General features: G+C 69.4%; 45 protein-coding genes, 1 tRNA gene and 1 pseudogene (2 of these 47 running past the window's edge). 19 read left to right on the top strand and 28 right to left on the bottom strand.

All coding sequences use genetic code 11. From position 1 onward, the window contains the following. The 3 genes in view from OV427_RS37915 to OV427_RS37925 are tightly spaced (at most 9 nt apart) and all read right to left on the bottom strand, a layout consistent with a single transcriptional unit that may run on beyond the window. Positions 1-1390, bottom strand: the 5' portion of a protein-coding gene (locus tag OV427_RS37915) for a caspase family protein (protein ID WP_267863535.1). Its footprint begins 251 nt before the window's first position; the window shows 1390 of its 1641 coding nt (coding positions 1-1390); its start codon is at positions 1388-1390; the stop codon falls past the left edge of the window. Positions 1391-1399: 9 nt separating this feature from the next. After that, the gene (locus OV427_RS37920) at positions 1400-2215 is read right to left on the bottom strand and encodes a hypothetical protein (protein WP_267861108.1); all 816 of its coding nucleotides are present in this window, start codon (positions 2213-2215) and stop codon (positions 1400-1402) included. Between the two features lie 6 nt (positions 2216-2221). Then, positions 2222-2797, bottom strand: a complete 576-nt coding sequence (locus OV427_RS37925; protein ID WP_267861109.1) for a sigma-70 family RNA polymerase sigma factor — start codon at positions 2795-2797, stop codon at positions 2222-2224. A gap of 165 nt (positions 2798-2962) precedes the next feature. Here OV427_RS37925 and serC point away from each other — a divergent pair, with 165 nt between their 5' ends. The 3 genes from serC (at position 2963) to OV427_RS37940 (ending at position 5091) form a co-directional block, all read left to right on the top strand. Continuing rightward, entirely contained in the window at positions 2963-4054 is a 1092-nt protein-coding gene (gene serC / locus OV427_RS37930) for a 3-phosphoserine/phosphohydroxythreonine transaminase (RefSeq protein WP_267861110.1), read from the top strand. Positions 4055-4102: 48 nt separating this feature from the next. After that, a complete protein-coding gene (locus tag OV427_RS37935; protein ID WP_267861111.1) occupies positions 4103-4669 on the top strand; it encodes a chalcone isomerase family protein in 567 nt (188 codons plus the stop codon). Between the two features lie 173 nt (positions 4670-4842). Further along, positions 4843-5091: a GlsB/YeaQ/YmgE family stress response membrane protein gene (locus tag OV427_RS37940; RefSeq protein WP_267861112.1), complete on the top strand. Its 249-nt coding sequence runs from the start codon at positions 4843-4845 to the stop codon at positions 5089-5091. 12 nt (positions 5092-5103) lie between these two features. Here OV427_RS37940 and OV427_RS37945 read toward each other — a convergent pair whose 3' ends face one another. Beyond that, positions 5104-6144: a PA0069 family radical SAM protein gene (locus OV427_RS37945; protein ID WP_267861113.1), complete on the bottom strand. Its 1041-nt coding sequence runs from the start codon at positions 6142-6144 to the stop codon at positions 5104-5106. 76 nt (positions 6145-6220) lie between these two features. Then, a complete protein-coding gene (locus OV427_RS37950) occupies positions 6221-6676 on the bottom strand; it encodes a hypothetical protein (protein WP_267861114.1) in 456 nt (151 codons plus the stop codon). A gap of 375 nt (positions 6677-7051) precedes the next feature. Between OV427_RS37950 and OV427_RS37955 the strand changes: the two genes are divergently transcribed. The 3 genes from OV427_RS37955 (at position 7052) to OV427_RS37965 (ending at position 9897) form a co-directional block, all read left to right on the top strand. Next, positions 7052-8428: a serine/threonine protein kinase gene (locus tag OV427_RS37955; RefSeq protein WP_267863536.1), complete on the top strand. Its 1377-nt coding sequence runs from the start codon at positions 7052-7054 to the stop codon at positions 8426-8428. Between the two features lie 149 nt (positions 8429-8577). Continuing rightward, positions 8578-9261: a hypothetical protein gene (locus tag OV427_RS37960; protein WP_267861115.1), complete on the top strand. Its 684-nt coding sequence runs from the start codon at positions 8578-8580 to the stop codon at positions 9259-9261. A 201-nt stretch (positions 9262-9462) separates the two neighbouring features. Next, complete coding sequence (locus OV427_RS37965) at positions 9463-9897, top strand: YciI family protein (protein ID WP_267861116.1); 435 nt, start codon at positions 9463-9465, stop codon at positions 9895-9897. A gap of 142 nt (positions 9898-10039) precedes the next feature. Here OV427_RS37965 and OV427_RS37970 read toward each other — a convergent pair whose 3' ends face one another. The 4 genes from OV427_RS37970 to OV427_RS37985 all read right to left on the bottom strand — a co-directional run bounded on the left by OV427_RS37970 (position 10040) and on the right by OV427_RS37985 (position 13728). Continuing rightward, positions 10040-10696: a DinB family protein gene (locus tag OV427_RS37970; protein ID WP_267861117.1), complete on the bottom strand. Its 657-nt coding sequence runs from the start codon at positions 10694-10696 to the stop codon at positions 10040-10042. 172 nt (positions 10697-10868) lie between these two features. Next, positions 10869-11837: an NAD(P)-dependent alcohol dehydrogenase gene (locus OV427_RS37975; protein WP_267861118.1), complete on the bottom strand. Its 969-nt coding sequence runs from the start codon at positions 11835-11837 to the stop codon at positions 10869-10871. 130 nt (positions 11838-11967) lie between these two features. Further along, positions 11968-12117, bottom strand: a complete 150-nt coding sequence (locus OV427_RS37980) for a hypothetical protein (RefSeq protein ID WP_267861119.1) — start codon at positions 12115-12117, stop codon at positions 11968-11970. 702 nt (positions 12118-12819) lie between these two features. After that, a complete protein-coding gene (locus tag OV427_RS37985; RefSeq protein WP_267861120.1) occupies positions 12820-13728 on the bottom strand; it encodes a DUF3592 domain-containing protein in 909 nt (302 codons plus the stop codon). A 183-nt stretch (positions 13729-13911) separates the two neighbouring features. Here OV427_RS37985 and OV427_RS37990 point away from each other — a divergent pair, with 183 nt between their 5' ends. Both OV427_RS37990 and OV427_RS37995 read left to right on the top strand, forming a co-directional pair. Continuing rightward, positions 13912-15126 carry an aspartyl protease family protein gene (locus tag OV427_RS37990; protein ID WP_267861121.1) on the top strand — a complete coding sequence of 405 codons (1215 nt, stop codon included), beginning with the start codon at positions 13912-13914 and terminating at the stop codon, positions 15124-15126. A gap of 105 nt (positions 15127-15231) precedes the next feature. After that, on the top strand, positions 15232-16518 hold the full coding sequence (locus OV427_RS37995; protein WP_267861122.1) for a hypothetical protein: 1287 nt from the start codon (positions 15232-15234) through the stop codon (positions 16516-16518). A 152-nt stretch (positions 16519-16670) separates the two neighbouring features. On the opposite strand, the gene OV427_RS38000 is transcribed toward OV427_RS37995, so the two are convergent. Further along, a complete protein-coding gene (locus OV427_RS38000; RefSeq protein WP_267861123.1) occupies positions 16671-18266 on the bottom strand; it encodes a S8 family peptidase in 1596 nt (531 codons plus the stop codon). A gap of 213 nt (positions 18267-18479) precedes the next feature. Between OV427_RS38000 and OV427_RS38005 the strand changes: the two genes are divergently transcribed. Both OV427_RS38005 and OV427_RS38010 read left to right on the top strand, forming a co-directional pair. Next, complete coding sequence (locus OV427_RS38005; RefSeq protein ID WP_267861124.1) at positions 18480-19787, top strand: TPM domain-containing protein; 1308 nt, start codon at positions 18480-18482, stop codon at positions 19785-19787. A gap of 138 nt (positions 19788-19925) precedes the next feature. After that, positions 19926-20480 (top strand): hypothetical protein, encoded by a 555-nt coding sequence (locus OV427_RS38010; protein ID WP_267861125.1) that lies wholly within the window; start codon positions 19926-19928, stop codon positions 20478-20480. A 93-nt stretch (positions 20481-20573) separates the two neighbouring features. On the opposite strand, the gene OV427_RS38015 is transcribed toward OV427_RS38010, so the two are convergent. The 3 genes from OV427_RS38015 to OV427_RS38025 form a co-directional block, all read right to left on the bottom strand. After that, on the bottom strand, positions 20574-23618 hold the full coding sequence (locus tag OV427_RS38015; protein ID WP_267861126.1) for a protein kinase domain-containing protein: 3045 nt from the start codon (positions 23616-23618) through the stop codon (positions 20574-20576). Positions 23619-23840: 222 nt separating this feature from the next. Further along, a complete protein-coding gene (locus tag OV427_RS38020) occupies positions 23841-25013 on the bottom strand; it encodes an acyl-CoA dehydrogenase family protein (RefSeq protein ID WP_267861127.1) in 1173 nt (390 codons plus the stop codon). Between the two features lie 12 nt (positions 25014-25025). Next, positions 25026-25505, bottom strand: a complete 480-nt coding sequence (locus OV427_RS38025) for a MarR family winged helix-turn-helix transcriptional regulator (protein WP_267861128.1) — start codon at positions 25503-25505, stop codon at positions 25026-25028. A gap of 473 nt (positions 25506-25978) precedes the next feature. Between OV427_RS38025 and OV427_RS38030 the strand changes: the two genes are divergently transcribed. Together OV427_RS38030 and OV427_RS50895 are read left to right on the top strand one after the other, a co-directional pair. Beyond that, positions 25979-27028, top strand: coding sequence for a PAN domain-containing protein (locus tag OV427_RS38030; protein WP_267861129.1), 1050 nt, complete (start codon positions 25979-25981; stop codon positions 27026-27028). A gap of 307 nt (positions 27029-27335) precedes the next feature. Then, positions 27336-29936: a protein kinase domain-containing protein gene (locus OV427_RS50895; RefSeq protein WP_420718316.1), complete on the top strand. Its 2601-nt coding sequence runs from the start codon at positions 27336-27338 to the stop codon at positions 29934-29936. Between the two features lie 14 nt (positions 29937-29950). Here the strand turns inward: OV427_RS50895 and OV427_RS38040 are convergent, their stop codons facing one another. From OV427_RS38040 to OV427_RS38050, 3 genes and pseudogenes are all read right to left on the bottom strand, one after another. Beyond that, positions 29951-30361 (bottom strand): hypothetical protein, encoded by a 411-nt coding sequence (locus tag OV427_RS38040; protein WP_267861130.1) that lies wholly within the window; start codon positions 30359-30361, stop codon positions 29951-29953. A 62-nt stretch (positions 30362-30423) separates the two neighbouring features. After that, positions 30424-30534: pseudogene (locus OV427_RS38045) on the bottom strand (30S ribosomal protein S4); the annotation flags it as partial. Between the two features lie 26 nt (positions 30535-30560). Then, complete coding sequence (locus OV427_RS38050) at positions 30561-31952, bottom strand: C1 family peptidase (RefSeq protein WP_267861131.1); 1392 nt, start codon at positions 31950-31952, stop codon at positions 30561-30563. A gap of 540 nt (positions 31953-32492) precedes the next feature. Between OV427_RS38050 and OV427_RS38055 the strand changes: the two genes are divergently transcribed. Continuing rightward, complete coding sequence (locus OV427_RS38055; protein WP_324290023.1) at positions 32493-33890, top strand: serine/threonine-protein kinase; 1398 nt, start codon at positions 32493-32495, stop codon at positions 33888-33890. 125 nt (positions 33891-34015) lie between these two features. Here the strand turns inward: OV427_RS38055 and OV427_RS38060 are convergent, their stop codons facing one another. Beyond that, positions 34016-35830 carry an Ig-like domain-containing protein gene (locus OV427_RS38060; protein WP_267861132.1) on the bottom strand — a complete coding sequence of 605 codons (1815 nt, stop codon included), beginning with the start codon at positions 35828-35830 and terminating at the stop codon, positions 34016-34018. Positions 35831-36060: 230 nt separating this feature from the next. On the opposite strand from OV427_RS38060, the gene OV427_RS38065 reads away from it, so the two are divergent. Further along, complete coding sequence (locus OV427_RS38065) at positions 36061-38547, top strand: WD40 repeat domain-containing protein (protein WP_267861133.1); 2487 nt, start codon at positions 36061-36063, stop codon at positions 38545-38547. Positions 38548-38585: 38 nt separating this feature from the next. Here OV427_RS38065 and OV427_RS38070 read toward each other — a convergent pair. Both OV427_RS38070 and OV427_RS38075 read right to left on the bottom strand, forming a co-directional pair. Continuing rightward, positions 38586-38658 (bottom strand) — tRNA-Gly (locus OV427_RS38070). A 59-nt stretch (positions 38659-38717) separates the two neighbouring features. Then, positions 38718-40691 (bottom strand): ABC transporter substrate-binding protein, encoded by a 1974-nt coding sequence (locus OV427_RS38075; protein ID WP_267861134.1) that lies wholly within the window; start codon positions 40689-40691, stop codon positions 38718-38720. 129 nt (positions 40692-40820) lie between these two features. Here OV427_RS38075 and OV427_RS38080 point away from each other — a divergent pair, with 129 nt between their 5' ends. Continuing rightward, positions 40821-41660: a discoidin domain-containing protein gene (locus OV427_RS38080; RefSeq protein ID WP_267861135.1), complete on the top strand. Its 840-nt coding sequence runs from the start codon at positions 40821-40823 to the stop codon at positions 41658-41660. Between the two features lie 58 nt (positions 41661-41718). Here OV427_RS38080 and OV427_RS38085 read toward each other — a convergent pair whose 3' ends face one another. The 4 genes from OV427_RS38085 to prfA form a co-directional block, all read right to left on the bottom strand. Beyond that, on the bottom strand, positions 41719-42108 hold the full coding sequence (locus OV427_RS38085; protein ID WP_267861136.1) for a zf-TFIIB domain-containing protein: 390 nt from the start codon (positions 42106-42108) through the stop codon (positions 41719-41721). 141 nt (positions 42109-42249) lie between these two features. Then, positions 42250-43521, bottom strand: coding sequence for a UDP-N-acetylglucosamine 1-carboxyvinyltransferase (gene murA, locus OV427_RS38090; RefSeq protein ID WP_267861137.1), 1272 nt, complete (start codon positions 43519-43521; stop codon positions 42250-42252). A gap of 14 nt (positions 43522-43535) precedes the next feature. Continuing rightward, positions 43536-44417 carry a peptide chain release factor N(5)-glutamine methyltransferase gene (prmC, locus tag OV427_RS38095; protein WP_267861138.1) on the bottom strand — a complete coding sequence of 294 codons (882 nt, stop codon included), beginning with the start codon at positions 44415-44417 and terminating at the stop codon, positions 43536-43538. Beyond that, positions 44414-45508: a peptide chain release factor 1 gene (prfA, locus tag OV427_RS38100; protein WP_267861139.1), complete on the bottom strand. Its 1095-nt coding sequence runs from the start codon at positions 45506-45508 to the stop codon at positions 44414-44416. Before prfA ends, prmC begins: the two co-directional genes overlap by 4 nt. A 156-nt stretch (positions 45509-45664) precedes the next feature. Between prfA and OV427_RS38105 the strand changes: the two genes are divergently transcribed. Beyond that, complete coding sequence (locus OV427_RS38105; protein WP_013941470.1) at positions 45665-45787, top strand: hypothetical protein; 123 nt, start codon at positions 45665-45667, stop codon at positions 45785-45787. An 8-nt stretch (positions 45788-45795) separates the two neighbouring features. Here the strand turns inward: OV427_RS38105 and OV427_RS38110 are convergent, their stop codons facing one another. Further along, entirely contained in the window at positions 45796-47025 is a 1230-nt protein-coding gene (locus tag OV427_RS38110; RefSeq protein ID WP_267861140.1) for a CapA family protein, read from the bottom strand. A 62-nt stretch (positions 47026-47087) separates the two neighbouring features. Between OV427_RS38110 and OV427_RS38115 the strand changes: the two genes are divergently transcribed. Then, positions 47088-47903: a tetratricopeptide repeat protein gene (locus OV427_RS38115; protein WP_163998505.1), complete on the top strand. Its 816-nt coding sequence runs from the start codon at positions 47088-47090 to the stop codon at positions 47901-47903. A 9-nt stretch (positions 47904-47912) separates the two neighbouring features. Next, positions 47913-49340 carry a hemolysin family protein gene (locus OV427_RS38120; RefSeq protein ID WP_267861141.1) on the top strand — a complete coding sequence of 476 codons (1428 nt, stop codon included), beginning with the start codon at positions 47913-47915 and terminating at the stop codon, positions 49338-49340. A gap of 3 nt (positions 49341-49343) precedes the next feature. Here OV427_RS38120 and OV427_RS38125 read toward each other — a convergent pair whose 3' ends face one another. Next, positions 49344-50093 (bottom strand): hypothetical protein, encoded by a 750-nt coding sequence (locus OV427_RS38125; protein ID WP_267861142.1) that lies wholly within the window; start codon positions 50091-50093, stop codon positions 49344-49346. A gap of 284 nt (positions 50094-50377) precedes the next feature. On the opposite strand from OV427_RS38125, the gene smc reads away from it, so the two are divergent. Further along, positions 50378-53980 (top strand): chromosome segregation protein SMC, encoded by a 3603-nt coding sequence (smc, locus tag OV427_RS38130; protein ID WP_267861143.1) that lies wholly within the window; start codon positions 50378-50380, stop codon positions 53978-53980. A 120-nt stretch (positions 53981-54100) separates the two neighbouring features. On the opposite strand, the gene OV427_RS38135 is transcribed toward smc, so the two are convergent. The 3 genes from OV427_RS38135 to OV427_RS38145 all read right to left on the bottom strand — a co-directional run. Continuing rightward, the gene (locus OV427_RS38135) at positions 54101-55306 is read right to left on the bottom strand and encodes a hypothetical protein (RefSeq protein WP_267861144.1); all 1206 of its coding nucleotides are present in this window, start codon (positions 55304-55306) and stop codon (positions 54101-54103) included. Between the two features lie 39 nt (positions 55307-55345). Continuing rightward, positions 55346-56728 (bottom strand): sigma 54-interacting transcriptional regulator, encoded by a 1383-nt coding sequence (locus OV427_RS38140; protein ID WP_324290076.1) that lies wholly within the window; start codon positions 56726-56728, stop codon positions 55346-55348. Between the two features lie 84 nt (positions 56729-56812). Beyond that, positions 56813-57548, bottom strand: the 3' portion of a protein-coding gene (locus OV427_RS38145; protein WP_267861146.1) for a hypothetical protein. The gene runs 278 nt beyond the window's last position; only the last 736 of its 1014 coding nucleotides appear in the window; its start codon lies beyond the right edge, outside the window — the gene reads right to left on this strand; it ends in the stop codon at positions 56813-56815.

The following is a 57548-nucleotide window of genomic DNA, read 5'->3' on the forward strand; positions in this document are numbered from 1 at the left end:
CCCGCTCCCAGCGCCAGAGGTAGGGCAGGGCGGCGCCGGTGGTCAGTGTCGTGTAGCCAAAAGGCACCTCGCTGCCCGGCGCCACCCGCAGCTTCTGCTTCCCGGTGCTGAAGGCCACGTCGAAGAGCAGCGCCCAGTCCTGGAGCGGCTGGTCCTCCAGCCGCAGCGACAGCGCCACCTCCGGCGCCCGCGGCAGCAGCTCCCTGCGGCTGTTCGCATCCGCGAAGGTGAACATGCCGCCCAACAGCGACAGCGAGCGGCGGGGGAAGGCCTCCGACAGCAGACGCTCCAGCGGGAGGCGCTCGCCGGCGGTGATTTCCACCTCGCGCCGCACCAGCACCGAGTCGCCCTTGGTCAGCTCCACCGTCCGCTTGCCCGGCACCACCGCCGCGCCGCCCGGCAGGTCCGTGCGGGGCTCTCCGTCCACCTTGAGGGTGAAGCCGTCCAGCCGGGGGTTGTAGGAGAACAGCTCCGGCCGTCCCATGCGGGAGATGCTGCCCGACAGCACCACGGGGTCCGCGCCCACCTCCAGGATTTCCGCCGAGGGCCGCTGGCGTCCCTCCGTGAAGGCGAAGGTGCGGCGGCGCGCGTAGTCATGCGCCTCCGTGGCGGTGACGGCCCCGTCCACGTTGCGGTCCGCGGAGCCGCCCAGGCCGTCGATGAGGAAGTGGGTGTAGATGTCGTTGCGCAGGCCCTCGTCCTCGCGCGCCGTCTCGCCCCAGTCGCAGGCGGCGAACACCAGCGACGCGCGCGACGACTCCTCCAGCGGCCGCGCGTAGAAGCCGGACTTGATGCCGGCCAGCTCCGCCTCCAGCTCCTTGGGCAAGAGCGACTTGCCGCTGCCGCTGTGACAGGTGGCCAGCACCAGCAGCCGCCGCCGGCTGGTCAGCCCGTCGAACTCCGCCTTCAGCGCGTCCATGGACAGCGCCGTCTGGGGGATGGCGCGGTAGGACGCGTCGCGCGTCACCAGGTAGCGCCGCAGCTCGCCCTGGTTGTCGCGCGCCAGCGTGCCGTGCGCGGAGAAGTAGACCACCACCACGTCGTCGGGCCGGTGCGCCTCCTTCCGCAGCTGCCGCAGCGCCGCGAGGATGGAGGCGCGCGTCGTCTCCTCCGGGCGCGAGAGCACGCGCACCTGGTCGAACCGGCCCCGCGCGGGGTCTCTCAGCGCGTCCGCCAGGTCCGAGGCGTCCTTCGTCGTGTAGCGCAGGCCCCGCCAGTGCGGGTCGTCGACCTCGGAGATGCCCACCAGCAGCGCCATGCGCCGCGGGGTGTAGGCACTGGACAGCGCCTCCTCATCGAGCCGCAGCGGCACGACGCCGCCCTTCTCCACGGACGTGGAGCTCGCGCACGCGACGAGGCCCGCCAGCAGAATGGGGAGGAGGTGCTTCACGGTCATGGGTCAGCGGGGATTCTGACCGCTTCCCACACTGACGTCGAACCGGGTGACGGCCAGTCGGTTCTGTTCCCAGGCCGTACTTCCGCCCACCAACACTTCCCGTACCGCCTCCGGCGTCGGCTCCTGCCCGCCGGCCGCGCCCACCAGCCAGAGCGTCACCGGACCGGACTCGCCCTCCAGGCTCACTCCGGCCAGGCCCTGCGGACCCTCCAGGTCATGTGTCCCCGCCTCGAGCGGGAAGCGGCCGAGCAGCTCCGGCCCCTGTCCGGCCCGCTGCTGGAAGAGCAGGGCGGTGCCGGCCTCGGTGGCGTGGTAGCGCAGGAGCAGCACGTCCGCGTCCTCGACGGGCGACTCCGAGTCCAGCCGTCGCAGGCCGCCGTCCGCGGCCCGCGCCACCACCGCCAGCTCCAGGGCGATGTTGCCGCTCGGGCCCTTCACGCCGTTCCAGTCCGTGTCCGCGCCGGTGTCCGTGGCGGGGGTGGGGGCGCGCAGGCGGGGCACCAGCACCACCGCCAGGAGGCTGGCGGCGATGGCTCCCGCGACGAGTCCCCAGCGGCGCGCGTCCGGTCGGCCCTGGCGCAGGCCGCGCCGCACGCGCGCCAGGCCCACCTCGTCCAGTGGGGCGTCCTGCTTCGCGACCGGGCCCAGGCCCAGCAGCAGTGCGTCCACCTGCCCGTCGAGCACGTCGGGTCCGGAGTTCGTGGCGAGGAACTGCTCACAGGTTTCGCAGGAGGTGCCCAGGTGCTCGCGGAAGTACGCGACGGCCTCCGGCTCCCGGCGGGCCAGGGCGCTCAGCGCGTCGGCATTCAGGTGTCTCATCACGTCTCACTCCCACCGACCGGCGAGCACCCGCCGGAGCAACTCGCGCTTGATGCGGGAGCGGAACCGCTCCAGCCGCATCGTCACCGCGCTCTTTCCCACGCCGAGCTTCTCGGCAATCTCTCGCGCGGACAGCTCGCCCTCAATGTAGAAGAGCTGCACCGTCCGCTTCTCCTCGCCCTCCGGCAGCTCCGCGATGAGCCGCCGCACCACCTCGATGTCGCGCTCCAGTTGGAGCGCCTCCGGAATGTGCGGAACCGAGTCCGGCTCCGGGTCCGCGACATCGTCCTCCAGCCGTCGCGTGCTCGACTTGCGCTCCAGCCGCGTCCGCGCGCGGTTGCGGGCGATGGAGAGGAGCCAGGCCTCGAAGGCCCCCACCTCCTTCAGCCTCGGGAGCGCCCGGAAGGCCCGGACGAAGGTCTCCTGGATGACGTCCTCCACCTCGTCGGGGTCCAGGGGGGCGAACCCCGCCACCAGCCTGGCCACCATGGGCCGGGAGCGTCGATACAGCTCACTGTAGGCGGACGCCTCCCCTCGGGACGCCCGCAGTACCCATTCCGTCAACCCCTCCGAGGAACCCACCTGACCTCCAGACCCGCCGAATCCCCCGGCGGCCACACACGTTTCCTGGAAAAAACCGTCCCCCCGCACCACGAGCGGGCAGCCAACCACCTTCGCGCTGGCCCCCGGGGGGCCTCCAGGGGGAAGAATGCCGCCACGGCCGTTCATTTTCCAAAGGACAAAGCCATGCGCGTCATCAACTTCAACCCCGGACCCGCTGGACTGCCCCTCCCCGCGCTGGAGCGCGCCCGGGACGAGCTGCTCGAGTTCCAGGGCTCCGGCATGTCCATCATGGAGCACAGCCACCGGGGCAAGGAGTACGAGGCCGTCCACGACGAGGCCATCTCCCTCCTGACGGGGTTGCTCGGCATTCCCGCCACCCACCAGGTCCTCTTCCTCACCGGTGGCGCATCGCAGCAGTTCGCCCAGGTGCCGATGAACTTCCTCACCCCGGAAGCCGCCAGCGCGGACTACCTCATGACGGGGGTGTGGAGCGAGAAGGCCTTCGACGAGGCGAAGTACTACGGCAAGCCCCGCGTCGCGGCGACCACCGTCCAGCCCGACAAGCACTACACGCGCGTGCCCCGTCAGGACGAGCTGAACCTGGACCCGAAGGCCGCCTACGTCCACATCACCAGCAACAACACCATCTACGGCACCCAGTGGCACACCTTCCCGGACGTGGGGAGCGTGCCGCTCGTGGCGGACATGAGCTCGGACTTCCTGTGGAAGGCCATGGACGTGAGCCGCTTCGGGCTCATCTACGCCGGCGCGCAGAAGAACCTGGGCCCGTCGGGGGTGACGCTGGTGGTGGCCGACAAGGGCTTCATCGCCCGGGGCCGCAAGGACATCCCCAAGGTCTTCCGCTACAGCACCCACGCGGAGAACAACTCGCTCTACAACACGCCCCCCACCCTCGCCATCTACCTGGTGCGCAACGTGCTGGCGTGGGTGAAGGACGTGGGCGGCCTGGCGCAGCTGGAGAAGTGGAACCGCGAGAAGGCGGCGCTGCTCTACGGCGCCATCGACCGCAACGCGGGCTTCTACCGTGGGCCCGTGGAGCGCGAGTCCCGTTCAGTGATGAACGTTGTCTTCCACCTGCCCACCGAGGAGCTGAACACCACCTTCGTCGCCGAGGCGAAGAAGGCGGGCATGGTGGGACTGAAGGGACACCGCACCGCGGGCGGCATCCGCGTTTCCACGTACAACGCCGTCACGGTGGAGAATGTGCGTACGCTGGCCACCTTCATGGATCACTTCGTGAAGATGCGCGGCTAGGCTGCGTCCAACCCGCACGGATTTGATTTCCCACTTGGAGGTCGTCACATGAAAGCCACGCTGTCCGCCGTTGCGCTGACCCTGATGCTCGCCGCTCCCGCGTTCGCCAAGGAGGTTGAGGTTGCCGGGGTGAAGTACCCGGAAACGGCCACGGTGGAGGGCAAGGAGCTGAAGCTCAACGGGGTGGGCCTGCGCACCAAGGTCGTCTTCAAGGTCTACACCGCGGGGTTGTACGTGGAGAACCCGTCGTCGGACGGGGCGCAGATCATCAGCTCGGATCAGATCAAGCGCGTGCGCATGTACATGCTGCGGGATTTGGAGAAGAAGACCATCGCCGACGCCATGTCCGACGGCTTCAAGAAGAACGCCGGCACGAAGATGGCGGAGCTCCAGCCCAAGCTGGACACCTTCACCTCGGCCCTCACCGACGCGAAGAAGGGTGACGAAATCATCCTCACCTACGTCCCCGGCCAGGGCACCCGGGTACAGAGCGCCAAGGGCGGCCAGCAGATCACCGTCGAGGGCAAGGACTTCGCGGACGCGCTCTTCTCCGTCTTCGTGGGGAAGAACCCCGTGGACGGTGGCCTCAAGGACGGGATGCTCGGCAAGGACTGAGCGGGCTGACGCTTCGTGGCCCTGGCGCCCCGTGTCTCCCATGAGAGGCACGGGGCGTCGCCGTTCAGGGCCCGTGGAGATGCAATTCCCGGACGTTTCGTGCGTAGGGAGGGGCGTGTCCGGCTGCACGGCGGTGCCAGGTCTGATAGCAACCGGTGGGCAAGGAGGACGTCATGGGAATCTGCGCGTGGCTGGCGTTGGGCGGAATCGCGGGCTGGCTGGCCAGCATCATCAAGGGCACCAACGCCCGGATGGGGATGTTCGCGAACATCGCCACCGGAATCGTGGGCTCGATGATTGGCGGCTGGCTGTTCAGCCTGATTGGCGGCAGGGGTGTGACGGGCTTCAACCTCTACTCGCTGGCGGTGGCCACGGTGGGGGCCGTCATCCTCATCACCATCGTCCAGGCCATCCGAAAATAGGGCCCGAGCGCCTCAGAACAGGCTGAGCTGGGGCGTGGGCGGAGGCTTGCGCTCCGGGCGCCGGAAGGTGTCCGGAGCGTCGGGCTCGGTGACGGAGGACGTGCGGATTCCGGCCTTCCTCGCCGCCGTATGGAAGAGGCGGTGGATGGTCTCCGCGTAGAGCCCCTCGCCGCGCATGCGGTGCTTGAAGCGCGAGTCGGTGAGCTCCCCGCCGCGCGTCTCGCGGATGCGGTGCAGCACGCGCTCGGCGCGCAGGGGCAGCTTCGTGCGCAGGCGCTCCTCGAAGACCTGCTGCACCGGGCCGGGCAGGCGCACCAGCGTGTGGTGCGCGCGGGTGGCGCCGGCCTCGCGCGCGGAGGCCAGCACCCGGTGGATGTCCTCGTCGTTGAGCCCGGGGATGATGGGAGACACGGACACCGCCACGTCGATGCCGGCCTCGGTGAGCCGCTGAATCGCGAGCAGCCGCCGGCTCGGTGACGCCGCGTAGGGCTCCATGGCGCGCGCCAGTTCCGCGTTGTGGAAGGGCAGGCTGATGCTCACCCACAGCCGCGCGTCCCGCGCCAGGCGCTGGAGCACGTCGATGTCCCGCTCAATCAGCACGCCCTTGGTGATGATGCCCACCGGGTTGCGGTACTCGGCGCAGACCTCCAGGCACCCGCGCGTCAGGCGCATCGAGGCCTCCAGCGGCTGGTAGCAGTCGGTGACGCCGCTGAAGACCACAGTCTCGCCCTTCCAGGACGGCTTGTCGAAGGCCTCGCGCAGCAACTCCGGCGCACGCGGCTTCACCACCAGCTTCGTCTCGAAGTCCGTGCCGGCGCCCATGTCCAGGTACTGGTGCGTGGGCCTCGCGTAGCAGTACGCGCAGGCGTGGAGGCAGCCCCGGTACGGGTTGACGCTCCAGGTGAAGCACACGTCCGGGCTGTCGTTGCGCGACACCACCTGCCGGCTGTGGTCCTCGAACACCTCCAGCTTCGAGGGCGGAATCTCGTCCAGGTACTCCACCGCGGTGCTCGCCCAGGGGTTGGGCGGATTGTCGACGGGACGGGCCTTCACGCGCTCAAAGTGAACCTGAAAGCGCGTTCAGTCAAGGGCTCGCCTGCTTCCTGGTGGGGCCTGCTCACCCGAAGGGTCAGCCCTTCGTGCCCACGCGCAACATCATGAAGCCCGAGTCGGGGTCATTGCCTGTCATCTCGACGCGGCCACGGGTGGACCACTCATGCCGTGCGTAGTAGCCCTGGAACGAGGGCTGGATGTCGGTGGGCAGGCGCACCTGGCCTTCGAACACCTTCGTCTCGTTGGCACCGAGCGTAAAGGCCGGAGCGATGGGGACCTGCTGCTCGAAGCTGACGTGTGAGGAGTTTCCGGGCTGTTGGCTCGTGGCCACGGGCAGGTGCACCGTCTCGATTGCGCGCAGGTCCACGAAGACGCCACCCGACTTCACCGGTGCGCCGGTGGAGGTGGCGGTGACGCGTACGGAGAGGACATCTCCGGGAAGCGCAACGCTCGGCTGATATTCAAGGGAGACGCGGGCGGCGCCACCCGACACCGAATGGGCCGCGCCCTTCAACTTGTCCAGGAGTCCCATGGCCATGTCCTTTGCGTAGAGGGGAGGAGGGCGGACAGGCTCCAGCGTTCCACCCTCTCCAAGGGGTCGAGTCGCCCGCACCTCGTTGTGATGCCCGACACGTTGCTTGAAGCGAGCGCGGGCAGGGGAGATGCCCGTGGCCAGGACCCGGCTGGCCGCTCCCGGCACCCAACGATGATTCCCGCATGGCGCGAAGAGGCCCGTCGTCGGCGCATGGAAGCGACGCCCCACCCAGGGGATTGCGCTGACACGGGCCAATGCGGAGGGTAGGCTTGCCGCGAGCGCAGCGACTCCTCTCGTGGGGCACCCATGCAGCCTGGCCACCTGAATCCGTCATGCCTCCCGTCGGGGACGAGGGTGGGGCCGTGGCGCGTGATGGAGCGGAGGGGCTATGGAGCCTACGGCGCCGTCTACCGCGCCTTCAGCGTTGAGGGCGGGTCCGGACCCGTCGCCCTCAAGCTGGCCCTGCGCCCCGGAGATGAGCGCTTCGCACGAGAAGTGGAGCTGCTCTCCCGCATCCGCCACCCGAGCGTCCCGCGCCTCATTGGCAGTGGGAGCTGGCAATCGCCGTGGGGCCTCCTCCATCCCTGGCTCGCGATGGAGTGGGTCGAGGGCCTGTCCCTGTACGAATGGGCACAGGTGGTGAGCCCCACCTCCCGCCAGGTGCTCCACACCTTCGCCCGCCTCGCGCGGGCCCTGGCGGCCACTCATGCCGTTGAAGGCGTTCACAGAGACGTGAAGGGTGACAACGTCCTCGTGAGCGCCACGGATGGCCAGGTCTTCCTCACCGACTTCGGCTGCGGACACTACGTGGGTGCCGTCCCACTGACGTCGCCGCCATTTCCTCCCGGGACTCCGCCCTACCGCTCGCCGGAGGCCTTGCGCTCCGTGCGGCTCCCCATCCTCGAGTCGACCCCGGCCTACGCGCCCGGGCCGGCGGATGATGTCTTCGCATTGGGGGTGACTGCATACCGGCTGGTGACTGGCGAATACCCTCCCTCGGTGGCGCCGCTGGACAAGGACTCCCAAGTCTGGAGCCCGGAGGGGGCGGGCCCGCGGCCTGCACGCGTCGTCAACGTCCGCTGCTGCGCGGAGCTGAGCGCGCTCGTGTCGCGGATGCTTTCGGTGCGGCCTGAGGCACGTGGCAGTGCCCGCGAGCTGGCCGAGGCTTTGGAGCGGGCCGCGAGGAAGGCGGGGCCGGAAGCAGAGGTGCCTCTCTTCGCGAGGGAGGAGGCCTGGTCCAAGGATGTATGGGCCGTCCCCCGGCACGTCGTGCCACGGACGCCGGGGCGCCTCAATCGCTCATGGCTCGCTGCGGCCAGCCTGGGAGGTGCCGTGGCTCTGGCAGCCGGGGGAATGATGCTGAGCGTGCAGCTCGGAGAAGAGACCGAGACGCGACACGCGTCAGCGCCCGAGGATGCAAAGGATGCCGGCACCGTGGCGGTCGGAGACACCGCGTTGACGGCCCCGGTGCCGCTGGTGCGGGCGCCTTCCGCGTGGTCGACCATCGCGGTGGACGTGCCCCCCAGGCCGCTTCCAGGACAGGCGCGACCGGATGCAACGGGCCGCTGTCCCGGCAGGGGGGTTCCCATCAATGGTGGGTGCTGGCTGAAGCTGGAGCTTGGCGTGAAGGATTGTGAAGACGACTACAACAATTACGTGTTCAAGGGCGCATGTTACGGCCCCGCATTTCCGAAGCCGCGTCCGTCCACCTCGGGTTCCTCGGAGCACGTCGGAGACGACGGCCCATAGCGCGAGGTGCGGAAAGCCGAAGACAAAGGAGTCGCTGGAAGAATTTGAACGCATCCGCTCCACCGGCGCGCGGCGCTTCGGCTGTGCGGCGGACACGCTATCGTCGCGCGAAGATGGGCTCTCTCGACTTCACTTCATTGCGTGGTCTCGTGGCGACGCTGGCCAGCCTCGTGCTGGTGTCGCTGGTCGTCGTCGGCATCCGCCTGCTGGTGATGCAGACCGTGCAGCGCCGACGAGAACGCGAGAACCGCCAGATCAACGAGCGGCTGAGGACGCTGATTGCGGCGTACAAGACGCTCGGCGGCTCGTTCACCGGTGAGCTCGTCGTGGACCCGACCCACCTGCGCGACCTGCGTCGGCGGCTCGCGGCTGGCGAGCCGCTCGAGCAGGAACCGGACCCAGGCCTCGGGCTTGCGTCGCCGCTCGAGCACCCGGCGCACGAGCGCCGCCGGCGCATCCGCGACGCGGTCGAGGCGGCGCTGTCGGACGTGGTCCTGCTCGGTACCGAGGAGCAGGTGCGGCTCGCCGCCGAGGCTGCGGCGGACATGGTCGCCGGGCGCAAGGTCGGCACCGCGCGGCTGGTCGTGTCGCTGCGCGATTTCATCCGTCGGGCGCTCGACCTCGAGCCCATCCCCTACGGGCTCGCCATCCCCGACCAGGGGCCGGTGCGCCCCGGGGGCGGGGGCAAGGGCGGCGACAAAGGCGGCGGAAAAGGTGGTGGCGGCGGGGCGGGTGGCGGTGGGGCCGGTGGCGGTGGTGCTGGCGAGGCCGGAATGGGCGGAGCAGGCGTCCATGCGGACACCGACGACCCTGACGACGTCCACCGCGGTTGAACCGGGCGAGCGCTTCCCGCGTCGAACGCACGGCCGCTGACGCTGGCTGGCCAGCAGGCGCTCCAGGGCGCGCCAGAGCGCGTCGGCGGATTTCTGGGGGGACATGTCGATCCTTGCCAGGCTTTTTCGTCGCCATTTTGAAAGAGGGCGCGGATGGTCATTCCGACCGGGGCGTCCTCCCCAACCGAAAGGAGCACGACGATGCGAGTCATGGTGCTGATCAAGGCGACGAAGAACTCCGAGGCCGGCGTGATGCCTGGCGAGAAGCTGCTCGCCGACATGGGCAACTTCAACGAGGAGCTGGTCAAGGCCGGCATCATGCTGGCAGGCGAAGGCCTCCACCCGAGCCGCAAGGGCAAGCGGGTGCGGTTCTCGGGCGGGAAGAAGAGCGTCCTCGACGGTCCGTTCGCCGAGACCAAGGAACTGCTCGCCGGCTATTGGGTCTGGCAGGTGAAGTCGATGGAGGAGGCCGTGGAATGGGTTCGCCGCTGCCCTGACCCCATGCCCGGCGAGGACGCGGAGATCGAGATCCGTCCCATCTTCGAGGCCGAGGACTTCGGCGCCGAGTTCACGCCGGAGCTGCGCGCCCAGGAGGATCGGCTGCGCGCCGAGCTCGAGCGGCCGCGCGGTTCTTGACGCGCGCGGTCCTGTTCGGCCTGCGCAACCCCGAGGCGCTCGCCAGCCCCGAGGTGCCGTTGTGGCACCCGCTGGAGCTCCTCATGCAGGGCACCAACCCCGGTGGCATGTGGCGCCTGCCCTCGGCTGGGAGCGGGCCGCTCTACTTGACGGCCGCCACCGGGGTTCCTGCTCCTGACTCCTGGCCGGACATGAGCATGGCCTCGTGGCGCGCCTCGGCCATGTCAAAGTAGGGAATCTTCGGCTCCAGTCCCAGGCCGCGCGCGTACTGCGCCAGCGCTCCCCGGTGATGCGCCGTGTGGTCGATCATGATCTCGAAGACATGGGCTGCCGTGAACCACGGAGGGAAGATGGGAGTGGGGGGCAGGGGCACCTGCACGAGCTCTTCCATCGTCCTGGCGCCGAACAGCGCGCTGGCGGAATCCATCGACCGGTCGAACAACTCCGCCGCCTTCTTGAGCGAGCGGCCAGCCTCCTGCACCTCGGGAGAAGTGTTCCGCTCCTCGAGGCCGATGTTGGCGCCCTCCGTCCATGACATGTCGACGAAGCCCGGCTGGCGCTGCGACATCGGAGACCAGCCCTCGAACACGCCGAACAAGCCCGAGAGGAAGAACTCGATGGCCGCCGCCGCATGCAGCACCTGGCCCGCGGCGGTCATGGCCGCCGGAGTCACTCGGGAGCTTGCGTCTTCATCCCTGAAACATTCCAGGGTGCGGTGAAAGAACTCCCGGTGCATGCGGAGCTTCCGGACGAAGGGGTGAGGTTGGGCCGGGCTCTCGGCGGTCTGGGAGGTATCCATGGACTGCTCCTTGGCAGCATCAGAGGGCGCATATTCATGACATGGCCCTCTGACAGGCGGCCGCGCCACAAACCGCCCTGGACGCGTTGTCCACCTTCGCCTTCGTGCTCCAGCCCGCCACCCTCAACAGCGTCCCCAACCGTCTTGGGCTCATGCTCCTCGGGCCTCTTCCTCACATCGCGATGACCAGCTTCCCTCGCGTGCGTCTGGCTTCGAGATGCCGGATGGCGTCGGGGACGTCGCTCAGCGGGAAGCGCCGGTCGATGAACGGGACGACCTTGCGGGCCTCGAGGAGCTCCTTGACGAAGGTCAGGTTCTCCCGGTTCGGCATCGACAGGTAGTTGCGGAACTTCCTGCCCTTCGAGCTCGACCTCAGCGGGCCGAGGAGCATGGCCTGGAAGAGTGAACCGGTGGAGCCTCCCGCCACGACGTAGGTCCCCGTGGGGCTCAGGGCACGCTTGAAGTCGAAGATGGAGCGATAGGCCGCGGCGTCGAGGATGAGGTCGTACGCGTGCCCGTTCCGGGTGACATCCTCCCGGGTGTAGTCGATGACGTGGTCCGCGCCGAGAGCGCGCACCATGTCCTGCTTCCCGCTGCCGCAAGCCGCGGTGACCTCCGCTCCGAGCGCCTTGGCGAGCTGCACGGCGAACGAGCCCACTCCGCCCGATGCGCCGTGGATGAGGACGTGTTGGCCCGCCTGAATCCGTCCGGCGCCGCGCAGGCCCTCGAGCGCGGTGACGGCGGCCATGGGCACGGCGGCCGTTTCCTCGAAGGTCAGGTTCGCCGGCTTCGGCAACAGCTTCGCCTCGCGCGCGCAGACGTACTCGGCGAAGGAGCCGAAGCCGCAGTCGGAGATGTCTCCGAAGACCTCCTCGCCTGGCCGAAGCCGCGTGACATTCTTCCCGACGGCGACGACCTGCCCCGCGACATCCGCGCCGAGGATTGCGAACTTCGGTCCCCGGAACCCCATGGCGAGACGCATGAGGTATGGGTCCCCTCGCATGAGGTGCCAGTCGGCTGCGTTCACCGAGGCCGCACGAACGGCAATCAGGACTTCGTCGTCGCGTGGGGCCGGCTTCTCGACCTCTTCGAGCCGGAGGACGTCGGGAGGACCGTATCGGGGACAGACGATGGCTTTCATGGAACCCCCTACGTACACCGGCAGGTCTCATTTCAGGAGACACGGCCTGGGACGACCTTGCGCCAGCTCGCCACCGGGCGTCCATGCCTCCGCGCCGCGTGCTCCATCTCCGGCGGTGCGGAGGGACAGCTCAGCGCCGCAGCACGAGATAGCCCTCGACCGCGGTGGTGAAGGCCTCTTCGAGCGCTGACTCGCCGGTGGCCGGTGGCTCGAGCACCGCGGAGTGCACCAGCGCCTCGACCATGCTCAGCGCCATGTGCATCGCGAGGTTGTACCGCACCAGATTATTGAGACACCAGGTTGGCCGTAATCAGGCTGCTTGCTTCTGTATCAGCTATCGCCGGGCCTGACTCGGCGAGAGGAAGTCGTGGCGATCCAGCAGCCAGTGCTTGTTGTACCGGTAGGCCTGCTCCAACAGGGCCCGTCGGAGTTCCTCCACCGAGACGGGAAATGTGGACGGCCATACCCAGGGAATGGCCGCCCCCATCTCAGGGACGGCTCACCACGCGTAGCCCTGGTTGTTGTAGGTGAACGCGCCCCCGCCGCTAGGGCCCTGGCCGCACAACATGAATGCATACTGAGTGCACTGTTCCAGGGTGGCTGCGTAGATCGTGTTCGCAGCCCCGTTGTCACATTGCACGGCGCAAATGTTATTGGAGGGGGGGCCGGCGGGTGCGGGACCCGAGGCCAACAGCGCAACGGGAACCAGGGTCGCGAACACGGGACGGCGTAGCAAGGCGATCAACTTCAGCATGAGAGCCTCCATGGAGCGTGTGCACGTCGACGACGCGCGGAAGCATGCGGTGCGGCATGGTGTAATTGCAACTCAGTCACGTCAAAAGTCATGACAACGCCCGTGAATGGCATTGGGAGGCGACCGCTGACGAGCAGCGTCCTCTGCGTCCCCCTTGCGAACTCTCCATCAACAACAGGGAACCATGCACCTGCGGAAGCACCCAGAGCGCATGCGCCGCGTCAGGCGCTACTTCGACCGGGGAAACACGATGGGCTCGAGCTGGTACACGCCCGTGGAAGGGTCGATGTCCAGCGGCGGTGCCCCCGCCGGAAGCATCGGAGCGCCGAGCACGTGTTCCGCGGGCTCCTTCGGATTGAACCGCACCCCGATTTCCTGCCCGCTCGAAAGCAGCCGGAAGCCCTGCTCCTGCCGCCGCGCCAGGGCCAGATGGGCCCGCCGCCGCTTCCGTGAGGCCTGGGGCGAGTGGTCGCTCGGGGTCATCCGCGAGATGGGCGGCACGGTCTTCACCGCGAACACGTACGAAGTCCCGCCCACCTCGTAGCGGTAGTGCGCATATTCCGCTTCGCCGCGTCCCACCAGCCCCCCGAACCGGGCCACCGCGGGTGTCCACTCCGCCGTCTGGGACACATCCTGGGGCACCAGATACCGTCCACGACGAAGGTAGCGCAGCCGCTCGTCCCAGCGGTCGATGTCGCGGAGGACTTCCTCCGCGGTCGCCGTGAGCGGGCGGGCCACGGCGGCGCGAGTCCCCAGGTAGCGGTACGGTCGCTCCATCATCGACCGCAGCAGCGGGTCGACCATCTCGTGCCGCTCGGGCGCCGAGACGGAGTAGCGCACCCGGAAGGCGCGCGGCATCACCAGGCCGTCGTACCACTCGTTGGGGGACGTGCCGTTCAGGGCGCGGTGCACCTCGTCCCACGGCGTGTCATAGAGGAAGCAGTACTCGTCCTCCCCCACGCAGTAGCCATAGAGGAACAGCGTCTCGTCCGCATAGCCCAGCTCGCCATAGAGCAGCGCATCCGCCTCCACCGTATGTCCTGTCAGCGGGGCGAAGTGATGGACCGGCAATCGAAAATGCCAGGTGGTGAGCTCCGACAGGAGCGTGCGGACATCGGACGGGAGTTCAGCGGACATGGGCGGGGACCCTGGCGTTGAGCTTCCATCAAGCCCTGGACGCGGCAGCCCGTCCAGCCAGGGTGCCCCCTCACTTCAGACCCGCGGACCTTGAGCCAGGTCGCGGAAGCGCTCAGGGGCAGGTGGGCCCGGGCTCCACGGTCACCACCCACGTGAGGCTGAAGCGGGTTAGAAGGCGCCGCGATGACCTCACCCACCTGCTTCCAGCATCCCGACACCGCCGCGACCACCCGCTGTGGCGGCTGTGACAAGTCCCTCTGTACGAAGTGCGCCACCTTCGACGGCGGCAAGGACCGCTGCGCGGCCTGCGTCGCGCGCTACCACCAGGGGAAGAAGACCCGCGCGGTGGTGATGGGCGCGGTGCTCGTCCTGGCCGCTGGTGGCGTCGGAGGCTGGTTCGCGCTGCGCCCACCCGGCGCGGCGTCCTCCGAGGCCCAGGCCTTCGACCACGGCAAGAAGGGCATGTTCATCCGCCATCTGAAGGACGAGCTGGGCCGCCAGCCCTGCGACAAGGCGAAGGGCCGCGAGTATGCCCAGGCCCTGTTCGAGGCCGGAGACCTGCGGGGCGTCATCCAGGCCGGTGACGACTTCATCGCGCAGTGCGGGAAGTCCACCGCGCTCCGGCAGCTCACCTACACGGCGCACGTCCAGCTCCAGGAGTTCGACCTCGCCGCCAGGGACGTGACGGAGCTCATCGAAGGCGCTCCGAGCAACGCGGGCTACTTCATCTGGCGCGGCATGGCGTACGAGGCGGCCAGCGCGCTGGACAAGGCGACAGCGGACTTCCACCAGGCCTTCCTCCTCAAGCCGAGCGAGGCCCAGGTCACCAACCTCCTGGCCACCGCCGCCATGCGGGAGGGCCGGGCCTGCGACGCCCGGATGACGGTCCTGGAGCACTTCCAGTCGCAGCCCGGCAAGGCGCGGGATCCGAAGATGGAGCAGCGGCTGGCGGAGCTCTCCAGCGCGGGCCGGTGCGGGAGCGACGGGCGGGGCCGCGCGGAGCTGTCCTTCCCGGCCAAGGCCCCCCGTATCGTGGAGTTCCCGGTGGAGGGCGGGGCGCCAGGCCGCTTGCTGGTGGACACCGACTCGGCGCGCGTCGTGCTGTCGAAGGCGTTCGCCCAGCGGCTGGGCCTGTCGCTCGAGGGCGCGCGCACCGTCCGGCTCCAGGCGGCCCATGACGTCCTCACCGTCCAGTTGACGGAGGTGTCCGAGCTCGCGCTGCAAGGAGCGAAGGCCACCCACGTCGAGGTGGGCGTGGCCGACACGCTGCCCGACGGCGTGGATGGGCTGCTCGGGCTCAACTTTCTCGCTCGCTTCGACGTGAAGGAGGACGCGAAGGCGGGCCGCCTGACGCTCACCGAGCGCGCCCCCGCCCCCCGGGCCGCCGCTACGCCCTGAGCCCGGGTTCCCGGGCCGCGGGGTGTACCCCGGTGTGCGTCCTACCGGGGAGTGAATAGACGGCGAGCGCGGCCGTCGAATCGCGCATCTCCACGAGGTGCCGCTGTGTCGCGAATCCGGAGTGCGCTCATTGCCCTCGCGCTCGTTGCGCCAGCCGCCTTCGCGGAGGGCATCGACACTCGCAGCAAGAAGCCGGACACGCCGTCGCGGGTGCACGGGCTCACCACGATGCTGCCCATGCCCAACGGCGGATTCCTCTCCGTGGGCGGCTCGAACCTCCGGATGCTCGCGCCGGGCGGGCGGCAGTTCACCTCGCTCCACCGGATTCCGAAGGACAACCTGTACCGCGTCGCCTCGAACGAGGCCGGCGACGTGCTCGCCGCGTGGGAGCAGGACGCGTCGCTGCACTACTTCACCGGCGCGCCGCGACGGCACGTCACCCTCCCCAAGCCGAAGCCGCCCACGGACGAGATCTGGGGTTTCCAGGTCGGGTCCCTGGCTTTCCTCGAGAATGGACGCGACGTGCTGGTCCACATGGAAGGGCGCAAGAAGCCGCGCGGCCAGGTGAGCGTCGCCTACCGGGTTCCGCTCGACGGTGGCGCGCCCGAGCTCCTGTACCGCGTCGATGAGGGACGGCAGCTGGACAGGAGCCGCGACGTCGCCCTGTACGTGATACCGGAGCGGCCCGATCAACCGTGTGAGCACCGCACCTGCAATCCCGTCCGCGCGGTCGTTGCCTACGAGGTGACCGGGCAGGGCGTGAAGCACACCGTCCTGCTCGACGGTAGGGACACGCCGGTGGGCAACGCCCGGATGATCTGGGGGAACACCGACGAGCAGGTGTTCCTCGAGCTGAGCCTCGCGCGTAACGAGCGCGCCGTGCTGCGGTGGAGGCCGGGACAGCCGAAGGCGGACATCCGCCCGTTCCCGAAGTTCGCCTCGTTCAACGAGCGCCTCTTCTCGACGAACTCCGGCGACGTGCTCCAGGTGCTCGACCATCAAGAGGAGGCGCTGGTCATCCACCGCCACACGCCGGACGGGAGGCAGGACATGATCCGGCTGCCGGCGTCCAACGACCCAGACACCATCGACAGCAATCTCCATGCGCTGGGGATGCGGAAGAACGGCGCGCTGTGGATGCACTGGGGCGACTTCGTGCTGCTGTTCGAACGCAACCTGGCCCGGAACCCGCGCGCCTACAGCGTCGAGCCGCTGCTCACGCGCCGGACGGAGTGGGCGGACGTGGCGGTGTACGTCCAGGAGCCAGAGGCGCTGTGGATTGGCATCGAGGTGGGACGCGGCCGCGACTTCGCGCGGGTGGGTTTCGCCGAGATGGAGAAGCACGCGAAGCCCTGGCGCGCGGTGCGGACCACGAGCACCGAGTTCGACTGAACGCGCACGGCCTCGCGGAGCGATACACGCCTTTGCAACGCTTCACCCTCCCACTCACGGCAGTCTCACTCCCATCGCTTCAGGGGTGCGCTCGCCACAGGCTCGTTCTCAGCCCGCGGCGAGCGGTGGCCCCGTGCTGCTGAAGCCTGCTGTCAGTAGTTGCCGGAGATGACCTTGGGCAGCACCTTGCGCAGGTCGGGCAGGGGGCCAATCTGCCGGGTGTCCGCGGCCTGGGCGGTGCCGCTGCTGCGCAGCAGTCCGCGCATCTGTACGGACGTCAGGCGGCTGCCATTGGCGAGCGCCACCCCCTGCGCGCTGGCGGCCGCGCCCGTGACGATGGGCGAGGCGCTGGAGGTGCCGCTGAAGGTGGCCGTGTAGTACTGGTTGACGCCAAGGGTGGAGCCGAACAGGTCGCCGTAGCCCATCGAGGCCACGCGCTCACCCCAGCCATGGACGTCCACGCGGTCGCCGAAGTTGGTCCAGCACATGGGGACGCGCGTGGTGGCCGTGCTCGCGCCGACGATGATGGCGCCCGAGTCGCGTGTGGCGCGGTTGAAGCGCCCACCGTAGGCCGCGGCATCCAGGTTGGCGCTGCCGTTGCCGGCCGCCTCCACGACGATGACGCCGTTGGCGGTGGCGTTGCGGATGATGTCGTATTCGGCCTGCCAGTACTCCACGGCGATGTAGTTGCACTGGCTGGTGTTGCACGTGCACGCCGTGCCGTCATTGGGGCCCAGGCGGTGGACCTCGACGAGCACGATGCCGCCCGGGCCCGCCGCGGTGACGGCCTTGGAGAGGGCACTCGTCAGGCCTTGCGGCGTGTGGGATTCGACGCCCATCTGGGCCCCGTGGGTGATGCCCGTCACGCCGTACGCGTTCTGCGCCGCCACCAGCTCTCCGAGCACGGCGGTGCCGTGGTCGCTGACCGTCCCCGCGACGCCCACGTAGAAGAGGGTGGGCATGTCCTCATGCGACCGGTTCCAGCCCGTCTCCACGTCCACGATGCGCACGCCCGTGCCGGTTCCGCCGGCCACCGTCCACGCGTAGGTCGCATCGATGCCGCCCGGGGCCACGTTGAGGTAGCCCTGGTTGGCCGTATACAGCGGCGTGGTGGGCGGGAGGTCGGCGGCGGCCAGCACGCCCCGCAGCGCCGCGTCCAGGCCCGTGTTCACCGCGGCGTCCTCGACAGGAGGTTCGGCGTAGGCCACCTCCACGGTGTCCAGTGCGTTGAGCGCGGCGACGACGTCCGCCACGCGCTCGGAAGTGGTGCCCGGCAGCAGCGGCACCTGGAAGTACAGGTTGAGGTCCGCCAGTTGCTCACCGCTCAGCGTCTCACCGGAGGTCTTGCGCGCCTCCAGCGTGGCCTCGTCTTCCTGGAGCAACCGCTGCGGGCGTCGGGTCCGCGGCGCGCGGTCCAGCAAGGCCTCCACGGAGCGCAGGTCCTCCGTGAGCCGGGCTTCGGACATCCCACGGCCGAAGAACAGATTGCGTTCGGAGGAGGAGCGCTCGGAGATGAGGGCCACCAGGGCATTGTCTCGGAGGCGAACGCGGCTGCCCTCGTGGAACTTCACCACCAGACGCTCCACGGGCGTTCCCGAGGGCAGTTCGCGCCCGGTGTGCTTCACCACGGCGGCGCGCGGCGCCAGGGCCCGCGGAGCCGCTCCGGCAGCGGGGGCCAGGGCCACCAGGGCCAGGCCCGCCAGCGCGCCACGTAGCGGGCGCAGGGCAGGGGAAGAGGTCTTCGGCATGGGATTGCTCCAGTTCGAATGACGAGGGACGTGAGCACGGCCCGCGGGGACACTCCGTTCCCCACGGAGCCGCCTCACTGGTATTTCATATAATACTCGTCTGACGTGGAGTCCTGTTTTCAGGCTGCGGAGTGCAAGCGTATCGAAATGCGGCGGCAGGTCCGGTGGTAACGTCTGCTCACGAGTCGTCATGCTCCGCTTCGAGGTCGCCCGATGGTGAAGGCTCTCTGCCTGACGCTGTTGTTGCCAGCCATGCTGCTGGGCGGCATCCCCGACCTGCGCCGCCCCGTCACGGACCCGGACGGCTTCCTGTCCCCCGAGGACACGGAAGCCGTCGCGTCCCGCCTGGTGCGCCTGCGCGCGGAGACGGGCGTGCAGATGGCGGCGCTCGTCGTGCGCACGACGGGCGGCGTGCCCATCGAGGACTACGCGATTCAAGCCGCGGAGGCGTGGAAGGGCGGGGCGAAGGGGCGGGACGACGGCGTGCTGCTGGTGGTCGCGGTGAAGGACCGACGCATGCGGCTGGAGACGGGATACGGCGTGGAGGAGCACCTGCCGGATGGCACGGTGCGGAGCCTGCTCGACGCGCAGGGGCCGCTGATGCGCGCGAGGAACTACCGGGGCGCGCTGCTCGCCATCATCGACGGCGTGGGAGCGCGGCTGCCGGGGAACGTCCCGACTCCGGTGGCGGCGACTCCAGGCACGGACACCGTGCGCGAGCCGACACCCGTTGAAGACGACGGCGACACCACGGCCCCGCCGTCCGAGGTACCTGACGCCGTGGCGGGCTCGGAGCACGACGTCGAGTCTGTGCCCGGGGTCGTCTCTCCTCCCGAGCCCTCGCACGAGGGGCGCGTGGCGTTCCTGTGGGTGACGTTGTCGGCGCTCGGGATGGGGCTGGTCCTGCTCATCGGCTTCGGGGCCTGGGAGGAGCGGCTCGGCTCCACCGTCGTGGCCGTCGCGAATGTGGCGCTGTTCCTCGCCCCGCCCATCCTCATCTCCTGGCTGCGCCCCGCGTCCGGCGTGGCCATCTTCTTCGGCTACGCGGGCGTGTTCGCGGCGCTCTTCGGGGGCATCCGGGCGTGGCAGCAGGGGCCCGGCACGGGGGCCCGGCCCATGGGGGCCATCGTCCTGGGCGGCGTCGCCGTGGGCCTGGTGTGCGCGGTGGTGATGGGTGACCCCTCCAGCCTGGAGTCGCTCCTCAACAGGGCGTTCCTCTTCAGCCTGATGGCGGTGGTTCCGGTGTCGCTCGCGGTGGTGGTGTTCACCGTGTCCAGTGCGCCGCCGTCGGATGGAGGACTCCTCGGCAACTCCTACGGCTTCCGCTCGGACGACGAGGAGGATGAGGAGGAGCGGCGCGCGTCGAGGCGGCGCCACTCCTCGCACTCTTCCTCCGTGTTCTCTGACTCCAGCGACTCGTCGTCGTCCTCCTCCAGCTCCTCTTCCAGCTCCCACTCGGATGACTCGTGGAAGGGTGGCGGCGGCAGCTTCGGCGGAGGCGGCTCCAGTTCGTCCTGGTAGTTCCGCTTCGCGAGCCCACCGTCACGGCAGGTGTCCAAGGCCACCTGCCGTGCGGCGCTTCGGGCCGTCGCATTCCTGGCTGACCGCGGACAGGCCCGGTACCCTGCGCACCCCTCTCTCTCGAAGGAGCTGCACCCGGTGTCCATCCGCAGAACGACCGCCAGCACCCGCAACGCCACCGTCAGCGCCATGCTCGACCCGGCCCTGGGCAGCGCGCGCGACGCGCTCCAGACCTTCCTCGAGAAGGCCCTGCGCGCCCAGTTCGGCGCCGACTGGCAGGCGACGCTGGAGCGCGACCGGATGGCGCAGGGCCGCCCCGCGAGCGAGCGCTGGGACTGGGGCAGCATCAGCTACCGCCTCGGACACTTCCGCTCCCCGCAGGCTACGGGCAGCGGCGCGGTCACCGAGCCGCTCGTCGCGCTCGCTCGGCTTGCCAAGGCCTACCGCAACCTCTTCCAGCACGAGGAGCTCACGGACGCGCAGGTGCGCCACGCCATGGAGGGGCTCGCGCTGTTGCAGGACGCGCTGGGCAACAAGACGCGCGCGGCCGAGACGCGCGCCGCGCTCGAGGTGTGGGCGGGCCCAGCTCGCGCCGCGAAGCGCCCGGCGCGCAAGGTCCCCTCGGCCGCCAGCCGCGCGAAGAAGCCCGCGGCGAAGAAGAAGGCTCCGAAGGCGAAGAGCGCCCGACGCTAGCGAGCGCAATTCCAATGAAGTTCCACTCTCAGGCCTTGCCCTACGAAGAAGCCTGACCCGCGACGGTGCGGCCGCGCTGCCACCCCGCCCGCATCAGTTCGCCGCCCGCGCGTTGCGTCGAGCCGCCTGCCGCTGGTGGATGGCCCGGCGCAGCTTCGCGATGAGCACCTCCACGTTCGCCGGCCGCATCAGCACGTCATCCGCTCCCGCCTCCAACGCCGCGGTGACCACGGCCGGGTCCTCCTTGTCGAGGATGAGGTACACCGGCAGGTCCTCGGTGGCCGCGTTCTTCCGCAGCGCGCGAAGGATGGTGTACAGGTCCCCATCCGGCAGCGGGTCCGCGAGGATGGCCGCCTGCACTCCCGCTCCCAGCGCCTGCTCCACCTCGGCGCGGCTCTGCGTGCGCACCGTGGCCAGCCCCTCGGCCATCAACCGTATCTGCAGCGTCATCGCGTTGGCGGCATCCGTCTCCGCCACCATCACCCGTGGTGCCGTCTTGTCCTGCCCCACCGCGCTCGCGGTCAGCTCGGCGGCGAGTGCCTCCAGGGCCGCCGGTGGCAGGCGTGGGTCCTGGCGAAGCGCCTGGAGCGCGAGGGCCGCGTCCGCCGGATTCGGCTGTGCGCTCTGCGCCTGGAGCACGAAGCTGGCCGAGCACAGCAGCGCGCCAGCGGCACGACCCGCGGGCGCCGGAGTCTCACTCCCTTCGGCCAGCACGGCGGTGAGCAGCTCCACCACCTCCGGCAGACCGCTGCCCACCAGGGCCAGGGCCCGCGCACGAGAGGGGAGGATGAAGCGACACGGCTCCTCCAGCCGCGCCGCCAGCGCCAGCGCGGAGGCCGCCGTGCCGATGAGGGACTCCTCCACGCTGCCGGCGCCCAGCCGCGCGGCAATCCTCCGCGCCAGCTGGGTGACGAAGGGCGCCAGCACCGCGCTCCCTCCCAGCATGGACATCACGCCCTCGAGCAGCCTCATCTGCAATGCGCCCAGCCGCGCCAGCGGTCCACCCTCGCCCATCAGCGCCGCGCTGTAGGAGGGCAGCACGCGCACCTCCACCCGGGGATGCGCGGCACGCAGCCGCTGGGCCATGCCCGCCGCGTCCTCCAGGCCGTCCTCGAGCACGAGCACCAGGTCATACCCACCCAGCGAGAGCGCCCGCTCCGCCTCGGCCGCGGGGCTCGTCGCGGCCGCGAGCCCTTCCATCAGCAGCAGCCTCACGGCGGCCTCCCGGGGCTCCGACGGCTCCGCCACCACCAGCACCATGCGCGCGCGGGCGTCGCTCCGGGGGGGAGGCGCCCGACGGCTCGCGGCCTCGGAGGGCGCGGGTGTCCGCGGCTCGGGTTCCTCGTCCCCGGAGAGCTCTCGCTCGCCGAGCACGGCACGCCCGGTGAACCGCTCCTCGAACTGGAGCATGCGCGCGCGTCCCGTGGAGTCGGTGGACTCCATTCCGACGCGCGTCTCCATCTCTCCACCCGGGTAGAAGCGGCGGATGGCCCGGCGGATGGCGTGCTCCGTGGCGAAGAGGCCCTGCACCGCCACGGCGCGCGCGGAGAACTTCAGCGCGTCGGTGACCTGCACGTCGCGCGGGTCCAGCACGGCGCAGAACAGCTCGCGCCCTCGCAGGGCCACCGGCACGGCACACAGCTTCTCGCACAGCTCGCGGGGAACCTGCCGCAGCAGCTCCTCCGGCACCGGCACGGACTGGAGCTTCTCGTCGGTGATGTGGGGCAGCCCCGACTGCTCGGACAGGGCGCGCACCAGGTTCTCCGGCTCCAGCTTCCGCTCCACCACGAGCAGCTGTCCCAACCGCCCGCCGCGTTGCTTCTGGAGCGACAGCGCCTCCTCCAGCGATTGCGGCGTCACCATGCCGCGCGCCACGAGGATTGCGCCGAGCTGCTGGCGGGTCCTCGCACGAGGCCCGGGAGGCGGAGGCGGCACGGCAGGGCCACGGGCCGGAGGCGCCATCGCCAGGGCCGGTGAAGGCGGCGAGGAAGGGCTGCGGGCCGGAGGCGCCATCGCCAGGGCCGGCGGAGGCGGAGGGCTCGCGGGAGGCCGCGCCACCGCCACGGGCGCTGCCACCCCGGGAGGTGGAGGCATTCCCGCCGGACGCAGCATGGGCGGCGGTCCCGGCGGCGGACGCCGTGCGTCCCGGGCCGGCGGGCCCTGGACGCGTGGGAGCTCCTCGCCCTCCAGACGAATCTCCTCACCGGGCATCCCCTCCAGGTCCGCCAGCGGCGAGCGGCGGTCCGGAAACGCGCGGCCGAAGAGGCCGGCGATGTCCGCTGCGCCCACGCGCAGCCGGTGGTCGAAGAGGAAGCTCTGCATGGACTCGGAGAACTCGCGCGCCGTCTGGAACCGGGCGGAGGGGGCCGCGGCCAGCGAGCGCAGCAGGATGGCCCACAGCGGCGCGGGCACGCCGGGGAGTGGCTCCAGCGTGTGCTCGTCGAAGTTGCCCAGCGCGTGGATGATTTGCGGATACGAGCCGTCGAAGAGCCTGCGGCCGGCAAGCATCTCGTACAGCAGCAGCCCCAGCAGGAAGATGTCGCTGCGCTGGTCCACGGGGCGACCCTGGACCTGCTCGGGGGACAGGTAGTTGATCTTCCCCTTGAGCACGCCGGCCTGTGTCTCCTGGTGCGCGCCGGCCACCTTGGCGATACCGAAGTCGGCCAGCTTCACGCCTCCAATGCTGGAGACCATGACGTTGGACGGGTTGATGTCACGATGGATGATGTCGAGCGGCGCGCCGGCCCGGTCCGTGCGGCCGTGCGCGTAGGCGAGCCCGTCCGCCACCTGCTGGGCGATGAAGCACACCTCGCGCAGGCCCATGGGGAGCTGGCGCTGCGAGGCCGCCCTCAGGAGCGTGCGGAGGTTCTCCCCGTCCACGAACTCCATCACCATGTAGTACTGGCCGGTGCTCGTCCCCAGGTCCATCACCTGCACGACGTTGCCGTGCTGGAGCGCGACGGACACCTTCGCCTCGCGCAGGAACAGCTCCACGAAGGCGGCGTCCTGCACGTACGAGGGAAGGATGCGCTTGACGGCCACGGGCTTCTCGAAGCCCTCCGCACCCACCACCTTCCCCAGGAACACCTCGGCCATGCCGCCAGCGGCCAGCTTCTTCACAATCCGGTAGGTCCCCACGGTGTCTCCGGAGCCACGCTGTGGTCTCAGCGGTGTCGGAGAGTGAGGAAAGGTCAGAAAAGAGCGTTCCGAAGACGAGGGCCGGCGGAATGCGGTCGCATCGTTCTGCACCCAACTCTTGCAGCGCGGGTCACTGTTGTATTCCAGATACCTGAGGGCCGTGCCCCACAACCCGGCGCGTCCGCCGGGGAGTGGCCTTCGCCGACACGGTGAAGGCCGTGGTCAGGAGTTCTTCTTCTTGCGGGGGAGGATGCCCATCATCTTGCAGATGATCCCGAGCATCACTTCGTCCGCCCCCCCGCCGATCGAGATCAGCCGGCTGTCGCGGAAGTTGCGGGAGATGGGGTTGTCCCAGGTGTAGCCCATGCCCCCCCAGTACTGCAGGCAGGCGTCGGTGACGACGCGCGAGAGCCGGCCGGCCTTGAGCTTGCACATCGAGGCAAGCTTGAGGCTCTCCATGTCGTCCGGGTTCGCGACGTACATCTCGCACGTGCGGTAGATGAGTGCGCGGAGCGCCTCGATCTCGCTCTGCAGCTCGGCGAGCCGGAAGTGGACGGACTGGTTGTCGAGGATGGACATGCCGAAGGCCTGCCGCTCTCGCGTGTAGTCGATGGTCAGCTGGACTGCCCGGTCGAGGCCCTTCAAGGTGCTCGCCGAGCCGAAGAGCCGCTCCTCCTGGAACTGCTGCATCTGCATCATGAAGCCGGCGCCCTCCTCACCGATGCGGTAGCGCTGGGGGACGCGGACGTTGTCGAAGAAGAGCTGGGCGGTGTCCGAGGACCACATGCCGATCTTCTTGAGCTTCTTCGCCCGGCTCACACCCTTCGTCTTCATCGGAACCAGGATGAGCGACTTGTTGACGTGCGGCTTGTCGTCATTGGTGTTCGCGAGCAGGCAGATCCAGTCGGACTGCATGCCGTTGGTGATCCACATCTTGGTGCCGTTGATGACGTAGTCGTCGCCGTCCTTCACCGCGGTGGTCTTCACGCCGGCCACGTCGGAGCCCGCGCCCGGCTCGCTGACACCAATCGACGCGACCAGCTCGCCCTGGATGGTGGGCGCCAGGAACTCGCGCTTCAGCTCCTCGGAGCCGTAGCGGGCCAGCGCCGGCGTGGCCATGTCCGTCTGTACGCCGATGGCCATCGGGATTGCGCCGCAGTTGCAGTGGCCGAGCTCCTCGGCGAACGCAACCGAGTAGGAGTAGTCCAGCCCGGCGCCGCCGTGCTCGGTGGGCTTGGTGATTCCGAGCAGCCCCAGCGCGCCCATCTTCTTGAAGAGCTCCCGTGCCGGGAAGATCTCCGCCTCCTCCCAGGCATCGACGTGCGGGTTGATCTCCTCGTCGATGAAACGCCTGACGGTGGCGCGGAGCTTCTCGTGTTCTTCCGTGAAGAGCATGGTGTGGGGTCCTCAGGCCTTCTCGCGTTTGCTTCCGTTCGACTTCTCGATCTCAGCGCCGACTTGTCCGGCGAGCCCTCGCAGGAGCTTGAACAACTGCTTCTGCTCCGAGGGCTCCATGGCGTTGAGGGCTCGTCGCAGGATGGCCCAGGGCGCCACGTCCACCTGCCGGGCAATCCTGCTCCCGTGCTCGGTCAACCGGACGCGCCAGACGCGACGGTCCTCCTGGGACTGCTCGCGCTTCACCAGCCCGGCCTCGACCATCCGGTCGACGATGCCCGTCACAGTGGAGTTCTGGGTCGCCAGCCGGCGCCCCAGCTCCGAGCAGGTCAGCGCCTCGATCTGATCGAGCAGCATGATCACGTTGAGCTGCGTCGGGCTGACGCCCACGCGCTCGCATTCGCTGCGGGCCAGCCGGCGCCCCTCCGCCTGGAGGTAGATGAAGGTCTCGATGATGAGGTCGAGATCCCGCTCCTTCGCTTTCGGAAACATTTCGTACTGCGAACTATTGGGTCGAGCGAAGGAAGTCAAGGCTCGGATGCCGCGACGGCCTTCGCCAGCCACGCGAGCGCCGTGAGTCGCGCTGTGGCGGCGCACGGTGGGCGGCACATCAGGCGATGCGGGTCCGGCGGGTTCCGTCGAAAGACATCACATCGAACTCGTCGCTGGACCAGAGCAACCCTGGGGCGTTGCTGGTTGCTCCAGCCCCGGTTGCATGACCCGGCGAGGTCGCGCAGCTCATCGCGAGATCCACGCGGTCTGCGGCGGAGGCGCCCCCTCCCGCGCGAGAAGGCGTGCTCCCGCGATGGTGGCAACCGAGACTCGGGTCGATTTCACCCCTGTGTAGACTGGCGTGCAAGTGCAACTGGATGTCGCACGGATGGAAGTGATTTCGTGTTTATGCATCCTCGCGGTCTTGACTGTTTTTGAGATGAATAATCAATACAACGAGGGGGAGTGCCAACATGAAGCAGTCGATGCGAGGAAATGTCCTGGCAGTGGTGGTGGGCTGTCTCGTGATGCTGCCCAGCCTGGCGGCCGCCGATAATCTTTCCCGGTTCGGCTTCTCGGGGAACGCGGCCATCAGCGGGTACAACAACGAGCACCTGACGGGTGTCACGCCGCTGCAGTGCGCGGACGCCTGCCTGGGCCGTACGTGGTGCAAGTCCTTCGACTATTACAGGAACGACGCCGCTTGTGACTTGAGCGACCGGAGCGCCGAGGACGTCGGCGGGCTGAAGACGGACTATGCGGGCAACCCGTTCGACCACTACTCGGTGCTGCCGAGCGGGTTCTCGCGGACCCCGAACGCGGCCATCTACGGCTACAACAACGAGCACCTGACGGGGGTCACCCCGTCGCAGTGCGCGAGCGCCTGCCTGGGCCGTACGTGGTGCAAGTCCTTCGACTATTACAAGTACGAGCGGCAATGTGACCTGAGTGACAAGAGCGCCGCGGACGTCGGCGGGCTGAAGACGGACTACGCCGGCCATCCGTACGACCACCATGCTCGCGCCCCCGCCGGGCCCCAGACTCTCTTCGCGCTGAAGAACGTCGGGCGCAACGAGTACTTCAACATCAACGACGAGGGCTCCTACTGGCCGGCGGACTTCCGGCTCCAGTCCGCGAAGGACGAGTCGTGGACCGTCGGCGACACGAGCTTCGGCCCCAACGTGAAGACCTTCACCACGTCCATCACCCCCGGCTACTGCTCGAACGGCTCCCCGTCCAACGGCTGTCCGGACCAGTACCGCCTGTGTGCCTATTCCTCCAGTGGCTTCCGGGCCCGGGTGTCGCTGTCGGATGGCTACGTGGGCACGCCGTCGAACTGGAATGGTCCGGAGTGCGCCTGGATTGTCGAGGACCTGGGCAACGGGCGATTCAAGATGCGCAATCAGTGGCTGCAGACGACCTATGGCGCGTACATCGGCTATCTGCGCTGCAGCTACTATTACGACTGCACCTTCGACTACGGCTCGGGCAGCGACACCACCGCGCACTGGCAACTGGAATAGCCGGCTGCGCAGGCGCGCGGCGATGGCTTCGGGGGGGCGGGCCGCGCGGCTGAGGAGGGAAGGGCGCCAGCTCCGCGCTGGCGCTCTACTCGTCCAACCCGTGCCGAGGAGTCGGCGGAACGGTACCGGCGCTCTGTCGACCCGCACTCGGAGCATCCGAGGGCAGAGACCGTACGATGAATTTCCTGGGAGCAGGACCGTCAACGCGCCCAGGGCCGGCAGGAGCCGAGCCCGCAATGACACCAAGGGCGCTTTGCGGGTGGGGGCTTAGCAACCCCCCCACCGGGGCGGTAGCGTACGGGCCGGAATGGACTTGCAACCCGGAGACAGGTTCGGCCGATACGAGCTGGTGTCGTGGCTCGGTCGGGGAGGAATGGCGGAGACGTGGCGTGCTCGCCTGGTGGGCGATGCCGGCGTCACCAAGCCCGTCCTCATCAAGAAGGTGCTGCCGGAGTTCGCTGGCGACGAGGCCTTCATCTCCATGTTCATCAGCGAGGCGCGCATCTCCGCCACGCTGTCGCATGGCAACGTGGCCCAGGTCTTCGACTTCGGGAAGGTGGACGGCGATTACTTCCTGGCCATGGAGTTCGTGGACGGCCAGCCGCTCCACCGCATCCTGACGCGTGCGGCGAAGACGGGACTGCGGGCCCTGCCCATTCCCCTGGCGACCTTCATCGCCCTGGAGATGTGCCGGGGGCTGCACTACGCCCACACCCGCGCCGATGAGAAGGGCGTGCCGCTGGGCATCGTCCACCGGGACATCTCCCCGGACAACGTGCTCATCAGCTACGAGAGCCAGGTCAAGATTGTCGACTTCGGCATCGCCAAGGCGCGCTCCCTGCGCAACTTCTTTACCGAGCCCGGAGTGGTGAAGGGCAAGTACCTCTTCTTCTCGCCGGAACAGGCGCGGGGCGAGGACGTGGATGCGCGCACCGACGTGTGGGCCACCGGCGTGGTGCTCTACGAGCTGCTCTGCGGGCAGTTGCCCGTGTCCGGGGAGCAGTACACGCAGTTGACGGCGATGACGCGGCTGTCCACCGGTGAGTTCCCATCCCCCCGGCAGGTGCGCAAGGACCTGCCCGAGGAGCTGGACGAAATCGTCATGCGCGCGCTGTCGGTGAACCTCGACATGCGCTTCGAGTCCAGCCACGCCTTCGGCGACGCCCTGGCCTCGTTCCTCAACCGCTTCGCGCCCCGGTTCTCGTCCATGAACGTGGCGTACCTCGTCCGTGAGTTGTTCCGGAAGGAGCTGGCCAATGACGGACGACAGCTCGCGGTGCCACCCGCCTTCCTCGAGGAGCTGGCCGTGTGGCGCACCAACGATGCCCTGGTGCCCGCTCCGCCTTCGAACAGCGGAGCCGTCACCGTCGTGCGCCCCATGCGCCGGAAGGCGACGGCAGACGCCGCCGCGCCCGAGCCCGCGGTGGCGCCCGGCCGCTCGTCGCGCGTCTCCCTCGCCACCATGGGCATCGGCGCGGGCGCGGTCCTCGCCCTGGGGGCGGCGGCCCTGTTCCTGACGTCCTCTCCGAAAGCCGTGTCGAAGGACCTGTCGCCGCTCCAGCCCCTGGGCGGGCCAGGGATGACGGCGTCTCCCACGCCCGGCGCGCCAATGGGAGACGCCCTCCGCGCGGGCCTGGGGGGGCAGGGCGGGCCCGGGTCGGAGGAGGGGGAAACCAGGGTCCCCACGAATGGAGCGTTGCTCCCCGCCTCGAGTGCGGCGCTCCTGGCGGATTCCGGGGTCGCCGAATCACCGGAGGCCGCGGCTCGCGCGCCGGGGACGGAGGCCTCCTCGGTGGATGGAGGAATCGACTCGCTTTCGGAGCAGGCCCTGGCGCTCGCTCCGAGCGGTGCAACCGACGCCGGCATCGATGGGGCGCTGGTGCCAGAGGTCGTCGCCCCGTCCTCCATCTGGTTGGACGCGAAGCGGCACGTCATCGTGCTGAATCGAAAGCTCGTCGCCTTCCCGGGACTGTCCGCTGGCAGGACCTATCGAGTCGCGGAACTCTCCGACGTGCCTCCTCCGGAGCCGGAGAGCGTCAAGGCACCGACTCCGTCGAATCAGCCGCCCCTTCTCTTCCTGCTCCTGGGGTCCTCGGTGGTCGGAGAGACCACCCTGGGAGAAGTCACCCGGGACGGCCAGGACTTCCAGGGCGCGTCGGCCATCTCCTTCTTCACGCTGGGCTCGCCGCCCAGGGGCCGGACGCCACAGCGGACCCTCCAGCTCTCGAGTGTGCAGGTGGGCCCCGCGAAGCGGTTGGTCTTCCACCCGGAGTCGAAAGTGGCCTCCGTGGACAGGGCGGCGCTGATAGAGGGCTTGAACCGCTGGGACGCGTATTCCCTGACGCTGACGTCCGCTGGCACGGGGGCGTTCATTCATGGCCTGTCCCGAGGCCCCGCGCGCAGGGTCGCCTGTGTCCAGTGGCGCCCCTCCACGCCGGCGGGAGTACCTGCCGAGGGCTGGCCCGTGGCGTTCCTCGTGGAGCGGGACAGGGAAGTGCGTGTCGAGGGAGTCGAGGCGCTCAGGTGCGGCTTCGTTGACGATGACCCCTCCGACAACCAGGGCAGGGCGGAGCTCCAGATCCGGAGGGCGGGCAGGGCGAAGGGAGACTGGCCCCCCAGCTCGGAGCCCGAGGAACTGGCGCGGAACACCTCCAGGGCCATCCGAGAGCGGGACTACGTCAAGGCCACCCAGCTGGCCAGACAGTGCCTGGACCTCGAACCCCTTCACGCCAGTTGCCTCCTCCATCTGGCAACGGCGCAGACCCGGCTCGGGTACAACGAGCCCGCCGCGGAGAACTACCGGCTCTTCGTGCAGCATCACCCGGACGACCGCCGGGTTGACCGTGTCCGCAAGTTGCTCGCGGAACATGATGCGCAGAAGCAGACGCCACGAACAGGGCAGCCGTAGTATCTCACGGCATCTCAGTCCTCGGGCAGGTCGCTGCCCGGGGACTCGTCCTGCGACTCCCCGGCATCGAGGATTGCAAGGGCCAGCGGCTTCGCCTCACGGTTCAGGTTGATCGGGCTCACCCCGCGAATGCGCTGGATGGACTGGCGATCTCCAAGCAACGCGAGTCCCAGCGAGGCCACCCCACACTCGTTGAGCGAGTTCGTCATCGCGAAGCCCCACTCGTCGAAGACGCGACGCAGCGTGGTGACCGTGCCGACATCTCCAGCAAGTGCACCTCGGACCGCGTCGTCGAGTTCGTCGTAGCTGCTGCGCGGCTCGTCCTTCCTGCGTCCCCGCGCTTCGTGAAGGCGCAGTTGCTCCAGGAGGATGGCGCGAGCGCGGTCAATGAGTCTCTGCTTCTCCGCGGAGGGCATGGCATTCACGAGGGTACACCTGCCTGACCTCCAGCCCTCACCCCCAACAGGCCTCCTATTCGTCCTATCCGCTAGCCGCGCTGCGCGTAGAACTCGACGATGAACGGCTCGTTCACGTCGACGGGGATTTCCTCTCGCTCCGGCAGGCGCACGTACTTCAGGCCCTCGCCCTCTCCGAGCACCCACCCCGACCCCGGAGCGCGCCAGCTCAGCGGTTGTCCTCGTCTTCGTCCTCGTCCTCCTCTTCGTCTTCGTCCTCGTCTTCGTCCTCCTCTTCGTCCTCGTCCTCGTCTTCGTCCTCCTCTTCGTCCCCGTCCTCCTCTTCGTCCTCGCCTTCGTCTCCGTCCTCGGCGACCTGCCAGTGCTCGATGAGCTCATCGAGAAAGCTCTCCTCTTCTTCTGAGAGGTCATCGGCGCTCACGACCTCCTCGAGCCGGGCGACGATTCCGGCGAGTGCCGCCTTGGAGAGGTGATTGCCGAGCAGCTCGACGGTCTCCGCGAGCAGGTTCTCGTTCTTGATGTGCCTGAGGCAGTACTTGAGGACCTTTTGGGGTTCGAGGCGCAGGCCCATGGCCTCGAGCACCTCACCCAGGTACTCGGCAATGCCCGCGAGTTCCTCGTCTGAGACATCCCCGTCGACGCCCGCGGCCTGGATGAAGAGCACGCCGAGCCGGGTCTCCAGGGGAACGTCGCCCATTGCATCGAGCAGCGCCTGGTAGGCCTCCTCGTCCATGTCCGCGAGTTCGTGGGAGAGCTCCTCGATGACGGGCGAGTCGTCGCCCCAGGTGTCCTCGTCCACCTCGATCATCTCGAACCGGCGGATGATCCACGAGTCGCCGCCGTTGTGCTTTTCGCTGACGAGGTAGCGATAGGGGATGTAGCAGTAGCCGTTGTCGCCCCACTCGGTGCCCCACGAGTTGCGGACGATGAAGACCTTGTCCGCGTCCGAGTAGCCCACGCACAGCATCGCGTGGCCCCCGTGCGAGCCTCGCGCGGACTCTTTGTCCGTGGGCATGGGCACCAGTCCCTTCTGTCGCTGCGCGTCGAAGGACTGGTAGAGCGAGATGCCGAAGATGATGGGGTAGCCCTCGGCGAGGCAGCGCTTCCAAGCCTCGAGGTTCGTGGGCACCTGCTCGGTGTCCTCGATGACGAACTGCCGGGCCTCCGCGTAGGCCTCCTCGCTGGGCTCCTCGTTGACGGACTCCTCGTCGAAGGGCCAGGTCTCCTCCGAGCACGCGCCGTGCTCCTTCAGGCCCGCGATGGCGTTGCCGATGACGGAGCCCTCGTCCTCGATGTCGTCGCCCTCGACGGAGCGGGCGTTGTAGTAGATGAACAGGCGGCTGACGTCGTACGCGTCCTCCTCGAGGTGGCGCTTGACGAGGTACTCGTATGCCCCCGCCACCGCGTTGGCGACGCAGCTGTTGGTCCCGCCCTGGTTCTCGATGGTGGTCAGGTACGGGCGGAGGTCCACCTTGGGCGGGAGGGCGCGATTGCCGAGGCGCTCACCGCCATACTTCTTCGTCCCCGGCTTGGGCGCCGCGAACTTGTAGCCCGAGACACGTCGCTCCGAGCCATCTCCGCGTTGGATGATGAATGACATGCTTTCCCTCGCCAGCCACCAATGAGTGAAGAGGTCGGGCGCTGCGTCGTGGCGGCTCCAGGTGCCACTATGCCGCGTTGCCCGGGGCGAGGGGAGGTGGGGCGCGATGCACTCCATGCTTCCATTTGCATTGCCACCGCGCGGTGGCATTGCCTCAACTCAAGGCCCACCCGAGAGAGCTGTTGTGCGTGCTGCCGCATTGGCCCCGCGAACGCTCCCTGGAGCTGGCTTCGGGCCGCCACGCGAGCCCGTCTCGCTGCCCGAGGAGCCGCTGCGACGGAACGCTGCTTGAAGCGAGCGCGGGGTAGGGGAGATGACCGTGGCATGGACCCGGCTGTCCGTTCCCGGCACCCCACGGTGATTTCCGCATGGCGCGAAGAGTCCCGTCGTCGGCGCATGGAAGCGACGCCCCACCCTGGGGATTGCGCTGACACGGGCCAATGCGGAGGGTAGGCTTGCCGCGAGCGCAGCGAATCCTCTCGTGGGGCACCCATGCAGCCTGGCCACCTGAATCCGTCATGCCTCCCGTCGGGGACGAGGGTGGGGCCCTGGCGCGTGATGGAGCGGCGGGGCTATGGGGCCTACGGCGCCGTCTACCGCGCCTTCGGCGTTGAGGGGAGCCCCGGACCCGTCGCCCTCAAGCTGGCCCTGCGCCCCGGAGATGAGCGCTTCGCACGAGAAGTGGAGCTGCTCTCCCGCCTCCACCACCCGAGCGTCCCGCGCCTCATTGGCAGTGGGAGCTGGCAATCGCCGTGGGGCCTCCTCCATCCCTGGCTCGCGATGGAGTGGGTCGAGGGCCTGTCCCTGTACGAATGGGCCCAGGTGGTGAGCCCCACCTCCCGCCAGGTGCTCCACACCTTCGCCCGCCTCGCGCGGGCCCTGGCGGCCACTCATGCCGTTGAAGGCGTCCACAGAGACGTGAAGGGTGACAACGTCCTCGTGAGCGCCACGGATGGCCAGGTCTTCCTCACCGACTTCGGTTGCGGACACTACGCGGGTGCCATCCCACTGACGTCGCCGCCGTTTCCGCCCGGGACTCCGCCCTACCGCTCGCCGGAGGCCTTGCGCTCCGTGCGGCTCCCCATCCTCGAGTCGACCCCTGCCTACGCGCCCGGGCCGGCGGATGATGTCTTCGCATTGGGGGTGACTGCATACCGGCTGGTGACTGGCGAATACCCTCCCTCGGTGTCGCCGCTGGACAAGGACTCCCACGTCTGGAGCCCGGAGGGGGCGGGCCCACGGCCCGCACGAGTCGTCAACGTCCGCTGCTGCGCGGAGCTGAGCGAGCTGGTGTCGCGGATGCTCTCGGTGCGGCCCGAGGCGCGTGGCAGTGCCCGCGAGCTGGCCGAGGCTTTGGAGCGGGCCGCGAGGAAGGCGGGGCCGGAGGCGGAGGTGCCTCTCTTCGCGAGGGAGGAGGCCTGGTCCAAGGATGTATGGGCCGTCCCCAGGCACGTCGTGCAACGGGCGCCAGGGCGTCTCAATCGCTCCTGGCTCGCGGCGGCCAGCCTGGGAGGAGCCGTGGCGTTGGCAGCCTGGGGGATGATGCTGAGCGTGCAGCCCGGAGAAGAGCCCGAGCCGCGACACGCGTCAGCGCCCGAGGAGGCAAAGGATGCCGGCACCGTGGCGGTCGGAGACACCGCGTTGACGGCCCCGGTGCCGCTGGTGCGGGCGCCTTCCGCGTGGTCGACCATCGCGGTGGACGTGCCCCCCAGGCCGCTTCCAGGACAGGCGCGGCCGGACGCAACGGGCCGCTGTCCCGGCAGGGGGCAGGTTCCCATCCATGGAGGGTGCTGGCTGAAGCTGGAAGTCGACGTGAAGGATTGCGACGAGGACTACAGCAATTACGTGCATAAGGGGGCTTGTTACGGCCCCGCATTTCCGAAACCGCGTCCGCCCACCTCGGGTCCCGCGGAGCACGTCGGAAACGACTGCCCATAGCGCGAGGTGCGGAAAGCCGAAGCCAGCGGAGCCAATGACCGTTGGATGATTGTCTTTCTTTGCGCACGTCGTTTGTGAGATGCGGGCTGGACGGTGGGCGCCCAGGTAGAGGCCTGAGGGTCGCGCTACTGCGGCCGCACGAGGGTTGCGTCCGATCCGCTCTCCACGGCTGCCCAGGGGACACCGTGCGCGTCCAGCCAGAACTCATGGAGCGACGAGCCGGCAATGAGTTGCAACGGTTCCCACTCCGTGGCGCGGTACCTGCGGAACACACTCTCCCGATTGAGGGGAGGGGTACTGCCCCAGCGCTCCCAGGCTACCCAGGGCTCATGGTTGGCATCCATGACGAGCCTCACGTTGGAGGGCCCGTAGAACGGGGTCTCTTCATGGACCTGCTCCGGCGGCCCCCAGTCGTTGTACGACAGGCCGTCGTCCTTCCACCGTGAGACGAAGATGAGGCTGCCGCCCGACGACAGTCTTTCCGTCCAGGCGACGGCCGGCCCGGCGACCCCGTCCAGCGCGATGGCGACGTCCGTCGCGTTTCCACCCTCCGTGGCGAGGAGCGGCCTTCCCAGGGGAGACCCGCGTCCATCTCGGAACTCCATCACGAAGACGTGCGGGAGGGCCTGGTCCACGGGCTTCTCGGACCAGGCCACGACCACGCGGCTGGCATCCACGGCGATGGCCGGGAACGCCGCGAGGGTATTGCCCTCTGGATTGGCGGTGAGGAGATACCCCAGGCTCTCCCAGGCCGTGCCGTTCCAGCGGACGACCCCGAGTTCCTGCTCGAAGCGCATCTGGTAGACGAGGACGGGATGTCCATCCGGGGCCAGTGCCATCCGGAACCGGGCGGAACTGGAGGACCCGGTGTCCTGCGGCTCGCCCAGGCGGGTCCACGACGTGCCGTCGTACCGCATCACGTGGATATCCATGAGGCCGAAGAGGTCATCCTGCTCGCCCCAGGCAAGCACCAGGTTGCCCTCGGGGGAGCTCATGAGCTGGGGATTGAGGGCCTTGCGCGTCCGCGCCTCCGGCTCGCGAGGTGCGGGTAGGCGCTCCCACGCCTCGCCATTCCAGCGCGCGACGCCTGGCTCGTCGATTCCGTCACGGCCCCCCTCCTCGATAAATGCGACGAACGGCACCTCCCGTGGAGACGCCTGCAGGGCGAAGGCGCAGCATGAGGCGACGGTGGGCGTCTCGCTCATCGAGGGCACCGCCCGAGCGAAGGGCCAGTAGCTGAGCTCCCGCTCGAAGCTGGAGAGGTCCCATTCGAGCAGGTTGCCGGCCCGGTCCGTCATGTCCCGTTGGGACAGCTCGGCGTGCAGCGTCACCGGTGGACGCAGAGGCGCCGTCGGCACCAGCCGGAGGACCTTCCCGTCCTCGCTGAGCACCGCCTGGTGCTCGACCGGGATGCCGTCGCCATCCCGCAGCACGGTGGGCGAGGCCTGGAGCGATTCGGGCAGGAGCGGCTCGGAGAAGACGATCTCCACCGGTGTGTCCGCGGTGGGAAGGGAATGCCCTGGCCGCCAGGACGCGACCCTCGGCTGCTGTCGGTCCACGACGACCGACGCGCTCGGGCTGTCGAAGCTCCGGCCTCCCGCCGTGGCCCGCGCGACGAAGGTGAAGCCGCCCTCGGCATGGGTGGCACAGTTGACGGTGTGGACATATGGGCTGGCGAGCGTCGTGACGCTGCTCCCGTTCGTGACGAGCTCCACCTTCTTTGGCGTGCCGCCCGAGACGGCGACGGTGAGTGTCCACGTACTTCCCTCTCCGCAGAACGCCGGCCCTGTCGCCCGCACGGTGACGCCGAGCTCGGGGGGCAGCTCCGCCGGCGCGTCCGGCGCGTCCGGCGCGGACTTCAGTGAGTCACAGGCGGTGAGCCCCAGGGCCGTGCAGAGCAGCAGGGGCATCCAGGGGCGTGACAGCGCGTGGGAGGACATGCGGAGTCTTTCGTGGCGGAAGTGGCGCGAGACTTTCCTTGGACACGCGGGGCCGCCGGGATGGGACACTCCACACCCAGCCCAGGTCTTCACTGCTGGGGCTCCTGCTCCTCTCTCGCCGGAGGAAGGGCGGGGGCCTGTCCTCGACAATGCCCTGCACTTCAAGGGGGCGCGGTTCCGCATCGCACCGTGGACGTGTACCGGGTAGCCTCGCACCCGACACGCCGCTCATGACCGACGACTCCCTGACCCTCGCCTCCCTCGCTGACTTCTCCACCCTCGAGCGGCTTTTGAAGGAGCAGGGGCTGGACGCGCTCCAGGCCGCCCTCGGCCAGTTGCTGTCACGGACGCCCTCCGACGCCCTCCCGCAACAGGAGACGGGCCCCCGGGTGGGTGCCAGGACGGTTCGCGTCATTCAGCGAGCCCTCTCGCTCGACGCGGAGTTCCTGCGCGCGCACCCGGAGTCACTCTTCCAGTGCCTCTACAACCGCCTACGCTGGTTCGATGCGCCCGATGCCGCGGAGCATTTCGTCTCCGGCGACAGGGGCCCCTGGAGCGACCCGCAGGCCCATGTGTGGCAGCTCGCGAACCACTGGCGCCGGCAATGGGAGGCCCGGGGGGATGCGGCGTGGGTGGAGTCCCTGCGTCCAATCCCCGGGCCGCTGGAGGGCAACGACCAGTTCTTCTCGCACAGCGCCCAGGTGCTGTGCACCGCCTACAGCCCCTCCGGGGCGTGGCTGGCGACGGGGACGTGGGAGGACGAGCGGAACGTGCACGTCTGGGACGTGGCCACGGGGACGCGCATCCAGACGATGGCGGGACATGAGGGCGAGGTGCGGAGCGTCGCGTGGAGCCCGGATGGCACGCGGCTGGCGTCTGGCTCCCGCGACCACGACGCGCGCATCTGGGATGTCGAAACGGGCGCCCTCCTGCACGCGATGACGGGCCAGGAGGGCCAGGTGACCTCGGTGGCATTCAGCCCCGACGGCAGGTGGCTCGCCGCCGCGAACCTCGGGTGGCTCGTCCGGCTATTCGACGTGGCCACCGGCCAGCAGGTCCGCACAATCAAGGGCCACGAGCAGTCGGTGCTGAGCGTGGCCTTCCATCCGTCGGGCCGCTGGCTGGCCTCGGGGGCATCGGACAACACCACACGCATCTGGGACCTGGAGACCGGCGCGCAGGTGGCCCGAATCCCCGCCCAGACCAGCGTGTCCTCGGTGGCCTTCAGTCCGGACGGGGAATGGCTCGCGCTGAGCGACCTGGACGGCATCGTCCGCGTGGAGACACGGGGTTGGAAGCGCGTGCCTGGCGAGGGCGGACACGCCCGCTACTCGCACATCTCCTGGATTGGCAACTCGCGGCTGGGTGCACTCACCTTCAACCGCGCGGAAGTCCTGGACGCCCGAAGCGGCGATGTGCTCGCGACCCGCCCCTATCTGAGTGACGGATTCGAGCGCGGCGCGGCTTTTCATCCCGCTGGGAAGCGCTTCGCCCTGACCGCGGCTGACGGAAGGCTGCTCGTCGGCGACGTGGACGCGGCCCCCGTCCCCACGCTGCTGGCCGAGCAGGACCGCGTGAGGAACCTGTGGGGGCACGCCGAAGGGGCGCGGGGCGTCGCACGGCTGAAGCAGGCGACATGGAGCATCGATTCAGCGGGGCATGCGGACACCCTCCCGCCCGACTACCGGGAAGCCCCTTTGCAGCCATGGCGGCTCAGCCCGGATGGCGCCATCCTGGCGTGTCCCCTGATGCATCTGGGCGAGCGGCCCTACCGGCCGGGCATCCAGCTCATCGACGCGCGAAGCCGCGAGCCCGTGCGCGTCCTGTCGGCTCCGCCGAAGGACATCCCCCCCGCAGACAAGGGCGGCATCACGAGCACGTTGCCCATGGCCTTCTCTCCCGATGGACAACTCCTCGCCGCGGCCCTCCTGAAAGGCGCGGTTCATGTCTGGCGCGTCTCCGACGGGGTCCTGCTCCACACGCTCCGAAGCCCACGCGAGCCCGCGGCGATGGTGGACTTCACGCCGGATGGCGCCTTCGTCGTGTCGACCTACGAAAGCAGCTCGCGCATGTTGCTGCATGAGCTGCGAAGCGGGACGGTGGCCATCGACACCCGGACGCGCATGCACCCCGCGCTGCCCTATGCCGCGGCGGAACAGGCGCCCTGCATCGCCGTGGGACAAGGCTCCGGAGACCTCCTGCTCTTCGACCTGCCTGCGGGCTCCCACCGGACGCTCCACGTCTCGGAGTCGCCGGTCATCGGACTGGGCCTCTCCGCGAACGGCGCAATCCTGGCGGCGTGTTGCCTGGACAATCGGGTGCGTGTCTTCGATACGCGCACGGGCGGGCTGTTGCATGACCTCCCCCACGCATCCCTGGCCTTCTCGGTGGCCGTGGGCGACGGAGTCATCGTCACGCAGGCCAACGACATGCGCACGCGCATCTTCGACCTCGAAACGGGCGTGCAGCACATCGCGCTGAACGGGGGCGCGACACCCGAGGACGTCGTGCGCCGACGGTACTGGGAGACGCTGGGAGACGACCCCGTCGCGTTCCACCGGCGGCTGGAGCTCGCGCCCTGGGCCCACTTCCACGACACGATGGAGGAAACCCTCATCCTGCGGGACGGACTGGTCCTGGGACGTGGGCGGACCGAGCAGGACCTCCTGTACGTCCTGAAGCTCCACGACCCGGCCCGGAAACACGAAGGCCGGTAGTCCCGAGTTTCCTCAAGAACTACCGGCCTTTATGAGTGAGCGGCGGAAGGGATTCGAACCCTCGACCCCGAGCTTGGGAAGCTCGTGCTCTACCAACTGAGCTACCACCGCGGGCGAAGCGAGAGCCAAAGTAGGGGCCCTCCCGTGCCTTGTCAACGGGAAGTGTCGGGCTACTCCCCCTCCTCGACAGTGAGCTGATAGGCGTCCTGGAAGTTGGCCTCGCGGTTCTTCGCGTCGCGCACCTCGAAGACGTAGACGCCCGGCTCGGCGCTGTAGCGGATGCTCTCCGGCTGGTCGCCCTTGGCGCGGTCGGCCGTCTGCACGAGCGTCAGCTTCCCGTCCGGCTGCACCCGGTGCAGGTACAGCCCCACGTCCACCTTGAGGATGCCCAGCAGGGTGGCCTTGATGGGCGTGCGCACCGGCCGGTCGGACAGGTCCAGCCGGTAGAAGTCCGTGTCCTTCACCGGGTACACCGTGCCGCGCACCGCCTTGCCCGGCGTCAGCTCCTGTCCCCGGTCCGCGGTGTTGTTGGGCTCGCGCTCCTCACCGCCGTTGTCCGCCACCGTGGTGAGGCTGATGCGGTAGGGCTGCTCGGCGTTCTCGAAGTCCTTCACCCACTTGCCGTCCACCTTGCGCGACGCGCCCTCCACCCGGAAGTAGCAGGTGCCGCTGCACGCCACGTTGTTGAGGCGCTCGGGCTCCTTCACCTCGCCGTCGTTGACGCGCAGGAGCACCGTCTCCTTCTCCCCGTCGCCCTGCGGCGGCTCCACCATGGACAGCACCAGGTCCAGCCGCTCCACGCCGGACAGCTCCACCCTGGCCAGCACCGGCTCGGCCGTCTTGAGCACGAAGTGGTCCAGGTCTCCCTTCGGCGAGAGGAAGCCCTCGCGGTAGCCCCCGGCCGTCAGCGGCGTGGCCTTGTAGAGCTCGTCGTTGGGCTCCAGCTCCGCGTTGGCCCCGGCCTCCTCCTGCGTCACCGTGAGCGTGTACGGCGCGGTGGCGCTGAAGGTGCGGCGGGTCTCCTTGCCCGTGCCCGTCCAGCCTCCCTTCACCACCACGTAGACGACGCGGTCCGTGGCTCGCACGCCGATGTTGCGCAGGGACAGCGCCTCGCCCTCCTTGCCCCGCAGGGTGAACAGCGGCGCTTCCGCCGCCGACAGCACGGACAGCTCCGGCCGCACGCCCTCCACCCCGGACAAATCAATCTTCAGCGCCACCGACGGAGGCTCGGGCGGCACCGCTGGCGCCGCCGTCCCGGCGTCCTGCGCCTGCGTCGCGGCCTGGGCCGCCGCCATGCCGCCCACCTCGCCCGGCGTAGGCTGGCCCTCGGCGGCCGGAGCGGGCGGAGGCGGCTCGCCCCCGGCGAAGGTGCCCTCGGAGGAGGGCGGGGGGACTTCCTGCGCGGCGGCTCCCTCGCCACCCGGAGGCGGTGTGGCGCCGCCGGAGCCCGGAGCGGGGGCGCCTTCCGTGCCGGGAGCGGGAGCCCCCTCGGGCGCGGGCGCCGTGCCCTCGGAGCCTGGAGCGGTGCCACCGGCGGGGGCGGCGGGCTCGGGCAGTTCGATGCGGTACCAGTCCTCGTCCCCGGCGTGGCCCAGGAAGGCCGTCACCGTCTGGCCCAGGGGCAGGGGGGCCGCGTCCACGGCCCTGTCATTGGGCTCGCGCTCCTCGCCGTCGTTGGGGGCGCGCATCCGCACGTCGAGGGTGTAGGCGCCGCCCACGCCCTTGCGCGCGGGCACCACGCGCACCCAGCGCTCGCCCTCCACGTAGAGGTTGGGGTAGCGCTCCGGCTTGCCCTCGCCCTCGCTGTTGATGGCGGCCAGCCGGTTGCGGTCCCTGTCGTATACCTCCAGGGTGATGTCACCGCCGGGCAGCCCGGACACGGTGACGTCCGCCACCCGGGCCGCGGGAGGCGCCAGGCGGTACCAGTCCTCGTCCGCCTTGTTCGGCTGCGCGGCCAGGTCCGCCGTCACCGTGCTGTCCCGGGTGAGCGTGAGCGCCTGGTCCGGCCGCTCGTTGGGCTCCTTCTCCGTGAGGGCGGAGGGCCCCGTCTCCACCGGGCCCGCGTCCGAGACTGCCGGCGTCTTGTCCTCCTTGCAGGCAACCAGCATCGCCGCCAGCACACAGCCCCACCCCCAACGTCGCATCACGGTCTCCTCCGGAAACAGGCCGTCATCCTTCCTCGCGGCGACCCGGTGTCAAGCGCCCCAACATCCGCGCCGGTGCTTTCATCCGCGATTGGAGCCCCCTCGCCCGGCGATCAAAGATGCACGCCCATGCGAAGCCTGCTCCTCGCCCCCCTCCTGCTCGCCACCAGCGCCTCCGCCGCCTCCAACGTCCCCCCGGGCTACGTGGAGACCTCCGACTGGCTGGAGCGCAAGGGCCAGCCCCAGCACTACAGTCCCCTGAACCTCCTCGACGGCCGGGACACCACCGCGTGGTGCTCCACCGGCGACGCCCCGTCCCCCATCACCATCGGCTTCAAGGACGCCGTCACCGTGGACGAGGTACGCGTGTACACGGGGGACGGCACGGACCGGGCCGCATTCAAGGCCCGCGCCCGCGCGAGGAAGTTCACCCTCACCAGCGTGGATGCCTCCCGCGGCCTCAAGGTGGAGGACAAGCGGGGCCTGCAGGCGGTGACGCTCAGCCAGCCCCTGAGCGGCGCGCGCTTCATCCTGGAAGTCGTGGACCGCTTCCCCGGCACCGACGACGCGGCCCCCGTCTGCATCACCGACCTGGTCTTCTACTCGGGCGGCAAGGCCCTCAACGGGCTGTGGCTCGCCCCGCGCCTGAAGTACGACGCGCGCCTGGCGCCGCTGTTGGGCACCTGGTTCGGCGGCCTGGAGGGCGCGCCCGAGAGCTTCCTGTCCTTCTACATGGACGGCACGTTCCGCTTCACCCGCGAGCCCCTGGAGGGCGGCGGCCCCACGTCCGTCACCGGGACGTACACGCTGTCCGGAAACCGACTGTCCCTGGAGGTGCCGAAGCGCGGAAGGGTGACGGCCCGCCTCCAGAAGGGTGGGGAGGAGGGCGTACGGGTGCCCGAGGCCTCGCTCGAAGTGGAGGGGCCCCTGGCGGAAGGGTGGGGCCGCGAGTTCCGCGGCAGGCCCTGAGCCGTGGCGGGGCGGCGGCGAGCGCCACCCGGCCCGGGCTCCGGGAGGAGCCGGGCGCCTAGAGGGCCGCCAGCTTCTTCTTCGAGCTGAAGTGGCGGAAGAAGGCGATGATTTCCTCCACCGCGATCTTCACGTCGGTGGCGTCCTGGAACTCCGACTCCAGGAAGATGCCTCCGCAGGATTCACATGTGTCGTAGTGAAGCGGATGCTGGCGGTCGCCACCGTCCACGCGGACGAGGTCCACCTGGCACTCGGGGCACTGACCTGTCAGTGCCTGCGCATCCACCTTGCCGCCCTGGCTCTCCAGCCCGGGGAGGTTGTTGTGGAGCAGGACCCGGTTGAGGTCCGCGACGTCGATCCAGAGACCGCCGCAGTCTCCACACTTTCGCAACGTCAGATCATCCCCCTCGAGATCTGCCATCTCGACGTTGCAGCTGGGGCAATCCATGGGGCCGTTCATTCTCCTGCAGGGGGGGAGGGATGCTCCCCAGTGGTTCGGAGAATGATAGGTCGTGCGAAAATTCGGATGCAACCCACGTTGCCGCTTCTGTTGGCAACGCGCCGTCTCTGCGCCCCTCCCCCTAGTCCCTTACGCCTTCGCCTTCACCCGCCGGATGTCCGCGCCCAGGCTTCGCAGCTTGCGCTCCAGGCGCTCGTAGCCACGGTCCAGGTGGTACACGCGGCTGACGTCCGTGCGCCCCTCGGCCCGCAGGCCCGCGAGGATGAGGGACGCGCTCGCCCTCAAGTCCGTGGCCATGACGGGCGCCCCGCTCAGCCCCTTCACCCCCTTCACCACCGCGGTGTGTCCCTGGATGGTGATGTCCGCCCCCAGCCGGTGCAGCTCCGGGACGTGCATGAAGCGGTTCTCGAAGATGTTTTCGCTGATGACGGACGTTCCCTGGCTGACGGACATGAGGGCCATGAGCTGGGCCTGCATGTCGGTGGGGAAGCCCGGGTGCTCGGTGGTGTTGATGTTCACCGCGGTGAGCGTGCGGGGGGCCTTGCAGCGCAGGCCGCCGCCCTCGGCGGTGAGGGTGCAGCCCGCCTCGCGCAGCTTGTCCACCACGGCCTCCAGGTGCTCGGGGACCGCGTGCTTCACCAGCACGTTGCCGCCGGAGATGGCCGCCGCGACGAGCAGGGTGCCCGCTTCGATGCGGTCCGGGAGGATGGCGTGCTCCACGGGCTTGAGGCCCTCCACGCCCTCGACGGTGATGACGGAGGTGCCGGCGCCCTCGATGCGGGCGCCCATCTTGTTGAGGACGCGGGCCAGTTCCTCGATTTCGGGCTCGCGGGCGCAGTTCTCCATGACGGTGCGGCCCTTCGCGAGCACCGCCGCCATCAGCACGTTCTCCGTGCCGGTGACGGTGATGACGTCGAAGTTGACGGTGCCGCCCTTGAGCTGCTTCGCCCGGGCCTCCACGTAGCCTTCCGTCAGGTGGATGTCCGCGCCCAGGGCCTTGAGCCCCTTGAGGTGCTGGTCGATGGGCCGCGCGCCGATGGCGCACCCGCCCGGCATGGACACGCGCGCCCGGCCGAAGCGGGCGACGAGCGGGCCCAGCACCAGCACGCTGGCGCGCATCGTCTTCACCAGGTCGTACGGCGCTTCCGGGTGGATGTGGCCGTTGACGCCCACCTGGCAGACGTCCTTCTTGCGGGCGGTGAGCCGCTCCGCGTCGCAGCCCATGGTCCGCAGCACCTTGAGCATGGTGCCGACGTCCGCCAGGTCCGGGACGTTCCGGTAGGTGGAGGTGCCATCCGCCAGCAGCGCGGAGGCCAGGATGGGCAGCGCCGCGTTCTTCGCGCCCGAGGCCTGCACCTCACCGTGCAGCTCCGCGCCACCCTTCATTACGATCTTGTCCATGGTTCCCTGCTTCTTCAGCCCTGTGGCCCGTCAGCCACGGGCTGTGTCCCAAAAGCCATGCGCTCCCGCCGCTCCAGGTCCTTCTCCACGCGCGCATCCGCGTACCCCGCGGCCCGCAGGAGCTCCAGGACGGCGGGGCCCTGAGTCTCGCCAATCTCCATTGCAAGGAGCCCGCCAGGCTCCAGGAAGCGCCGCGCACCCGTCACCACCCGGCGGATGGCGACGAGCCCGTCCGGCCCGCCGTCCAGCGCCAGCTTCGGCTCGCGGCGCACCTCGGCGGACAGCGTCGCGATTTCCGCGGTGTCGATGTAGGGCGGGTTGGAGACCACCACCCGGAAGCGCGCGTCCGGCGGCACCGGGGAGAACAGGTCCCCCTGCAGCACCGTCACCCTGTCGGCCACCTTGAGGGCCTCCGCGTTCTCCTTCGCCAGCGCGCACGCGTCCGGGGACAAATCCGTGGCCACCACCGTGGCCTGCGGGCGCTCGGCCGCGAGGCTGATGGCGATGCAGCCCGAGCCCGTGCACACGTCCAGCGCCCGCGACGGCGCGTCCTTCGGCAGCATGCGCAGCGCCGCTTCGACGAGGAGCTCCGTCTCCGGCCTGGGAATCAGCACCCGCGCGTCCACCTTGAAGGTGCGGTTGTAGAACTCGCGCACGCCGGTGAGGTACTGCGTGGGCTCGCCGCCCAGGCGCCGCTCAATCAGCGCGCGGAAGGTGCCCAGCTCCTCCTTGGAGAGGGGCCGGTCCAGGTCCACGTAGAGCCGGACGCGGCCCACCTTGAGCACGTGCGACAGCAGCACCTCGGCGGTGAGCCGGGGGCTGTCCACCTGCCGCTTCTCGAAGTGCTGCGTCGTCCAGGTGAGGACCCTGCGGATGGTCCAGGTCTCGCTGCTCATGCGTCGGGAGAGGCGGGCCGCGAGCCGCCGGTCTGCGCCTTGAGCGCCTCGGCCTGGTAGTAGGTCCGGCAGGCGGTGATGACGTCTTCAATCCCGCCCGCCATGATGCCCGGCAGGTTGTGCACGGTGAGCCCGATGCGGTGGTCCGTCAGCCGGTCCTGCGGGAAGTTGTAGGTGCGAATCTTCTCGCTGCGGTCGCCGGTGCCCACCTGCGAGCGGCGCGTGGAGTCGCGCTCGGCGCGCAGGCGCTCCTGCTCCATCTCGTAGATTTTCGCGCGGAGCATGCGCAGCGCCATGTTGTAGTTCTTGAGCTGGCTCTTCTCCTGCTGGCACTTCACCACGATGCCCGTGGGCCGGTGGGTGAGGCGCACCGCGGAGTCCGTCGTGTTGACGCTCTGGCCACCGGCGCCGGTGGAGCGCATCGCCTGCCGGTCGATGTCCGCCTCGTTGAGCTTCACGTCCACCTCCTCGGCTTCCGGCATGACGGCCACCGTAATCGTGGAGGTGTGGATGCGGCCCTGCGTCTCGGTGGCGGGCACGCGCTGCACGCGGTGCACGCCGGACTCGTACTTCAGGCTGCTGAACACGGCGTCCCCGGACAGCGTCACCGTGGCGTCCTTGATGCCACCGGCGTTGCCCGCGCTCATGTCGATGATGTCCGACTTCCAACCCCGCCGGTCCGCGTAGCGGAGGTACATCTGCATGACCTCCTCCGCGAAGAGGGACGCCTCGTCGCCACCCGCGCCGGCGCGGATTTCGAGGATGACGTTCTTCTCGTCGTTGGGGTCCTTGGGGAGCAGCAGGAGCTTGAGCTGGGACTCCAGCTCCTCGCGCTGCTCCTTGAGGCCGGGCAGGGCCTCGCGGGCATAGGCCTTCTCGTCCGGGTCCGAGCTGCCGAGCCAGGCTTCGACCTCGTTCAGGTCGGCCAGCACCTTGCGGTAGGTGCGGAAGGTGTCCACCAGCTTTTCCAGGCCCGCACGCTCCTTGGAGACCTTCTGGAGCCTCGCCGAGTCGGCGAGCACGTCGGGGTTCGACAGGTCGGCGGTGAGGCGCTCGAACCGGCGCTCGACGTCTTCGAGTTTGTCAATCATCGTTCTTCCGGGGGGTATTGCCCCTTTGTCCGCCCTCTGGCAAGGGTGGGCGGAGTCAAGAAATTCCTTGGCTGCCTGGGCGGTCGCATGAAAGAAGGGCCGCCCTCACCGCCCTTTGGCGGTCGGTCTCACATCACCTACACGGAGTCCTTCCACATGCCCGCCCAGAAGGGAAATCGTTCCAAGAAGAAGGTCGCCAACCGCGCCAAGGGTCGGAAGGCCCAGCTGAAGCGCCGCCGTAGCCGCGCCAAGAAGGGCCAGTCCAACAACAAGGTCTAGTTGCCCGGCTACTCCCTCCCTCGGGGTTCGGGGGAGGGAGGCGGGCGGGCCCACGGCTCCAGTTCGGGCAGCATCCGCTCCACGGTGCCCGAGGAGCTGGCCAGCAGTCGCAGGACGTCCTCCGCCTCGGCACCCGTGACGGGCACCGGCTGGAAGGGCAGCTCCGGGAAGCGGTCGGAGCGCAGGGGCAGCACCTCGCTGGAGAGGTAACCGCCGGGCCCGAAGCGGGCCTTCCACAGCGCGCTGCGCTTGTCGCGCGGGTTCCAGTTTCCACCAAAGACGAAGTTGCCCAGCGAGTAGACGACGGGCGCGCCCTGGAACAGCTCCATGGACTGGAGCACGTGCGGGTGGCTGCCGAGCACGCCGCTGGCGCCGGCTTCAATGGCCGCGTGGGCCAGGCGCACCTGGTACGGCTCCGGCGAGTAGGTGCCCTCGCGGCCCCAGTGGAAGAAGGGCAGGACGATGTCCGCCTGCTGCTTCGCGGCGAGGATGTCCTCGCGGAGCATCCGCTCCATGACGTCCACGTCGGAGAAGTGCCCGGCCACGCCCGGCGTCGTCTCGGTGGCGTAGACCTCGGGCGGCTCGATGTTGCGCTCGCCGAGGAAGAAGTAGCCGAGGAAGGCCACGCGCAGGCCGCCCACGGTGAGGATGGCGGGCCGGCGCGCCTCGGCGAGAGTCCTCCCCGCGCCGAAGTAGGGGATGCGCGCCGTCTCCAGCGTCACCAGCGTGTCCACCAGCCCCTGGGGGCCGTAGTCCATCATGTGGTTGTTGGCGAGGCTGACCACGTCCACGCCGCCGGCCAGGAGCGCGCCCACCAATTCCGGCCGCGCGCGGAAGTTGAAGTTCTTGGGCAGCTTCTCTCCGCCCTCGGTGAAGGGGCACTCCAGGTTGACGGCGAAGAGGTCCGCCGCGTCGCCCAGGGGCTTCACCTCCTTGAAGCCGTACGCGAGCATCTCCTCGCGCGAGCGCCCCTTGGCCACCTGGTCGTCGAAGTACGTCTGGAGGTTGTGACCCAGTGTCACGTCGCCACCGACCACAAGAGTAATGGGCTGGACAGGCGGGCCGGCGTCCGCTGCCCCGGCCAGCGTGTCCGGCGGGGCGGGGAGCGAGACGACGCCCGCGTCCGGCTCTGGAGGGGCCGTCTGGCCCGGTCCCGGCGACGGAGGGAGCTCCGCTGGGGGAGCGGGGCGCGGATGACAGGCGGCGAACACGAGCAGCAGGAGGGCGGCGTGGCGCATGGGCACGGGGAAACTCTACCTTGCACCTGTCGTTGCGCGGCGCGTAGATTGCCCGCGCGCTCATGGCCCGGGAAAAGGACAACATCGCGCTCTCCGACGAGCACAACACTCGCGGAATCGAGCTGGCGGACCGGGGTTGGCTCGATGAGGCCATCAAGGAGTTCAAGAAGGCCATCGATCTGGACCCCAGCTCGGCCCACGCGCACGACAACCTGGCGACCGTCTACGCGGAGAAGAAGCTCTTCCGCGAGGCGCTCACCGAGTACCTCACCGCCCTGAAGCTGGAGCCGGAGAGCGCCACGGCGCACTACAACCTGGCCTGCTTCCTCTCCACCCACGCCGGGGAGATGGCGGTGGAGGAGTACAAGGAAGCCATCGAGCTGGACCCGGAGTATCCGGACGCGCACCTCAACCTCGGCCTCACCTATGCGGACCAGGGGCGGGTGGAAGAGGCCATGCGCGAGCTGCAGACGGCCATCGAGCTGGACCCGCAGGACGCCTTCCCCCGTCACGAGCTGGCCGCGCTGATGATGGACGAGGGCGACTACCGCTCCGCGATTACGCAGCTGAAGGAAGTGGTGCGGCTGGAGCCGGACAACTTCGAGGCCCAGTTGGATCTGGGCATCTGCTACGCGCAGAAGGGCTTCTACGCGGAAGCGGAGCGCGCCTACGAGCGGGCCCGGGCGCTGAACCCCGAGGACCTGCTGCTCAACTACAACCTGGCCGCGCTGTTCGCGCTCTGGGGACGGCCGAAGGACGCCGTGCAGTACCTCCAGAAGTCGCTGGCGGCGGACCGCCCCAAGGTCATGGGGTGGCTGTCCACGGACCCCATGTTCGACGCCCTCAAGGGCGACCCCGACTTCGAAGCCCTGTTCTGAGCCACCGCCATGGGAATGGAATGGGTGTTCCTCGGACTGGCGATCCTCCTGGTCTTCGCCAACGGCTTCTTCGTGGCGACCGAGTTCGCCATCGTGAAGATTCGCGTCACGCGCCTGCAGGCGCTGGTGGACGAGGGCCAGCCGGGCGCCGCCACCGCGATGAAGATGGTGAGCCACCTGGACGCGTACCTGTCCGCGACCCAGTTCGGCATCACCCTGGCGTCGCTGGGGCTGGGCTGGCTGGGTGAGCCGGCCTTCGCCGCGCTGCTGGAGCCGGTGCTGGTGAGGCTGGTGCCGGAGGGCTCCGCCGCGACGTTGGCCCACACGGCGGCGGTGGTCATCGCCTTCAGCATCATCACCTTCCTGCACATCGTCATCGGAGAGCTGGCGCCCAAGAGCCTGGCGATCCAGCGCGCCGAGTCCACCACGCTCGCCGTCGCGCTGCCGATGCGGGTGTTCTACTTCGTCTTCTACCCGGCCATCGTCCTGCTCAACGGGCTGGCGGCGTGGGTGCTGCGCCTGTTCGGCCTGCACTCGGTGGGCGAGGAGTCACACGACGCCCACAGCGAGGACGAGCTGCGCGTCATCCTCCACAGCTCGGCGCAGGCGGGGGCGATTACCTCTGCGCGCGCGGAGCTGCTCGAGCGGGCGCTGGAGATGGCGCAGAAGACGGCGCGGCAGGTGATGGTGCCGCGCAACCAGGTGAAGTTCCTCGACGTGGAGGAGCCGCTGGACAAGTGCATCGCCGACGCTCGCGCGGCGGGCCACACGTGGCTGCCGGTGTGCCGGGGCAACCTCGACGAGGTGGAGGGCCTGGTCAACGCGAAGGACCTCTTCTTCCTGCTGTCGCGCGGGGAGCTGCGCAGCCTGGCGCAGGTGCAGCGGCCGGTGCTCTTCATCCCGGAGAACGCCACGCTGGAGCAGCTGCTGGCCGAGTTCCGCCGCCGCCGCCGCCAGACGGCGCTGGTGGTGGACGAGCACGGCGGCACGTCCGGCCTGGTGACGATTGCCGACGTGGTGGCCGAGGTGGTGGGCGACGTGGCGGAGTTGGGCCGCCGCGTGGAGGAGGTGCGCTCGCTGCCGGGCGGCCGCTTCGAGCTGCCGGGCACCACGCAGCTGGATGATCTGGAGGAGCGGCTGGACGTCAACTTCGACCTCGACGAGGACGAAGAGGGCGAAGTCACCACCATCGCCGGCTACCTCATGGCGCGGCTGGGGCGTGTCCCGGAGAAGGGGGACACCCTGAAGCTCGACATGTGGCGGGTGCTGGTGGAGGAGGTCGACGGGCCGCGCGTGGTGCGGGTGACGGTGGAGCCCCAGTCCCGCGCCGCCCCGGGCCCGCGCACGGCCGCGGATGCCGCGTCCGCGCCGGCCTCGGAGTCCGCGGCGGCGCCTCCGGGGGAGACGCCGCCGTCGTCCTCGAACGAGTCGGCGTAGAAGCTAGCCCTTCGGGTCCTTCTTCGCGGCCACGGCCTTCTTCATCACCTTCGCCTTGCTGGCGGCCCTGGGCGGCTCCGGGCGCTCCACCTTGAGCAACTCCAGGTCGGTGTTGCCGGCCGTCTCCAGCTTGACGATGCCCACGCCGGGGGCGAACCAGATGAAGCTCTCCATGGAGCGTCCCTGGGCGCCGGGCCGGCTGGAGCGCGCCGTGGTGATGTTCTTCACCTTGAGCGCCTTGAACGTCCCGGCGGCGACGGTGACCTCCTCCTCGCCCACCACCGTGGCCTCCTTGTCGAACGTGGTGGCGATGGTGGGGCGCAGGCCCCCCGTCTTGCTCGCGGGCGGCTGGAGCTTCACGGAGAGGCTGTTCTTCCACGTCCCCCCGAGCACCATGGTGGAGGGCGCGGGCACGGCGACGCCCTCGGCGCTCACCACCTGCACGTCCATGCCGGACGCGGAGAGCAGGGTGCCCTCCAGGCCGCCCAGGCCCGTGCGGATGCCCTCGGAGGTACAGGTGGCCTCCGTCTGGCCCTCACGGTTCTTCAGCTTCACCGCGACGGTGCCCTTGAGGCCCTCCGGCACCGGCGTCACGTCCTGCGTGGAGAGCACCATCTCCGAGGACTTGCCTGCCCGGTAGGTCAGCTTGAGGCCGTCCTCCAGCGGGAAATACGGGTTGGGGCAGGCGGGCGCAGAGGCAACCGCCGGCGTGTCAGACCGGGGTGCTACGTCCGGCGTAGGGGACGCTCCCATGAGAAGCGACACGGCAAGAAAGGGCTGGAACGTAGGCAACCTCCAGAAAAAGCAATTGGAAGGTAGGGTGGGACCCCCACTTTGCAACCCCACGGAACGGCCGGACGTGCCCCGAGCCTGCCCTGTTGAAGGGCAAGCAGCCGAACGTATGGCCACCTGAGGCATGGTCACGCTTGATCGGCCGGAGGGCGACTGGTACTCCTGCCGATCGTTCCGGAGCCGATTTTTCGGCCTCGCGCTCACTTTCTTCCCCGTACTCCGCGCCTCACCAGGAGCCCGCTGGCATGCGAATCAAGCGGTTGGACATCACCGGCTTCAAGTCCTTCATGGAGCGGAGCGTCTTCACGTTCGATGAAGGCGTCACGGGCATCGTCGGCCCCAACGGCTGTGGAAAGTCCAACGTCGTGGACGCCATCCGCTGGGTGATGGGCGAGCAGAGCGCGAAGAACCTCCGGGGTCGCGGGATGGAGGACGTCATCTTCAACGGCTCGGAGAACAAGCCGCCCCTGTCCATGGCGGAGGTGTCGCTCACCTTCCTCGTGGACGAGACGGATCAGCTCGCCCCGCAGTACCAGGGCTTCTCCGAAGTCACGGTGACGCGGCGCCTGTTCCGCAACGGCGACTCCGAGTACCTCATCAACAAGACGCTGTGCCGCCTGCTGGACATCACCGAGCTGTTCCTCGGTACCGGCGTGGGCACCAAGGCCTACTCCATCATCGAGCAGGGCCGCGTGGGCCTCATCGTCTCCAGCAAGCCGGAGGACCGGCGCCACCTGCTGGAGGAGGCCGCGGGCGTCACCAAGTACAAGGCCCGCCGCAAGGCCGCCGAGCGGAAGATGGAGGCGACCGACGCCAACCTCCTGCGCGTCACGGACATCACCAACGAGCTGGAGAAGCGGCTCGACGTGCTGTCGCGCCAGGCGAAGAAGGCGGAGAAGTACAAGAAGCTCAAGTCGCGCATGCGGGACATCGACCTGCACGCCGCCAGCCACCGCCACCTGGAACTGCTCGCGGAGAAGCAGGTCCTCAAGTCCCGCCTGGAGAACCTGGGCTCGGAGGAGCGCGAGAGCCTGGACCGGGTGAAGGGGCTGGAGGAGTCCATCACCCAGCGCCGCGCGGAGCTGGAGGCCGAGGCCGCCGCCCTGCAGACGCTCGCCGCCGAAGTGCACGCGATGGAGAGCAGCGTGCAGCGCGACACGCAGGAGCTGTCGTACGGGAAGCGCGACCTGGACGAGACGCGCGCCCGCGTGGCCGCGGCGAAGGTGGAGCTGGACGGGCTCCTGGCGCGGCAGGCGGAGATGGCCGAGGCCATGGCCGCGCGCGAGGCGGAGCTGTCCGGCATCGCCGGCTCGTGGAAGGAGGACGAGGTCGCCATGCAGGTGGCGCAGGAGGAGCTGCGCCGCGTGTCCCAGCTGCAGACGGAGGTGGCGCTGCGCCTCGAGCAGGAGCGCGCCGGCCTCGTGGCCGTGGCCGGGCGCCTGGCCAACCACGAGAGCAACCTCGTCAACCTGGCCCGCCAGCGCACCGACTTGGAGTCCCGCCGGGCGAAGCTCCTGGGCGAGCTGGAGGCCCTGCGCGCCCAGGAGTCGCAGTTGGAGGGGGTGCGCGGCGACGTGGCGAAGCGGGTGGAGGACACCCGTCACCTCGCGGCGGAGCTGGCCGAGCGCAAGGGGCAGGAGGAGGAGGCCCTCAGCCGCACCCGCGCCGACTTCACGGAGAACGAAATCCAGGTCATCGCCCTGCGCGAGGAGCTGAGCGACAAGCGCAGCCGCCTGTCGTCCCTGGAGGACATCCAGAAGAACTACGACGGCTTCGACCGGGGCGTGCGCGCCGTCATGATGCGCGCCGGCACGGTGGCCCGCGAGCAGGGCATCTTCGGCCTCGTGGCCGACGTCATCTCCGTCACCCAGCGCTACGAGCGCGCGGTGGAGGCGGCGCTGGGCGAGCGCCTCCAGCACGTCATCGTCGAGAGCCGCGACAAGGGCGTGGAGCTGGTGGAGTACCTCAAGGGCCACGCGGAGGGGCGGGGCAGCTTCCTGCCGGTGCCCGCGCTGGACTCGCTGCCGCCCGCGCAGGAGCCGGACTTCAGCCGCCCGGGCGTGCTGGCCCATGCCCCTCGCGAGGTGACGTGCGAGGAGCCCCTGCGTCCCCTGGTGCAGCTGCTGCTCGGCGACGTGGTCATCGTCCATGACATCGGGGCCGCGCGGGCGTACGCGGAGGCCGGCGGGCCCTCGTGCACGCTCGTCACGCAGGACGGCGAGGTGTTTCGTCCGGACGGCACCATCGTCGGTGGTGAGCGCGAGGGCGCGGCGGTGGGCGCGCTCCAGAAGAAGCGCGAAATCGCCGAGCTGGCCGCCGAGGTGGCCCGGGTGGAGGAGCGCTACAACGAAATCCTCACCCGGCACTACACGCTCCAGAAGCAGATGGGGCACACCGAGGGTGTCCTCAAGGGCCTGGCCAAGAATCAGCACGCCGAGGAGGTGAATCTCGCCAGCCAGGAGAAGGACCTGCACAAGGCGGGCGAGGACCTGGCCCGGGTGCGCGAGCGGCTGCGCTCCCTGGAGTCCGAGGACGCGCAGCTGGCGCAGAGCCACGGCGCGCTGGCGCACGAGGAGGAGACGAGCCGCGGCGAGGTGGCGCACGGCCAGGCGGACCGCGAGGGCCGCGAGGAGCGCGTCAAGCAGCTGGCGGGGGATCAGGAGTCGCTGCGCCAGCGCGCGGAGACGGCCAACGGCGAGCTGACGGGCCTGCGCATCAAGGTGGCCGCCGGCAGTGAGCGCGGCGAGTCCGCGCGCAAGGAGCTGGAGAGCCTCGTCACCCAGCGCAAGGACATGGAGACGCGCGTCACCCGCCTCCAGGCCACGTTGCTGGAGGGAGGCTCGCGCACCGAGGAGCTGGAGCGCCGGATTTCGGACACCGAGGGTGGCCTGTCCCAGCGCGCCGAGGAGCACCGGCTGGCCGCGCAGGGGCTGGAGGGCCGCCGCGCCGCCCACACCCTGGCGTCCTCCGAGGTGCGTGAGCAGGACACCCAGTTCCGCGAGCTGCGCGGCCGGGTGGACGAGCTGATGCAGGGCCTGTCGCAGATTACGCTGCGCGAGAAGGAGATTGGCCTGGAGCTGGAGCACCTGGCGGCGGGCATCCGCGAGCGGCACCAGGTGGACCTGTCGCTGGAGCTGCACCGCTACCACCTGCTGCCGGCGCTCGCCCCGGAGACGGAGGCGGAGCTGAAGGACTTGCGCGCCCAGGTGGAGAAGATGGGGGAGATCAACCTCACCGCCATCGACGAGCACGCGGAGCTGTCCAAGCGCTACGACTTCCTCGCCGCGCAGAAGAAGGACCTGCTGGCCTCCATCGAGCAGCTCAAGGAGGCCATCCAGCGCATCGACGCGGCCAGCCGCGAGCGCTTCAAGCAGACCTTCGACGTGGTGAACGAGAAGTTCCAGGCCATCTTCCCGCGCCTGTTCGGCGGCGGGCGGGCCAGCCTGGTGCTCACCAGCGAGGGGCCCAACGCGGAGCAGGGTGTGGAAATCGTCGCCCAGCCGCCCGGCAAGAAGCTGCAGAGCGTGAATCTGCTCTCCGGTGGCGAGAAGGCCCTCACCGCGGTGGGGCTCATCTTCGGCATCTTCCTCATCAAGCCCACGCCCTTCTGCCTCCTGGACGAGGTCGACGCGCCGCTGGATGAGGGCAACGTGGGCCGCTACAACGACATGGTGAAGGAGATGAGCAAGCAGTCGCAGTTCATCCTCATCACCCACAACAAGCGGACCATGGAGGTCTCCAACACCCTCTACGGCGTCACCATGGAGGAGCCGGGCATCTCCAAGCTCGTCAGCGTCCGCATGCGCGAGGCCGGCGCCTTCAACGACGACAAGGTGACGGCGGCCTGAAGTCCTGGAGGGGGCCCTTCGCGGGCCCCTTCCACCGGTACGCGGTACCCCTGAAACACAGAAGGCGCGGGACCCGGCATCCGGGACCCGCGCCTTCGTGTTTCCACCGTCAGGGACTGACTACTTCTTGTACGTCTTCTTCGGGCAGGCGCCCTTGTCCTGGGTGGCGATCTTCTGCGCCTCGGCGAGCTCCTTCTGCGTCTCGTCCAGGTTCTTCTGGGTGGCGGCCTCGGCCTCCGTCCAGCCCTCGGCGTCCTTCACCTTCATCTCCTGGGCGATGGCGAGCGCGGCCTGCTCCGTCGCCTGGCGGCCCTGGATGGCCTCGGTGACGCGGGTGTCCGCCGCCACCAGGGCGTTGCACTTGCTCTCGAGCTCGTCGAAGAGCTTGTAGTTCTTGGTCTTCTGGTAGCGGTCCACCACCTCGGCGAAGGCCTGCGCCGCGGGGGTGCGGGCGCCGTCGGCGATGGCCTGGTCCGCGGCGCGCTGCGTGCGCACCAGGTCCAGCTGGAGGAAGCGCAGCTCCGGGGGCAGGGTGGCCGAGGCCTCCTCGGGGGCGTTCGAGTTGAAGTGGACGAAGCGGTAGTTGAAGCTCAGCTCGTCGGAGGACAGCTTCGCCGGCAGCGCGGCAATCTTCGGCTGGAGGCAGGCGGCGAGCTGGTCACCCTCGGTGCTGCCGGACGGCTCGAACGTCACCTGGGCGGGCGTCTGCTGGGCCTTCACCAGCTTCACCTTGGCCGTCAGCGCCGGGGGGACCTTGTCCTTGAAGCTGGCGTAGCAGTCACACCAGCTCGGCAGCGCCATGCGCACGGCGCCGGTGAAGTCCGAGCCCTCGTTGATGCCGAACTTGACGGAGTTCAGGCCGCTGGCGGTGTGCTCGAAGGGGAGGGTGGCCTCCACCGGCTGCGCGCCCTTGGCGAGCGCCGCCGGCTGCACCTGCGTGTCCAGCACCTTCTGGATGCAGGCGGTGCCCTCGGGGGTGAGGTTCTGCCCCGTGACGACGTGCGTGGCACCCTGCTCCGTGACGGTGGACTTCACCTCCACCTTGGTCGCCGCCTCGGGGCCCCGGCTCTTCGGGTCCACCAGGCACTCCTGCACCTGCGGGCGCGCGGACAGGAGCGCGCCCAGCACCACGCCCTGGCTGTTCTGCTCCGGCATCTTCAGCTCGCGCGGGAAGCAGGACACCAGGTCGAACGGCGGCTGGTTGGTGATGCGGACCTTCTCCTCGGTGGGCACGGCCTTGCCGGCCGCGGCGGCATCCGGCTTCTGCTGGCCGGCACAGGCGGCGGCGGTGAGGGCGAAGGAGGCTACGGCAAGACGACGCAACATGCGGTTGTTCTCCCTGGGGGTGGGACTGCGTCCGGGCGTCTACTTCTCCAGGCCTTCGGCGTTCTTGAGGTCCTTGAGACGAAGCCCGTTCTTCTTCAAGAGGCGGTAGAGGCTCTGCATCGACAGGCCGGTGCGCTGCTCGGCGGCCTTCATGTCGAAGCCCACCGTGCGCATCACCTCGGCGAAGTACAAGCGCTCGAAGTCGGCGAGCACCCGGTCCTTGGCCTCGTGGTACGGCATGTTGGTGACGAGCGCGGACACGTTGGTGGCGGGGGCCTGGCCCTCCTCGCGGCGCGAGGGCTGGGCGAGGAAGTCCAGCCAGCTGCTGTTGCCCGTCTCCTCCATGAGGGCGCCGCGCTCGAGCACGTTGCGCAGCTCGCGCACGTTGCCCGGCCAGTCGTAGCCCTCGAAGAGGGCCAGCGTCTGCGGGGTGAGCGTCACGCTGGCGCGCAGCGTCTGCGACAGGGCCTGGGCCAGCACGGGCAAATCCTCCCGGCGGGTGCGCAGGGGCGGCAGGCGCACGCGCGCCACGGCCAGCCGGAAGTAGAGGTCCGCGCGGAAGCGGCCCTGGCGCACGTCCTCCTCCAGGTTGCGGTGCGTGGAGGCGATGACGCGCACGTCCACCGCCACCGGCTGCCCGTCCAGCGAGGGCACCTCGCGCGTCTCCAGCACGCGCAAGAGCTTGCCCTGCACCTGGAGGGGCAGCTCGCCCACCTCGTCCAGGAAGAGGGTGCCACCCCGGGCCGCCTCGAAGACGCCGCGCGCCTCGCGGTCCTCGCCCTCGCCGGCGCGCAGGCCGCCGAACAGCTCGCGCTCGGCCTTCTCCTCGGAGATGAGGTTGCAGTCCACGACCTTGAAGGGGCCGTGCCGCCGCGCGGAGTGCTGGTGTACGGCGCGCGCCGCCAGCTCCTTGCCGGTGCCCGTCTCACCTTCGATGAGCAGGCTCATGTCCTCGCGGGCCACGCGGCGCAGCTCCGTGAAGACCCAGCGCATCTTCTCCGAGGCGCCCACCAGCGCGCCGAAGGACTCGGCGCCCGCCACCTCCACCTCGGTGGGGCGCGGGGCCACCTTCACGGCGAGCTTCGTCTTGCCCAGCTCCAGCTTGTCCCCGCTGGCCAGGTAGGCCTGCACCACCTGCCGTCCGTCGAGGAAGGTTCCGTTGCGGCTGCCGGCGTCGCGCAGCAGCAGCCCGCGCGAGGTGCGCTCGACCTCCAGGTGGCGGCGGCTCACCGTCGCGTCCGTGAGCACCAGGTCGCTGGCGGGGTCCGAGCCCACGCGCACCAGCCCGTCCTGGGTGGTCACCTTCTTGCCTTTGTCCGGCCCACCCACCACCTCCACGGTCCACTCGTGGATGGGGATGCGGGTGGTGCGGCCTTCCTGGTCCGTCTGGGCGGTCTGGGTGGTCTCGGGCCTGGGTTCCATCATGGGGTCCTCTTTAGGTGCGAGGGGACCAGGGGGGCAAGCACGACTCGCACCTCTTCCCCCACTGAGTCACGTCTGAGCGCATCAGGGCAGCGAGAGTGAAACAATCTTTCCGGAGGGTTGCCTCACGCGAGCCTCCACCGGGATGGGGGACAGCCGCGCCCGGGCGAGGGCCTGCGGTGGGACGGAGCGGTCGTCCAGGGACAGCACCTGGTCTCCCGCCGCCAGCTTCGAGCCGGGTGGGGCGTCGCGCACGAAGAGGCCCCCGGGCTGCCGTGCCAGCGCGTCCAGCACGGCGGGCTCCAGGCCCGGGTTGGCGAAGCGCAGGCGCTGCCGGCGGAGCACCTCCGCGTCGAGCAGGTCCTTCCCGGCCAGCTCCGACTCCAGGGAGAGCGTCTCCCAGGGCAGCCAGGCCACGGACGTGGCCAGGGGCGGGGCGGGGACGCGCGGCGGCTTCAGCGTGCCTGAGAGGGACTTCAGGGCCTCGCGGGTGAGCATTTCCATCAGCACCGTCAGCTCCGGAGTGGGGTCCGCGCCGTCGTCCGTGACTTCGGCGAAGGGGTCCGCCGGGGCCTCGCCGGACACCTCCAGCACGACCTGCCGGCTGGCGGGGTGGAGCACCTCCACCGTGCCCAGATACACCACGGCTTCCTGGGCGCTCCGGCCCACCATGTGGCCACGACTGTCCACCATTTCACGTTGGCCGGCCTGGATGCGGCGCTCGGCCCGGGGGCGAAGCACCAGCGCGGCCTCCGGACGCACGCCGTAGGGGGCCAGCACCGCCACCGCGTCGCTGGCCGTCCACGCGTCGTCCGCCTCG

It is taken from the genome of Pyxidicoccus sp. MSG2 (assembly GCF_026626705.1).
Classification (GTDB): domain Bacteria; phylum Myxococcota; class Myxococcia; order Myxococcales; family Myxococcaceae; genus Myxococcus.

Excerpts from the sequence above, each read along its gene's own strand:
- OV427_RS37920 (WP_267861108.1), bottom strand. The coding sequence starts at position 2,215 with ATGAGACACCTGAATGCCGACGCGCTGAGCGCCCTGGCCCGCCGGGAG.
- serC (WP_267861110.1), top strand. The coding sequence starts at position 2,963 with ATGCGCGTCATCAACTTCAACCCCGGACCCGCTGGACTGCCCCTCCCC.
- OV427_RS37935 (WP_267861111.1), top strand. The coding sequence starts at position 4,103 with ATGAAAGCCACGCTGTCCGCCGTTGCGCTGACCCTGATGCTCGCCGCT.
- OV427_RS37940 (WP_267861112.1), top strand. The coding sequence starts at position 4,843 with ATGGGAATCTGCGCGTGGCTGGCGTTGGGCGGAATCGCGGGCTGGCTG.
- OV427_RS37950 (WP_267861114.1), bottom strand. The coding sequence starts at position 6,676 with ATGGGACTCCTGGACAAGTTGAAGGGCGCGGCCCATTCGGTGTCGGGT.
- OV427_RS37955 (WP_267863536.1), top strand. The coding sequence starts at position 7,052 with ATGGAGCGGAGGGGCTATGGAGCCTACGGCGCCGTCTACCGCGCCTTC.
- OV427_RS37965 (WP_267861116.1), top strand. The coding sequence starts at position 9,463 with ATGCGAGTCATGGTGCTGATCAAGGCGACGAAGAACTCCGAGGCCGGC.
- OV427_RS37970 (WP_267861117.1), bottom strand. The coding sequence starts at position 10,696 with ATGGATACCTCCCAGACCGCCGAGAGCCCGGCCCAACCTCACCCCTTC.
- OV427_RS37975 (WP_267861118.1), bottom strand. The coding sequence starts at position 11,837 with ATGAAAGCCATCGTCTGTCCCCGATACGGTCCTCCCGACGTCCTCCGG.
- OV427_RS37985 (WP_267861120.1), bottom strand. The coding sequence starts at position 13,728 with ATGTCCGCTGAACTCCCGTCCGATGTCCGCACGCTCCTGTCGGAGCTC.
- OV427_RS37990 (WP_267861121.1), top strand. The coding sequence starts at position 13,912 with ATGACCTCACCCACCTGCTTCCAGCATCCCGACACCGCCGCGACCACC.
- OV427_RS38000 (WP_267861123.1), bottom strand. The coding sequence starts at position 18,266 with ATGCCGAAGACCTCTTCCCCTGCCCTGCGCCCGCTACGTGGCGCGCTG.
- OV427_RS38005 (WP_267861124.1), top strand. The coding sequence starts at position 18,480 with ATGGTGAAGGCTCTCTGCCTGACGCTGTTGTTGCCAGCCATGCTGCTG.
- OV427_RS38020 (WP_267861127.1), bottom strand. The coding sequence starts at position 25,013 with ATGCTCTTCACGGAAGAACACGAGAAGCTCCGCGCCACCGTCAGGCGT.
- OV427_RS38025 (WP_267861128.1), bottom strand. The coding sequence starts at position 25,505 with ATGTTTCCGAAAGCGAAGGAGCGGGATCTCGACCTCATCATCGAGACC.
- OV427_RS38030 (WP_267861129.1), top strand. The coding sequence starts at position 25,979 with ATGAAGCAGTCGATGCGAGGAAATGTCCTGGCAGTGGTGGTGGGCTGT.
- OV427_RS50895 (WP_420718316.1), top strand. The coding sequence starts at position 27,336 with ATGGACTTGCAACCCGGAGACAGGTTCGGCCGATACGAGCTGGTGTCG.
- OV427_RS38050 (WP_267861131.1), bottom strand. The coding sequence starts at position 31,952 with ATGTCATTCATCATCCAACGCGGAGATGGCTCGGAGCGACGTGTCTCG.
- OV427_RS38060 (WP_267861132.1), bottom strand. The coding sequence starts at position 35,830 with ATGTCCTCCCACGCGCTGTCACGCCCCTGGATGCCCCTGCTGCTCTGC.
- OV427_RS38065 (WP_267861133.1), top strand. The coding sequence starts at position 36,061 with ATGACCGACGACTCCCTGACCCTCGCCTCCCTCGCTGACTTCTCCACC.
- OV427_RS38075 (WP_267861134.1), bottom strand. The coding sequence starts at position 40,691 with ATGCGACGTTGGGGGTGGGGCTGTGTGCTGGCGGCGATGCTGGTTGCC.
- OV427_RS38080 (WP_267861135.1), top strand. The coding sequence starts at position 40,821 with ATGCGAAGCCTGCTCCTCGCCCCCCTCCTGCTCGCCACCAGCGCCTCC.
- OV427_RS38085 (WP_267861136.1), bottom strand. The coding sequence starts at position 42,108 with ATGGATTGCCCCAGCTGCAACGTCGAGATGGCAGATCTCGAGGGGGAT.
- murA (WP_267861137.1), bottom strand. The coding sequence starts at position 43,521 with ATGGACAAGATCGTAATGAAGGGTGGCGCGGAGCTGCACGGTGAGGTG.
- prmC (WP_267861138.1), bottom strand. The coding sequence starts at position 44,417 with ATGAGCAGCGAGACCTGGACCATCCGCAGGGTCCTCACCTGGACGACG.
- prfA (WP_267861139.1), bottom strand. The coding sequence starts at position 45,508 with ATGATTGACAAACTCGAAGACGTCGAGCGCCGGTTCGAGCGCCTCACC.
- OV427_RS38105 (WP_013941470.1), top strand. The coding sequence starts at position 45,665 with ATGCCCGCCCAGAAGGGAAATCGTTCCAAGAAGAAGGTCGCCAACCGC.
- OV427_RS38110 (WP_267861140.1), bottom strand. The coding sequence starts at position 47,025 with ATGCGCCACGCCGCCCTCCTGCTGCTCGTGTTCGCCGCCTGTCATCCG.
- OV427_RS38115 (WP_163998505.1), top strand. The coding sequence starts at position 47,088 with ATGGCCCGGGAAAAGGACAACATCGCGCTCTCCGACGAGCACAACACT.
- OV427_RS38120 (WP_267861141.1), top strand. The coding sequence starts at position 47,913 with ATGGGAATGGAATGGGTGTTCCTCGGACTGGCGATCCTCCTGGTCTTC.
- OV427_RS38125 (WP_267861142.1), bottom strand. The coding sequence starts at position 50,093 with ATGGGAGCGTCCCCTACGCCGGACGTAGCACCCCGGTCTGACACGCCG.
- smc (WP_267861143.1), top strand. The coding sequence starts at position 50,378 with ATGCGAATCAAGCGGTTGGACATCACCGGCTTCAAGTCCTTCATGGAG.
- OV427_RS38135 (WP_267861144.1), bottom strand. The coding sequence starts at position 55,306 with ATGTTGCGTCGTCTTGCCGTAGCCTCCTTCGCCCTCACCGCCGCCGCC.
- OV427_RS38140 (WP_324290076.1), bottom strand. The coding sequence starts at position 56,728 with ATGGAACCCAGGCCCGAGACCACCCAGACCGCCCAGACGGACCAGGAA.